Source organism: Vibrio sp. 1151_11 (genome assembly GCF_029478525.1).
GTDB lineage: Bacteria > Pseudomonadota > Gammaproteobacteria > Enterobacterales > Vibrionaceae > Vibrio > Vibrio anguillarum.
Genome location: NZ_SHMN01000013.1, coordinates 57,672 through 113,285, shown reverse-complemented (window position 1 = coordinate 113,285; position 55,614 = coordinate 57,672). Strand labels below are relative to the sequence as shown.

Here is a 55,614-nt window from a genome sequence, read left to right as displayed (position 1 = left end):
TCATTAATTATGTTTAGAGCTTGAGAAACATCCATAAAAAAATCCAAGTGCATTAAATACACTTGGATTTTGACAGCTCTGAAGGATCGTTCAACCGATCACTTTGGCCTTAACTGATCGGCATTAGGCCTAGAGGATAGCTTTTTAATTGATGAAAAATGGGAATGGGTTGTTGTCTTGGCTTTCGCTGTTTTCACCTTTTAAGTGGTGCTATTGTTGGTTTTTATTGTTCAATGCGTTGATAAGAAATGGAACTTTCACTGGAAGTATTAGGCCTGTTGTTTTTGGTTGCAGGGATTGCAGGGTTCATTGATGCGATGGCTGGCGGTGGCGGTTTGCTTACTTTGCCGGCTTTGCTGGCAGTAGGCGTGCCACCGACTCAAGCGCTGGCTACCAATAAGCTGCAAAGCTCATTTGGCAGTTTCTCCGCCACTTGGTATTTTGTACGCAATGGCATTGTGAACCTAAAAGAGATGAAGTTGGCGATAGCTTGTACTTTTATCGGCGCTGCGTGTGGGGCTGAACTTGTGCAGCATATGGATGCCAGTTTGTTGACCAGCTTAATCCCGCTGTTGCTGATCGGTATTTCGCTCTATTTTCTACTTGCACCCGCGACGAAAACCCACAATGGGCCTGCTCCATTGTCTGAAACGGCTTTTGCTTTTACGGTCGGTTTTGGTATCGGTTTTTATGATGGTTTTTTCGGTCCGGGCACCGGGTCTATTTTTACGGTCTGTTTTGTCGTGTTAGGTCATTTTTCGTTGATTGAAGGGACTGCAAGAACCAAGGTTCTCAACTTCACTTCAAACATTGCTGCGCTGCTTTTTTTTGTTATTGCTGGCTTGCCGATTTGGAAGATAGGGCTGGTGATGGCCGTCGGTGGTTTTTTAGGGGCGAGAATGGGCGCAAAGATAGTGGTGACTAAAGGGCAGAAATGGATCCGCCCATTAGTTATTGTGATGTCGATGTTAATGGCAATAAAACTTCTTTGGCAACAGCATCAGCAATGGTTGTTATCAATCTTTTGACCCTTGGCGAGCGATAACTATTGCTGCGCAGACAGAGATGAACAGGCCGAACCAAAGGTTGCAGTTCATCAAAATCAAAGTAATAGCGAGGTTCAATGTTCAACGCTTTAATCACTGAAAGTGGTACTAAAGCAGGCGTCATGCCTCCTAATGCCAATTGTGCTGCGGCCGTATACGAGTCCATTTCCATCTGTGGCGTGATGGCGAGTTTCGCCAATATATCGACTTGATAGGCGTTCGCTGGGTTGGACAAATCATTGGTAACGAGCTGTTTAGGTAACGAAGATAAGGGTGTTTGGCTGACAATGTAAAAGGGTTCATCTACCAGATGAAACGTCATTAGCCCATGATTAGCGGGTAAGTAGCCTGCGCAAAATCCTAATGTCGCTTTGCCTGATTGAACGTGCTGAACAATCCTCGGCGTATGGTTCGTGGTGATGGTGATGAACTTATCGTGCTTGAGGTACTGCCCCATGGTGGTATTAATATAGCCAGCGACTAACGTTTCTGAGCAGTCTATCCTGATCAGTGTGGCATCCGTAAAAGATTGCTGATCGAAAATTAAACCGCATAACTCACTAAAGCTTGGGCCAATAGTTTCAACCAAGGCCTGTGCATCTGTGGTTAATTTAATCTGTCGGCCATCAGGCTCAATCAGCTTTTTACCGACTCTTTTTTCTAAATTAGCAATCCGCTTACTAACGGCGGACTGGCTAATGTAGAGTAGGCTGCCCGTACGCCCCATGGTTTTTTCTTTGCTCAGTACCAGCAAAGTTTCGATACCTTCTAGCAACATAATTAATGACGATGAGGAATAGATTGGCTCATCTTATCGCAAAGTGACCATAACCCATAGCGTCTGTACATGTTACTGTTTGTGGTTTTGATGAGATCGGCTTTATTTATTCAGTGCAAAAGTGGGCAGTGATAAGTGCCAGCGGATCGCGCCAAGTCGAATGATTAAGGTTGAGGCGACTCCGGCCAGAAAGGCGCTTGAGCTATCGTAGCCCATCGCTAGTGCTGTGGTATGAAACAGACCGCCGATGATACAAGCTGTAGCATAGACTTCGCTGCGTAGCACCATTGGAATCTCACGGGCCAGTACATCACGAATAATACCGCCGCCACAGCCCGTGATAACGCCCATGATTACCGCAACCATGGCCGAGTCTTGATAGTTCATCGCCTTTTCAACACCAATGCCAACAAACACCGCTAAACCGATTGCATCACAAACGGGTAATATCCACCAAGCAACGCGTTTAGGCCTGCGAACCAGCAGCATGGTGAGTAAACAAGTGATGAAAATGACCCAAAGATAAGTGGTGTCTTTTATCCAGAAAACTGGCGTCGCACCCAATGCCATATCACGAATTGTTCCACCGCCAATTGCAGTAACGCTCGCAAGCACGACCACGCCAAACGGGTCCATTTTTAATCGACCAGCTAATAATACGCCAGAAATGGCAAAGATAGCCGTACCAAATAAGTCAATAAGATAGAGCAGCATGGAGTCCATGTTACTGGGTTCTCTTTAGTCGTTAATGGAACAAAATTCGGGCAGGAATTGTACGAGATTTTATTACGCAAGCGTTAGCGTTTTTGGCGAACGACGGAAAAGTACTCACACACTTCTTCTATCGCTTGCAGTGTTCTGGGCGTTGGTCGATTTAACCAATCTGAGGTCAGTGCCCACACAAACCCGTTTTGTACAGCGGGTAGTTGCTGTTGCCACTTTTGCCACATCGTGCCATTTTTTATCGCATGTTCAGAGGTGAAAATTACATCAGGTTTAGCCAGCAGCACTTGCTCAATCCCAACTTGAGGGTAGGGGGATGCGCTGTTGGCAAAAATATTTTCGCCGCCACAAAATTCAAAGACTTCACTGGGCCAACTGCCTTTGGCCAGTGTGATGATCGGTTTTTCACTGAGTTGATAGAAATAACGAACTTTACTTTGGCTGCCATAACTCTGTTTCAGAGTGATGAGTGATTGACGAAAATCACGCGCCGCTTGCTGGCCGATACTCGGATCATCGGCAAATTGGCTAAGTGCTTCAATATTATTGGCAATGTCATCGAGTTTTTGAGTTTTTGTCGTATAAATCCTCAGCCCTAACTGCTCTAATTTATCGAGCTCCTTCGCCGGATTGCCCGCAGGCCAAGCAATCACTAAATCCGGTTTTAGGGTAAGAATGCGCTCTATATTCAACCCTTGGTAATTGGCCACTTTTTCGAGTTTGAGTGCTTGTGCTGGGTAGTCACTGTACTCGCTGACGGCCACCAATTTATCACCAAGGCCAGCCGAAAAGGCCAATTCCGTGGCATGAGGGGCTAAGCTAATGATGCGTTTAACTTGCGCTTGAACTGGAAAAGCCACGCACAGCGTGACGACAACATTGAGAAACAGTAAACGCATCTAAAATCCTTGATGGACGAGCAGCAGTATCACGCTCTCTAATGCTATCCACGCGAAAATACGCCAAGCTAACAGTTTTTGGATTTGCGCAAGGTGGAAGGCTGATGGGGCGATACGTCCGCCTATTTTTACGCGCAGGGCTTTTTTATCACCGTAGATAGCTGGGCCACCTAAGGCCAGTGATAGTTTATTACCGACGGCGGTTAACAGCCATGCAGGCCCCGGGAGTGGCCATAAGCGGCTTTGTTGTAACATGGCTGAGAAGGTGTTTGATGCGTTGCGACCAATGATAATCAATAGGCTAAATAGGCGCAGTGGCACAAAGTCAAGCACAGCCAGCAAGCGTACCGATGGAATACCAAAAGGATGAAACGCCGCTCGCGAAGGCGCCCAAGCTCTGGCGAGTTCCGCGATGAGACGGTACATCAACGCGCCAATACCTCCAAGACAGGCGTACCAAAATAGCACTGCAATCACGTTGCGCCCATAGCCAACAATGACGGTTTCAGCCCCCGCCTTACCTAACCCCAGCGCTGACAAGCTATCGGTTTCACGATTCACAAAAGGGGCAAGCACGCTGCGAGCGTATTTTTTGTCTTCTTTGCTGAGTGCGCCGATAAGCTGATTGGCTAATAATTCTTGGCTACGCCAATCAAATGCGAGTAATAGTAGCGCTAAATCAAATAGTTGAGGTTGCCATACCAAAGGTTTTAACGCGACTAAGGTGACCCATGCGGGTAGGCACATCAATAGCCAAGCCAGTGTGCCGGAAAGTAGGCTTTGTGAATAACTGCTACTGGTATTGACTTTATCCGCTAATATTTCCGCAAATTTTCGCCACAAAGTGACGGGATGAGCGTTACGCGGGATGGGTAAAATAAGATGAAAGGCAACCGCTCCCCACATAACGAGGAGCGTACCGTTGGCATACAAGTAGGTGATTAACTCGTCCATGTTGAGTCTGTCACTGCTTACTTAAGCAGTTCGACCATCTTAATCACCATTTCTGATGAGCTTTGTGCGGCAAGCGGTAAAAATTCATCAAAGGACATCGGCGACGCTTTATCGGCTACATCTGAAATGGCGCGAACGACCACAAAAGGCACTTTGAATTGGTGGCAAGTTTGTGCAATTGCTGAAGCTTCCATCTCAACGGCAATCACGGTTGGGAAGTGTTGGCGAATAAAGCTTTGACGCTCAGCGGTACAAACGAAAGCATCCCCGGTACAAATCAGGCCGCGTACCGCGTGCTTATCTTTGATGTGTGTTAGTGCTTGTTCTGCAACGCGGATCAAAGCATCATCCGCTTTGAAAGCGGCTGGTTGACCTGCCATTTGCCCCATTTCATAGCCAAATGCTGTTACATCGGCATCATGGTGACGAACTTCGCTTGAAATGACTACATCACCCATGGTTAAGCTTGAATCAAAACCACCTGCAGAACCGGTGTTAATCACTACATCTGGTTGGTATTCATTAAGTAAAAGAGTGGTGCCAATGGCTGCGGCGACTTTACCAATGCCAGATTGTAGCACCACCACATCCACCCCATGGATTTGACCTGAAAAATAGGTGCAGCCCGCTTTGCTGACTTCTTGAACATTGTCGATTGCGTCTTTTAATATCGCGACTTCTTGCTCCATCGCGCCAATAATGCCGATTTTCATGAGGTTTCTCTTATTCGGTTAGTAGTAAATATTCGGTTAGTAGTAAATATTCGGTTAATAGTAAATATCTGGTGAATATCCCCTTCCTACTTGAAGCCGCAGTGGTGTTGGCTACGTTCGTTCACCCCAATCACATAGTTTGCCTATGCTCATGGGGACTCACTCACTTGCCGCCTACCTGCAACTCCAAGTTGTTTGGGTATAGCAAAATTGGCCGAAGTTTAGCACGAAACTTTCCGCCAGTGCGATATTGAGCAACTATTCAATCAAGCCTGCTTTGGTGAGGTTTTCTCGCAGTGTTTCTGCTCGCTTACGATTGACGCCCATATCTGAATAACCAATGCGCGATTCAGATCGTACGATTAAACGTCCGTTCTCTATCTTAAGTTCAAGATCATCCACAAATCGCCAAATACGACTGGTGCATTCAATGCGGAGATAATTGTCCTCTTTCACCGCCGTTTTAGAGCGAGGAATAGAAAGCGCTACCGCTTCGATTTTATCTAAAGAGACGCCTGTTTTGAGGATAAAGGGAGAGAGCGAGAACGCGTTACGCTCATCTTGAGTCGAAACGCAATTCGGTTTATTTCCGCAAGGGGTCGCAGTGCGATCGGTCATAGTTGTCACTCCTTGGCTGCAAGCGGTTAGTGTGGCAAACATCAGTAAACTTAGTACTACGCGCATGATAGTCCTTATCAAATGAATCCTCATTACCAATCGCCAAAATACAAGCAAGCTGCAGTGTCGATGGTTGAAGGAAAATGGCCTAAGAAAAAAGGATTCACGTTACCATGAATCCTTCAAGGATATTAAGCAGTTAAGGCTTAAAGGCCTAAGTAGTCAAGTATTCCTTCTGCGGCTTTGCGCCCTTCGTCAATGGCCGTGACGACCAGATCGGAGCCGCGCACGGCATCCCCACCAGCAAAAATTTTTTCATTACTGGTTTGGTACTGGAACGATTGCTGCGACGCGGCCTTAATGCGTCCCCATTGATCAAGTTCAACGCCGAATGGCTCAAGCCATGGCATGGCATGTGGCTGAAAACCAAACGCCATAATGACGGCGTCGGCTGCCAACACATGTTCGCTACCCGCAACGGGCTCGGGCTTGCGACGCCCAGCAGTGTCAGGCTCCCCTAAAGCGGTTTGCACCACTTTAACGCCACTCACTTGGCCTTGTTCATTGACCTCAATGGCGAGCGGTTGCAGGTTGAACATAAATTCTACGCCTTCTTCTTTGGCATTTTTCACTTCTCGGCGTGAACCCGGCATGTTCTCTTCATCGCGTCGGTAGGCACAAATCACTTTGGCGGCATGTTGGCGAATGGAAGTACGCACGCAATCCATCGCAGTGTCTCCGCCTCCAAGTACCACGACTTTTTTGCCCGCCATATCAATAAATGGTTGGGGCGATTCCAAACCCATCACTTTATAAGTATTTGATACTAAGAAGGGTAGAGCATCGTAAACACCGTTTGCCTCTTCATTTTCTAGCCCTGCGCGCATGTTTTGGTAAGTCCCTACACCGAGAAAAACCGCATCATATTCATTAAGCAGCGTTTGCAGTGTGATGTCTTTACCTACTTCGATGTTGAGCTGAAATTCGACGCCCATCTCACTGAAAATGCGGCGGCGGTTTTCCATTACGCCTTTTTCAAGTTTGAAAGAGGGAATACCAAAGGTTAGCAAACCACCAATTTCAGGATAGCGATCAAACACCACAGGCTTCACCCCGTTGCGCACTAAAATATCGGCTGCGGCTAGGCCTGCTGGGCCTGCACCAATGATCGCTACTTTCTTATCCGTCCACTCCACGTGTGACATGTCTGGTTTCCAGCCCATCTCAAACGCTTTGTCGTTAATGTATTTTTCGATGTTACCTATGGTGACCGCACCAAAGTCATTGTTTAGGGTACAAGAACCTTCACAGAGGCGATCTTGTGGGCAGACTCGCCCACAGACTTCGGGCAAGCTGTTGGTTTGGTGCGATAGTTCAGCGGCTTCAATAATGCGCCCTTCGTTGGCCAGTTTTAGCCATTGCGGAATGTAGTTGTGTACTGGGCATTTCCATTCGCAGTAAGGGTTGCCGCAATCTAAGCAGCGATCCGCTTGAGCGGTCGCTTGCTGTTTAGTAAAGGGTTCGTAAATTTCGACGAACTCGATTTTGCGAATAGTGAGCGGCTTTTTTGCCGGATCAACTCGATTCACATCAATAAATTGGTATACGTTCTGGCTCATTAATCTGGCTCCTTCCAATTATTGCGCTTGAACGCGAAGTTCGGCGGCACTGCGGCTTTGATGGCCGAGTAGGGTTTGCAGATCCGCCGCTTGGGGTTTGATGAGATAGAACTTTGGAATCCATTCATCAAAGTTCGCTAAGATCTGTTCAGCATGCACCGACCCCGTCTCTTCCAAATGCTCGGCAATTAAACCACGTAAATGTTCTTGGTGAATGTAGAGATCTTGCAATGAAATAGCCTCTACTGATTCACTGTTGACTCGACCTTGGAAATCACCGTTTTCATCCATCACGTAAGCAAAGCCGCCCGTCATACCCGCGCCAAAGTTAACGCCTGTTGCACCCAAAATGGCGACGATTCCGCCGGTCATGTATTCGCAAGCGTTATCACCAGCGCCTTCGATAACTGTGATAGTGCCAGAGTTACGCACACCAAAACGCTCTCCCGCTTTGCCAGCCGCAAACAGCTTGCCGCCCGTTGCGCCATATAAACAGGTGTTGCCGATGATCGTAGCGTCGTTGCAGTTAAAAGCGGTACCAAGGTGGGGTTTGATGACCAGCTTTCCGCCTGCCATCCCTTTACCAACATAGTCATTGGCATCACCAGTAAGGTAAAGCTCAACACCACCCGCGTTCCATACACCAAATGACTGACCTGCTGTGCCATCGAGATAAATTTTAATCGGCGAGGCGGCTACGCCTTGGTTACCATAACGTTTGGCGATTTCACCAGATAGGCGAGCACCGAGCGAGCGGTCAGTATTCTGTACGTTATAATACAAGCTGATCGATTGTTGTGCTTCAACTGCCGCTAAAGCGTCATCGACAAATTGTTGGTTAAGTTGTCCTTTATCAAACGGTGTATTGGGTTGAGTCCAGTAAAGCGGATGACCCTGAGCGGATACTGGCGCTTCCAATAAACCGGATAAGTCCAATTTGCTTTGCTTAGCGGTCATCCCTTCAAGTACTTCTAGTAAATCGGTGCGGCCAATCAGATCGGTGAGCTTTTCAACGCCCAACTGCGCCAAGTAACCACGGACTTCGTCGGCAAGACCGATGAAATAGTTCATCACCATCTCAGGTAAGCCTTTGAAATACTCTTTACGCAGCGTTTCATCTTGCGTTGCTACGCCTGTCGCACAGTTATTAAGGTGGCAAATCCGTAAGAATTTACAGCCCATCGCGACCATAGGAGCTGTGCCAAAACCGAAGCTTTCGGCACCTAAAATCGCGCCTTTAATCACGTCCAGTCCTGTTTTTAGACCACCGTCAACTTGAAGTCGAATTTTGTGGCGCAGGCCGTTTGCGACTAACGCTTGTTGGGTTTCAGCAAGGCCGAGTTCCCAAGGGCTACCAGCGTATTTTACCGAGGTGAGTGGGCTAGCCGCTGTACCGCCGTCATAACCGGAAATAGTGATAAGGTCGGCGTAGGCTTTGGCAACGCCAGTGGCAATGGTACCAACGCCCGGCTCTGAAACCAATTTGACCGAAACCAAAGCTTTTGGGTTAACTTGTTTGAGATCGAAAATCAGCTGGGCTAAATCTTCAATCGAATAAATATCATGGTGTGGCGGTGGCGAAATTAAGGTCACGCCTTGCACTGAATAGCGCAACTTGGCAATTTCTGCGGTCACTTTATGGCCGGGAAGTTGGCCACCTTCACCCGGCTTCGCTCCTTGCGCCACTTTAATTTGCAGTACGTCAGCATTGGTGAGGTAATGCGGAGTCACGCCAAAACGCCCTGATGCGACCTGCTTAATACGGGAGTTACGTTCAGTGCCAAAACGGCGTGGATCTTCTCCACCTTCACCAGAGTTGGAGTAGCCGCCTAAGCGGTTCATTGCGGTCGCTAACGCTTCATGAGCTTCTGGGCTTAAGGCGCCAATCGACATCGCCGCAGAATCAAAACGTTTAAATAGCTCCGTACTGGGTTCGATTTTTTCCAGTGCTAGCGGTGTCGCTGATTTTTTTAAGCGCAGTAAATCGCGTAGCATCGCGACGGGGCGTGCGTTGACCTGCTGGGCAAAGCTTTGGTAATCGGCGCTTTCACCTGATTTAACTGCGGCTTGTAAGGTACCAACCACATCTGGGTTATAGGCATGGTATTCACCACCATGCACGTATTTTAATAAGCCACCTTGTTCGAGCGTTTTACGTTTGGTCCACGCTTTGCGCGCTAAATTAAATAGATCTTGTTGGAAGTCTTCGAAGTTAGCACCTTGAATGCGCGTGGTGACGCCTTTAAAACACAACTGAACTACGTCGCTATGTAGGCCAACCGCTTCAAACAGCTGCGAGCAGCGATAAGAGGCAACGGTTGAAATGCCCATTTTCGACATGATTTTCAATAAACCTTTGTCGATACCGTACCGGTAATTTTGCATCACCTCGCGATAGCTTTTTTCCAACGTGCCATCATCAATCATTTTGCCGAGCGTTTCGTAGGCCAAGTAAGGGTAGACGGCGGTTGCGCCAAAGCCGATTAAGACCGCAAATTGATGAGGGTCACGTGCGGTGGCGGTTTCGATAATGATGTTTGCATCGCAGCGTAAGTTGGCTTCGACTAAGCGAGTGTGTACTGCGCCCACGGCCATTGCCGCTGGGATCGGCAGTTTATCCTTATGCAAAGCGCGGTCAGACAATACGATCAATACCGATCCTTGGCGTACAGCCTCCTCTGCTTGTTGGCAAAGTTCGAGCAAAGCTTGCTTGAGATCCTTATGCTGTGGATCGTAATTGATGTCTAAAATGGTATTGCGATAGTGTTTGTCGCTGAGCTCCAATAGCTGTTGCATGTCGGAATAGAGCAAGATAGGTGAATCAAAGGTAACACGATAAGCGTGACCATCGGTTTCACAGAACACGTTCATCTCTTGGCCGATGCTGGTGGCCAGTGACATCACGTGCTTTTCACGTAGTGGATCGATAGGCGGGTTCGTAACTTGGGCAAATTTTTGGCGGAAATAATCGGTAACCAAGCGCTCTTTCGAAGAGAGCACCGCCATCGGCGTATCATCACCCATTGATCCCACCGCTTCTTGGCCTACATCTCCCAGTACGCGCAGTACTTGATCAATCTCTTCGTTGCTCATTGCAAACTGTTTTTGATAGGTTTTTAGCTCGTCATTGTCAAAGCTGCGCTCGCCCACCAAGTCGTCACTGAGTTCAGAAAATGGCGTTAATCGGTGGACGTTATTTTTCATCCACTCGCCATAAGGGTGGCGGCTTTTGAGATCGTTATCAATTTCACTAGATTGCCACAATTTCCCATGGCGGGTGTCGATCACCAGCAGTTCACCGGGCCCAACGCGGCCTTTTTCAGCCACTTCATCGGGCGCGTAATCCCAAATTCCGACTTCAGAGGCGAGGGTGATGAGTTTATCTTTGGTGATCACATAACGCGCAGGGCGAAGGCCATTGCGATCAAGGTTACAAGCAGCATAACGGCCATCCGATAACACAATGCCTGCTGGGCCATCCCATGGCTCCATGTGTTTTGAGTTAAAGTCGTAAAAGGCACGAAGGTCTGGGTCCATATCAGGGTGATTTTGCCACGCCGGCGGCACTAACATACGCATGGCACGGAAAATATCCATTCCCCCCGCTAAAAACAGATCGAGCATGTTGTCTAAGCTTGATGAATCGGAACCAGTTTCATTGACAAATGGCGCGGCGGTTTGCAGATCCGGTAGTAGGGGAGAGGCAAATTTGTAAGCCCGTGCTCGCGCCCATTGACGGTTCCCTTCGATAGTATTGATTTCACCATTGTGCGCTAAGTAGCGGAACGGCTGTGCCAGTGGCCAACGTGGCTGAGTATTGGTTGAAAAGCGCTGGTGGAACAAGCAAATGGCTGATTCCATCCGTAGATCAGCTAGGTCAAGATAAAAGCGCGGTAAGTCAGCAGGCATGCACAAGCCTTTGTAAACAATGACTTGAGTCGATAGTGAGCAAATATAGAAATCACGATCTTCGGTGATCTGTTTTTCAATGCGACGGCGAGCAATGTAAAGGCGTCGTTCAATGTCTCGTTCACGCCAACCCGCTGGAGCACTAATAAAGACTTGTTGAATATCAGGCACGGATTCGGCAGCAATAGGGCCAAGTACAGCTTGGTTCGTTGGTACGGTTCGCCAACCTGTCACTGTGAGTGTTTCTTGCGCCAGTTCTTTGTTGATAATATCGCGCGCTGATTGCGCTTTGACCGGATCTTGGCTGAAGAAAATCATACCAATCGCATACTGTTTGGCGAGCTTCCAACCTTTTTCTTCAGCGATGAGTCGTAGGTAACTATCTGGTTTTTGTAGTAATAGACCACAGCCATCACCGGTTTTACCATCGGCTGCGATGCCGCCACGGTGGGTCATGCGATCTAATGCTGAAATCGCGGTTCTGACTAATTTATGGCTGGTTTGGCCTTCCATGTGGGCGATCAAACCAAATCCACAGTTGTCTTTCTCTAAACTTGGATCATATAGAGCCATTGCAATTCTCCCTTTGCTTCTCTGTCATCCAGACAGTAAATGACTAACTATTCTGTTTTTGTTGTTTTAAGTGGGTAATTATGCGTTCATTCTCAATTTAAATTTTAACAAAAATGATTATTTTAATTTTCACTGACTTCACAACCTATAGCTTATGGTGCAAAAGGTCAAGTTGTTGGTGAAAAATCATGTTGCAATGGGATTTACCACCTAATCATCTAGATTAATATAATATATTCAATGAGATAGAATTTTTGTTGTTACAGTTTGTTAACGTGGGTAATCTCATGGAATAAGAATTAGCCATAAAAAAGGCCAGCATTAAATGCTGGCCAAAAAGTAGAACGTTGGAAGGAATCATCGCTGCTTAGCGCTCTGGATCACCTTGAACCAGCGAAAAGAGCGCGAGGCACTAGGCTGAAAGCATCAATGAGTCGGCTTTCGCTTCTAAGTTGGTGTTGCCCATCAAGTAAGCGTCGATCTCGCGTGCGCACTCGCGCCCTTCATTGATACAACGTACGACTAACGATTGTCCTGTGCGCATATCACCGGCAGCGAAAACACCTTTTTGGTTGGTCGCAAAACCTTGTGTTGCCACATTACCACGCTCATCTAACTTGATATCAAGCTGAGCAAGTACACCATGTGGTTCTGGATGTAAAAAGCCCATAGCAAGGAAAGCCATATCACACGCAATAATACGTTCACTGCCCGCGACTTCATCAAAGTTCGGGCGCTCACCCGGTTTTGCATCTTGCCAAACGATATCAGCAACACGTAGCCCCGTGACTTGACCTTGCTCGTTGCCGAGGAACTCTTTGGTTAGAATATTCCAATGACGTTCGCAGCCCTCTTCGTGGGAGGTTGAGGTGCGCAAAATCATTGGATATTGCGGCCAAGGCATGTTGGCTGGGCGTTTATTGGCCGGGATCGGCATGATTTCAACTTGCGTTATGCTTGCGGCGCCGTGTCGGTTTGAGGTTCCAACACAGTCAGAACCAGTATCACCACCACCAATTACTACCACATGTTTGCCCTTAGCGTGGATCTCATCAGTTTTAAGATCCATGTTATTCGCGCGGCGGTTATTTTGTGCCAGAAACTCCATCGCAAAATGAACCCCTTTTAACTCGCGCCCCGGAATCGGCAGGTTACGAGGCACGGTAGAGCCACCAGTAAGCAAGATGACATCAAACTCTTGGCGCAGTTGCTGTGCGTTAATATCAACACCGATATGTGCGTTTACTTCAAACTTGACGCCCGCTTCTGCCATCAAATTGATTTTGCGATCAATAACGTCCATACCCAGTTTGAAATCCGGAATGCCAAAACGCAGCAGGCCGCCGACTTTTTCATCACGTTCAAACACAGTAACTGAGTGACCCGCGCTGTTCAGCTGCTCAGCTGCGGCCAAGCCTGCTGGGCCAGAGCCAATGATGGCGATGGTTTTTCCAGTACGAGAACGCGGCTTTTTCGCTTTGGCATAGCCTTCGCGATAAGCCGTTTCCACGATGGTTTTTTCGATATTACAGATGGTGATGGGATCTTGGTTGATCCCGAGTACGCACGAACTTTCACAAGGAGCAGGGCACACGCGACCAGTAAACTCGGGGAAGTTATTGGTTGAGCTTAAGATCTTCCAAGCTTCTTCCCAACTATCACGATAAACGGCATCGTTAAATTCAGGAATAATGTTACCGATAGGGCAACCGTTATGGCAAAACGGTACTCCGCAGTCCATGCAACGAGAAGCTTGAGTATTAATTTTGCTACCAAACTCTTCGTTGAGGACAAACTCTTGGTTGTTTTGAATGCGAACCGTTGGATCGAGCTTTTTTGGCAGCTCGCGGCCATGTTCTAAAAATCCAGTAGGTTTACCCATTTATACGGCCTCCACTTCTTCCGTTTGTACTTGCGCAGCTGCAGCCTTGCGTTTTTGAAGAACCGCTTTGTAGTCACGCGGCATCACTTTCACCATTTGGGTGAGGTTTGCTTCAAAATTATCAAGGAATAACTGAGCCACTTCACTTCCTGTGAACTGAACATGCTTGTTGAGCATCTCACGTAGCAGATCGGTATCTTCTTGTTGCAGTGGGTCGAGATCAACCAATTCAGCGTTAAGCTTAGTTTCGAAGTCTCCATGTCGATTCCACACGTAGGCTACACCGCCGCTCATACCAGCCGCAAAGTTACGTCCTGTCGAACCGAGGATCACTGCGACGCCACCTGTCATGTATTCACAGCCGTGATCGCCGATACCTTCTACGACCACTTTAGCTCCTGAGTTACGCACGCAGAAACGTTCTCCAGCAAGGCCGCGAATATAGGATTCACCAGAAGTTGCGCCATAGAAACAGACGTTACCCACCACGATGTTATCTTGCGCAATGATGGTTGAGCGCGTGTCAGGGTAGAGCACTAAGGTACCGCCAGATAAACCTTTGCCCCAATAATCGTTGGCATCACCTTCTACTTCAAACGTTACACCTTTAGCAAGGAATGCACCGAATGATTGTCCTGCGGAGCCGTTGAATTTAACTTTCATTGGCTGAGGTAGACCTTGGTCTTTGTATACCTTCGATATTTCGTTCGACAGCATAGTACCCGTGCTACGGTCAGTGTTGACTATAGGGAAGACTGCGTTAACCGCTTCGCCTTTCTCAAGCGCGGGGTTGGCTACTTGAATTAGCTGACGATCTAGCACGTTTTCTAGATGATGATTTTGTTTGGTTTGGCAATAAACACCATCTTCTGCACGAGGCTCTTGAATGTACAACACTGGTGACAAATCGAGGTTTTTGTATTTCCAGTGGTTGATGTTGTCACGCACTTTCAGTTTATGCGATTGGCCAACCATTTCATCGATAGTACGGAAACCCAGTTCAGCCATGATTTCACGTAAGCCTTGCGCCATGTATTGGAAGAAGGTGACGACATCGTCTACGCGGCCATCAAAGCGCTCACGCAAGGTTTTGTTTTGTGTCGCAATCCCTACTGGGCAGGTGTTTTTATGACACTTACGCATCATGATACACCCTTCAACCACTAGCGCAGCGGTGGCAATTCCCCACTCTTCCGCGCCTAACAATGTCGCCATTGCAAGGTCACGTGGTGTTTTCATCTGACCGTCACTTTGCACGACAATGCGATTACGCAGGCCATTTTTAAGCAAGGTTTGGTGCGTTTCAGCAAGGCCGAGCTCCCAAGGTAAGCCTGTGTGACGAATCGAAGACATCGGTGATGCACCCGTGCCGCCATCATAGCCAGCAATTAACACCACATCCGCTTTGGCTTTAGCCACACCGGAGGCGATAGTACCAACCCCGGCTTCGGAAACTAATTTCACGTTGACGCGGCCGGTACGGTTCGCGTTTTTCAAATCAAAGATCAGCTGCGCCAAATCTTCGATCGAATAGATATCGTGATGTGGTGGTGGTGAAATAAGACCGACTCCCGGAGTCGAGTGGCGTGTCGCGCCGATCCAATCATCGACTTTATCACCCGGCAGTTGCCCACCTTCACCTGGTTTCGCGCCTTGAGCCATTTTGATCTGTAGTTCATCGGCATTGGTGAGGTAGTAGGAGGTCACGCCAAAACGACCAGAAGCGACCTGTTTAATTGCAGAGCGTTCCCAATCGCCATTTTCTTTGCGTTCAAAGCGTGCTGGATCTTCACCGCCTTCACCCGAGTTGGATTTCGCGCCAATACGGTTCATCGCCACGGCTAACGTTGAGTGCGCTTCGTAGGAGATTGAACCAAACGACATGGCACCGGTTGCGAAGCGTTTTAAAATACGTTCAATCGGTTCCACTGCCTCAATGGGAATCGAACCGGCTGGATTTTTAACAAAATCAAGCTGGCTACGCAGCGTGGCAGCGTTGTCGCCTTGGTCATCTACCGCTTTCGCGTATTGCTTGAACTGCACATAATCTTTGTTGCGTGTTGATTGTTGCAGCAACGAAATCGTCTCTGGGTTAAACAGGTGTTTTTCGCCACGCTGTTTCCACTGATAAACGCCGCCCACATCCAACACTTGCACTGGAACTTCGCGAGTCGGGTAGCCCACGCGATGGCGAACTAACACCTCTTTTGCGATGTCATCAATGGTCAAACCTTGGATGCGCGATACAGTGCCAGTAAAGTACTTATCTACCACTGATTTGCTGATGCCCAACGCTTCAAAAATTTGCGCACCGTGGTAAGACTGCAGTGTGGAAATGCCCATTTTGGAGAAGATCTTCAGCAGCCCGCCGTTGATGCCTTTGCGGTAATTGTCAAACAGATCTTTTGCTGCAATGGTCGGGTCGAGTTTTTTGACTCGTTGTAAATCGATAATGGTTTCAATGACTAAATACGGGTTAACCGCATTTGCGCCATAGCCAATCAATGTCGCAAAGTGGTGTGTTTCACGCGCGTCGCCGGTTTCTACCACTATGTCACATTTAGCTCGTAAGCCTTTACGGATCAGGTGGTGATGAACCGCACCGACAGCGAGCATTGCAGGGATCGCCGCATGGTTTGAGTTTACCGCGCGGTCAGTCAATAAAATAATCGAGTAACCATCGATAACCGCATCTTCTGCATATTGGCAAATGCGTTTCAGCGCGCGTTCCAATTTGCCTTGATCTTCACTGGCTTGAAATACGATATCTAAGGTTTTCGCTTGCAGATGTTCGTTATCAATAGCGCGCAGTTTCTCAAGCTCAGAGTTGGAAAGAACAGGAGATTCCAATTCGACTTTTAAGCAGTGCAGGGGCGTCTCTGTCAGTAAGTTCTGATCTTTACCGAGGTAAGTGTTGAGCGACATCACCATTCTTTCACGGATCGGGTCGATCGGTGGGTTGGTGACTTGAGCAAACAGTTGCTTAAAGTAGTTGGAGAGATGCTGTGATTGATGCGAAAGCACTGCCAGAGGCCAGTCTGCACCCATGGCCGAAAGCGGTTCATAACCGGTTTTTGCCAAAGGAAGAATGATTTCATTCACCTCTTCTGAGCTGACGCCAAACGACTGTTGGCGGGACATTAGACGCTCAGGAGCAGGTTGGCTGTACTGGTTGCTCGCTTCAGGCAGTTTTTTCAAGCTGAGGAGGTTCTCTTCAACCCATTTGGCGTAGGGCTGTGCATTGGCAATGCTGTCTTTCACTTCCTCATCAGAAATGATGCGTCCTTGCTCTAAATCCGCGACAAAGATACGTCCGGGCTGTAAACGGCCACGGTATTCCACGTTCTCTGGTGCAATTTCAACCACGCCAGATTCTGAAGCCATGATCAGAAAATCATCTTTAGTCACGGTATAACGTGATGGGCGCAGGCCGTTACGGTCCAGTGTTGCGCCAACTTGTACACCATCAGTAAAACATACTGATGCTGGGCCATCCCACGGTTCCATGACGTTAGCATGGTATTGGTAAAATGCGCGGCGGGTTGGGTCCATATTTTTATTTTCTTGCCACGCTTCAGGGATCATCATCATCAGGGCGTGTGGCAGGCTGCGGCCAGACAGAACCAATAACTCTAATGCCATATCGAAGTTGGCGGAATCTGAACTGCCTTCTTGGCAAATTGGCAGCAGCATGTCGATTTCAGCTTGTGTAAACAAATCTGATTCGAGGATCGCTTCGCGCGCTTTCATCCAGTTTAAATTGCCGCGAACTGTGTTGATTTCGCCGTTGTGCGCAATGTAACGGAAAGGCTGAGCTAAGCGCCATTTAGGGAATGTATTGGTCGAAAAACGAGAATGCACCAGCGCCAGCGCGGTCACCATGGTCGGATTTTGTAGATCAAGGAAGTACTGTGGTACTTGCTCTGTGGTGAGCTGACCTTTATACACCAAGGTTTTGTAAGACATGGAGTTGATGTAAAAATCATCACCAATGTTGGACACACTTTCTAAGCAGACTCGAACGGTGTAATTACGCAGAACGTACAATTTACGCTCTAATTCTGCGGGGGTGGTACTTGGGCCACCGGAGATGAAAACGTGCTCAAATTGAGGCTCAGTGCTAAGTGGGTCTGCGCCAATCATGGAGTTATCGGTTGGCAAAACGCGATAACCCAGTACTTCTAAATCGAGTCTCTTGGCGTTGCGTTCTAAAATATCACGACACTGGGCGCGTTTGTGCTCATCTCTTGGAAACAGCACCACGCCGACGCCGTACTTTTCAAACGAAGGCAGTTTTAAGCCAAGTTTAACGGTCTCTTCAAGTAAAAACTCATGGGGTTTTTGTAATAAGATACCTGCGCCATCACCAGAACATGGGTCACAGCCTTGGCCACCACGGTGTTCCATACGAGCAAGCATGTCTAAAGCTTGAGTCACAACTTGGTGAGACTTACGGTTTTTCAGGTGGGCAACAAAACCGATACCACAAGCGTCATGCTCCAATTCAGGAGTATATAGACCTCGTGAATCCTGCTCTCTATCTACCATAGATACATCCTTCCAGTTCAATTTAGACGCACGTGTGCTAAGGCATACTTAGCGATGCGACTTGTCCTTTAATTGTTATCAATCTAAACCTGCCTGTGTTGGCGGGTTCGAATCCTTTCCGTCTCTCGCCGGAAAAATATGGCGAGAAAAACATTCCTTAGTGATATTCAATTTATTTATGCCACTTGCTAGTGGTTTGTATAGGAGGGGTGCGAATATCACCGATTTTTCCACAACTATTTATGTAAGGAATATCACAAAAAATAGGGCGGATGTGTAAGTATCCTACAATTTTGTTTATAGGAATTCCAACGAAAACTCATTTTAGTCGCCCATTTTTTTCGTTAAAAATGCATGCACTGTTTAACATTGGTGCAACATTAAGCAAATAACGCTGTTTTTATGAATGTTTATTGATTTTTGTTAGGTTGGAGAGTGTTTGATACGGCTACTCTTTGTGAATTTATTTTGCAGGGATGTAATTTAGTTACATAAATCTAACTGAGATTCATTACTATCTATAAGCGGTATTTCTTCAATGCAATTACATCAACTGGTTAACACGATCGGCCAAGATCTGCAGCGCCGTTATGGCGAAAAAGTTCACAAGCTGACCCTGCATGGTGGTTTTAGCTGTCCGAATCGAGATGGCACGATTGGGCGAGGTGGTTGCACCTTCTGTAATGTCGCCTCTTTTGCTGATGAAGAAACACAAGCCCAAAGTATTGAGCAGCAATTGACAGAACGCGCTGGTGAAATCAAACGTGCCAAAAAATATCTCGCGTATTTTCAAGCTTATACCAGTACCTATGCGGAAGTGCAGGTGTTGAAAAATATGTATCAGCAAGCGCTTCAATCGGCTGACATTGTTGGGTTATGCGTCGGTACTCGGCCTGATTGTGTACCCGATGCTGTGCTCGATTTATTGGCCGATTATGTACGACAAGGTTTTGAAATTTGGCTCGAACTGGGTTTGCAAACCGCCAATAATCAAACACTCAAACGGATCAACCGTGGTCATGATTTTGAATGTTATGCGTTGATCACTGAGCGCGCTCGAGCCTTGGGGATCAAAGTATGCACGCATCTCATTGTGGGGCTACCTAAAGAAACGCGTACCGATAATCTTCAAACCTTAAAGCAAGTCTTAGCGGTAGGCACTGATGGCATCAAGTTACATGGGTTGCATATTGTTGAAGGCAGTACGATGGCCAAAGCGTGGCGAGCAGGAAAATTACAAGCGCCAACGTTAGAAGAGTATGTTGCTATTGCGAGTGAATTGATTCAAATGACACCGCCTGAGATCATTTATCACCGAGTCTCGTCAGCCGCCCGGCGGCCGACACTGCTTGCGCCACTGTGGTGTGAAAATCGTTGGCTTGCGATGACCGAAATAGGCCGAGCACTTAATCAAGGTGGCGCGCAAGGCTCACGCTTAAGTCGACCGTTTGTCTATACGCTTCCAAACAGCTAAAGATTCAAGCAATTTCGCAAATCCTTGTGATTAACTTGGCTGACGAATCGACGTTAAACGCGTTAGACTAGTGGCACTTTTATTACATGGAAGTGTTTAATGAAACCCATGAAAAACCTTGCCCAGTACTATGTCGACCTATTGGTCAAACTGGGCATTCTCCGTTTCTCCATTCTTCTTGCGCTCGCTTTAGTGGCCTTGGCAGTGGTGGTGCAAGTTGGTATCACGCTGGTGCTCAATGGTTATGTTGATGATATCGACATCGTTCGTTCCGTCTTTTTTGGTTTATTGATCACGCCTTGGGCAGTTTATTTCCTTTCAGTGGTGGTCGATCAGTTAGAAGAGTCACGTCAACGTCTCTCGAAGTTGGTTTCTAAGCTCAAAGACATGCGCTCACGCGATCAAGAGCTCAATTATAAGCTTCAGCAAAATATCGAAAAACTCAACCAAGAAATTGAAGAGCGAATTAAGGCAGAGGAAGCGCGTGAAGAGGCGATGGCCGATTTAGAAAACGAGGTCTATCAACGCGAAAAAACGCAGCTTGAATTGGCAGAAAGAACCGCCTTATTGCGCTCTTTTATCGATGCCTCTCCTGATCTGATTTACTACCGTAATGCGAACGGCGTTTTTTCTGGCTGCAACCGAGCGATGGAAGAGCTAACGGGCAAGCGTGAGCATCAGTTGGTTGGGTTAACTCCATGGGATGTCTATAGCAAAGAAGTGGCGCAACAGATCGTTGAAACTGACGAAAAAGTGTTTGCTGACAATCAAGCCATCACTTATGAGCAGTGGCTTGAATACCCTGATGGCCGCAAAAACTATTTTGAACTGCGTAAAGTCCCTTTTTATAGCAAAGATGGCCGCCACTTAGGGTTGGTGGGCTTTGGGCGAGACATTACCGAACGTAAACGCAATCAAGAGTCTTTGGAAAAAGCGAGCCGGGATAAAACTACCTTTATTTCGACCATCAGCCACGAATTGCGCACACCACTCAACGGTATCGTTGGTTTGAGCCGCATGTTGCTCGATAGTCCCATGACCCCAGAACAGCGTAAGTACATGCAGACCATTAATGTCAGTGCCATTACGTTAGGTAATATCTTCAACGATATCATTGATATGGATAAGTTTGACCGCCGGAAACTAGAACTACTGCCAGCGCCGTTGAATTTTGAAGAATTTGTTGCTGAAATTGAAAGCATCTCGGCGTTGATGGCAGAGCAAAAAGGGCTTAGGTTTGATCTCGAACGGCTCAGTGATTTACCTGTTGCGATTGAAGTGGATGCGACGCGCCTGCGTCAGGTATTGTGGAACCTGATAAGCAATGCGATGAAATTTACCAAAGAAGGTGGCGTCGTCATGACGGTCTGCGCTGACATTGAGGATAAGTTTGCGCGCATTACCATGGAAGTTGAAGACACAGGCATTGGTATACCAGAGGCTGAACTCGATAAAATTTTCGCCATGTATTACCAAGTTAAATCGGGTAAGGACAATTTGCACGCTGTTGGCACGGGGATTGGCTTAGCGGTATCTCGCCAGTTAATCAACTTAATGGATGGTGATATTTCTGTGAGCAGTGAAGAAGGCTTTGGTAGCACCTTCACCGTTTCAATTCGTGTGCCTTTGGCACAAGATGACCAATTCAAACCAACGTTACCCGTTCCTCAAAAAAGTTTAGCCATTTTTATGGTTGAAGATATTGAGCTCAATATTACAGTTGCTCGTTCTTTGCTAGAAAGTTTAGGACACACGGTTACCGTCGCTATGACAGGTGAAGAAGCCAAACAAAAATTTGTGCCGCAAGAGTACGATCTGGTTTTCCTCGACATTCAACTGCCAGACATGACCGGGTTTGATGTCGCTGCGTTTTACCGAGAAACTTATGATAACCTTCCGCCATTAGTCGCATTGACCGCCAACGTATTGAAAAATAAAGCTGAATATCTAGAGAAAGGGATGGATGACGCGATCAGTAAACCATTGTCAGTACTGGCGATTCAAGAGGTGATTGCAAAATTCACCCATAGTGAGGCGATTCAACTTGCCGACGCTAAGTTTAAGGCTGCTTCAAAAGAACACAGTGAGTTGAACACGCATTTGCTCGATCTTGAAATGCTTGAGTCTTATATCGATATTGTTGGCCCGAAACCTGTGCTGGAAAGTATCCAAATGTTCGAGCAGATGATGCCCAGTTACGTTGAAGTGCTAGATTCCAATATGGTAGCAAAAGATCAAGCAGGCATTGTTTCAGAAGCACACAAAATCAAGGGTGCTGCGGGTTCAATTGGTTTGAAACACATCCAAAACGTTGCACAAAAGGCACAGTCGCCAGAGCTACCTGCTTGGTGGGAAAATATTGGTGACTGGATAGATGAAATTAAAAATGGGTATCAACACGATATTCAAGTCTTGAAACAATGGTTAACTCAAAGGTAATGGTATGAAAAAAATCGGGTTGGCTTCATTAGTCATGGCGCTACTATCTGGCTGTAGTTCACCGCAAGTGAATTGGCTGCAGGACAGCAGTGCCGTGATATCAAATATCACCATTGGGTTGAAAAGTAACCTTTGGATCAATCAAATGCCTACAGCTAATGAGAGCGAAATACCTCTTGTGCATGGGACATTAAGATTGGATTCGTCGGCAATATTACCTGCCAATTTAACGATCGATGCGTTGATGGTCCAGCAAAGGGATAAAAATTGGCTGGTGGGCAGTGAATCGTTAGATTTACGGACTCAAAGTGAAGATCAATGGGAAGTTGTGTTTGAATGGCCGATGCAGCTTAATGTGGATAAGCCCGTTAATGTAGCTTTGCAATTGAGCGATGGTACAACAGCGCAGTGGCTTATCGAAAAGAGCGTCTTCATCGACAAAGTCTATTAGATTTATAGAACGGCTCCACGCGCAGTAGTCAGCCATGAAAAAAGCCCTTTAACCTGAGGTTAAAGGGCTTCTAACTATCTGGGGGTAGACGCTTAGTCTTCTAGATCACCACAGAAGCGGTAGCCTTCGCCATGAATTGTGGCGATGATCTCTGGCGTACCTGATACTGATTCAAAGTGTTTACGGATACGACGAATCGTCACATCTACTGTTCTGTCGTGTGGTTTCAATTCACGGCCAGTCATCTTTTTAAGCAAATCTGCGCGAGTTTGGATTTTTCCTGGGTTCTCACAGAAGTGCAGTAAAGCGCGGAATTCTGAGCGAGGAAGCTTGTAGCCTTCACCATCCGGATTCACTAAAGAGCGGCTATTGATATCCAATACCCAACCGTTGAACTCATATTTTTCCACACTGCGTTTCTCTTCTTGAGTCGTATTGGTATTCATTGAACGACCTAGAAGATTACGAGCACGAATCGTCAGTTCACGTGGGTTAAATGGTTTGGTGATGTAGTCATCAGCCCCGATCTCTAAACCGAGGATTTTATCAACTTCATTATCACGACCAGTCAAAAACATCAGTGCAACATTAGCCTGTTCACGAAGCTCACGAGCTAACAGAAGGCCGTTTTTACCTGGTAAATTGATGTCCATAATGACCAAGTTAATGGGGTTATCAGACAGCACATGGTGCATCTCTTCACCGTTACTGGCCTCAAAAACAGCGTATCCCTCTGCTTCAAAAATACTCTTAAGAGTGTTACGAGTTACTTGCTCATCTTCAACGATAAGAATCTGCGGGGTTTGCATTGGCGGTACCTAAACTTGTGAAAAAATTGTGCTAATAGAATTAATTGTAGGCAAAAAATTGCAACATACAGGTAATCTGCTGCCGATAATAAACTAAAGTTTTGAAAAAAACACTTACTTCAGTTGCCCGCCGTCCTTAGGCATATCTTGCATTGAGGTCTCCATACCCTCGGTGTTCTACTAGTCTTTAAGGCGGATTCTATAATGTTAACAGCATGCTAACAACGGCAGAATGTTAATTCCAATCACTTTGTTGATTTACATCAAGAGTTCTAATGTAACAAATATTAATCGTCTTAAGCAGTTGTAAATTTACACCACATTACCCATGCAAATAGCATGCTTTTTGGGGATTTTCGCTGGGGATGGTAGCATTAGGCGTAATGGGCTTTACCTCACATAGAAATTTACCAGCAAAGAACTTGTTAACTCGATACTTGTCAAAAAATGGGAATTGCGTAAAAAATCAACGTTTACAGCGGGGGATATCGCACTATTATGGATGTCACCAATATGAATATTCAGTCTTTTAAATGCAGTTGGCCGCCAAGTTATGCTCATTCTCAGCGGGTTTTTCTTTGCATCGTTTGTATGGATAGGTGAGTAAAGTATCTGGCATTATGGTTCATTGAGCTGTGATTTTACAGCGCGTCTAATGTGTCAGATGAAAATAATAAACAATAATCAAGGAAGAAGGATGATAGATATCACACCAGATATTTGCGATAAATTTGAATCGCAAATCAATATATTGGATTTGCCTTTGCAAACTTTTGGTTTAAGGAGTGCTTTTTGGGGGCAAATTGTCACCGTGCGTTGCTATCACGATAACTCTAAAGTTCGTGACGTATTAAGCCAAAATGGTAAAGGTAAAGTTTTAGTCGTCGATGGTAACGGTTCGTGTCAAAGAGCGTTATTGGGTGACCAACTGGCGATCATGGCGATTGAAAACGGTTGGGAAGGGGTCATCATTTATGGAGCGATACGCGATGTTGCTGCGTTATCGCAAATGGATTTAGGCGTGAAAGCGTTAGCGAGTTGTCCACTTAAGACCGATAAGAGAGGTGCAGGCGAAATTAATGTGACGCTGACTATCCTCAACCAGATGATTCAGCCGGGTGACTATGTTTATGCCGATTGGAATGGTGTTTTAACGTCAACTCAAGCGCTAGACTGGCACTAGAATCTGAAACCCACCCCAAATTGAACGCCTTGCTGCCACTCTTGATAATCAAGGGTGGCATGTAAATCAACGTTTTCTGACAGTTGAAGTCGGCTAGATAGCTCCGCCGCCATAGCATCGGCACTGCTCGTATCATTCGGATTACTGGCGGCTGACCGTAAGGTGCTTTTTAGTGATAATTTTGGGGTTAGCTGGTAGCTAAGGCCACTTAAAAAACCACTTTCGGATCCGTAGTCGGAATTGTTTATCCTCGCTCCAATGTACAGATCTAAATTGTCAAAAAGGTTATAAGAATAACCGCCATCAATAGTCCAACTATCAAATTGTTGACCATCACTTTCGCTTGAAAGAAATAAGCGATGTGGAGATTGGCTCTGTGAAGAAGGAAGTGCAGGTAAGGTATTGGCCATGCTAGATAAAGAGACAAGCAGAAATAAACATAGTGCAACTTTTAGTTTCATCTGCCTCTCCTTATTCTTGTTTTGAGTTACTGCGTCCACTGCGGTAACAACAATTAAAGCACAAATTTCACACGATGACAGCGTTATGTATATAGCATTTTGTTATTTGCTTATGTGTAAAATGGTTGTGCTTAACGTGCAATAAGTATCTTATTTGTGTGGTGGTTTTAAATTTGATTAATTCGGAATGACTATAAAAAATAGCAGATTTTCGTTGACTAATGATGACGAAGTAAGGTAAACGTAAAGGCAATTAAACACACGAGTATTTAAATTTTTCTATGTTACAGCGCAGCCTAGTAGTAATGACAACCACCATTATTATTACCGACATGACACATGTTGGGGCGGGCCGCTGAGCGAAAAGTTTTTACAAAAAAGGCCTGTATCCCACCAGATACAGGCCTTTTTTTATACCAATTTGAACTGTTTTGGAGGAAGGGATGCGAGTATTAAAGTTTGGAGGTTCATCGTTAGCCGATGCTGATCGTTTTTTAAGGGCGGCAGATATCATCGTTAACAATGTACAGCAAGAAGAAGTCGCCGTTGTGCTCTCTGCACCGGGAAAAACCACCAATAAATTAGTGGCCGTTATTGAGAGTGCTTTGCGTAATGGCGAAGCAGAACGCCAAATAGCGGAGCTTGAATTCTCATTTTTCGATCTACTCGCTGGCATCAAAGCACAATTACCTAATGTGGATTCGGCCGCTTTTGACAATCAAGTAAAAACGTCACTGTCTCAGCTGCGTCAATTTGTACACGGCATTAATTTACTCGGTATGTGCCCAGACAACGTCAATGCGCGCATTATTAGTAAAGGTGAGCGAGTCTCTATCCAACTGATGAAAGCGGTACTTGAAGCAAAAGGACAAGCGGCTGCATTGATTGACCCAGTACAATATCTTTTTGCTAAAGGTGAGTATCTTGAGGCAATGGTCGATGTTGAGATCTCCACGCAAAATTTCAAGCAAAATCCACTTCCGCAAGCACATGTTAACATTATGCCGGGTTTCACGGCTGGTAATGAAAAGGGTGAATTGGTCTGTCTAGGCCGTAATGGCTCGGATTATTCTGCGGCTGTGCTTGCGGCATGTTTACGTGCAGATTGTTGTGAGATTTGGACCGATGTCGATGGCGTTTATAACTGTGACCCACGTTTGGTTGCGGATGCTCGTTTATTAAAATCACTCAGCTACCAAGAAGCGATGGAGCTTTCGTATTTTGGCGCGTCAGTGTTACATCCCAAAACTATTGCACCGATTGCACAATTTCATATTCCGTGTCTTATCAAAAACAGTTTTAACCCTCAAGGCGCAGGCACGCTGATTGGTCAAGATACTGGTGAAGATAAGCTGGCTATTAAAGGTATTACTACACTCAATAATTTGACTATGGTCAACGTCTCCGGCCCTGGCATGAAAGGCATGGTCGGAATGGCTAGCCGTGTGTTTGGCGCGATGTCTGCCGCAGGCGTTTCTATTGTGCTGATTACACAATCCTCTTCAGAATACAGCATCAGTTTCTGTATTGAGGCGCAAGATAAAGCCCTTGCCAAAAGCGCATTATCGGAAGCGTTTGAACTGGAATTAAAAGATGGCCTACTTGAGCCTGTCGAGTTTATGGATGACGTTGCGATTGTCACTCTGGTTGGTGATGGCATGCGCACTTCGCGCGGAGTGGCTTCTCAATTTTTCTCATCGCTGGCTGAAGTTCACGTCAATATTGTTGCCATTGCACAAGGCTCTTCCGAGCGAGCTATTTCGGCGGTGATTCCAGAAGATAAAATTTCAGAAGCGATCAAGGCTTGTCATGAAAATCTTTTCAATTCTAAGCATTTCTTGGATGTGTTTGTGGTCGGTGTTGGCGGTGTCGGAGGCGAATTAGTTGACCAAATTCATCGTCAGCAAGCCAAACTAGCCGATAAAGGAATTGTGATTCGAGTGTGTGGCCTTGCGAATAGTAAGGCGCTATTGCTCGATAGCGAAGGCTTGCCGCTGGAGCATTGGCGTGATCGAATGCATAGCGCGAGTGAAGAATTTAGCCTCGCAAGGCTTATCTCTCTAGTGCAACGTAACCATATTATTAACCCTGTCTTAGTTGATTGTACTTCCAGTGAAGTGATCGCCAACCAGTACGCCGAATTTTTGGCTGCGGGTTTTCATGTTGTGACGCCTAATAAAAAAGCCAATACCGCAAGCATGGCCTACTATCACCAGCTGCGTGAAGTGGCGCGCAACTCGCGCCGTAAACTGATGTACGAAACGACGGTTGGTGCTGGTTTACCTGTGATTGAAAACTTGCAAAATCTCATTGCTGCTGGTGATGAGTTGGAAAAATTCAGCGGTATTTTATCTGGCTCTCTTTCGTTTATTTTCGGCAAACTGGATGAAGGTATGACTCTTAGTCAAGCTACGCAGCTAGCTAAAGACAAAGGTTTTACTGAGCCTGATCCTCGTGATGATCTGTCGGGAATGGATGTGGCTCGTAAGCTGTTAATTTTAGCTCGTGAGGCGGGAATGCCTTTAGAACTGGATGACGTAAAAGTCGATCTTGCTTTGCCAGCGGGTTTTGATATTTCGGGTACAGTTGAAGAGTTTATGGCGCGCTTGCCGCAGGCTGATGCTTATTTCCAAGAGTTATCCACTAAGGCAGCAGCCGAAGGTAAGGTATTACGTTATGTTGGTGAAATATCAGAAGGCCAATGCAAGGTGAAAATTGCAGTGGTCGATGAAAATGACCCAATGTTTAAAGTCAAAGATGGTGAGAATGCACTGGCGTTTTATAGCCGTTATTACCAACCGATTCCATTGGTGTTGCGTGGTTATGGGGCGGGTACAGAAGTAACAGCAGCAGGGGTGTTCTCTGATGTGATGCGCACCTTAGGTTGGAAGTTAGGGGTTTAATTGATGAGTTCAAGTGACATGAGTGTGGTGGTGTATGCCCCAGCTTCAATTGGTAATGTGAGCGTTGGGTTTGATGTTTTAGGGGCGGCTGTGTCGCCAATTGATGGCAGTTTATTGGGGGATCGTGTTGAAGTTAAAGCGGGCAGCGAACCTTTTGTACTCGAAACAGCAGGTCGCTTTGTCGACAAGCTGCCAGAAGATCCAAAGCAGAATATTGTTTACGATTGCTGGCTTGTTTTTGCCAGAGAGCTTGAAAAAAAGAGCATTGCAGTAAAGCCGTTGCAAATGACGTTAGAAAAAAATATGCCGATTGGTTCAGGCTTAGGTTCCAGTGCTTGTTCAATTGTTGCAGCTTTAGATGCGTTGAACCAGTTTCACGGTAACCCACTTAATCAGACTGAGCTTTTAGCGCTGATGGGCGAAATGGAAGGTAAAATTTCAGGCGGTATACATTATGATAACGTTGCCCCCTGCTACTTAGGCGGCGTGCAATTGATGCTTGAAGAGCTAGGTATCATCAGCCAAGAAGTGCCTTGTTTTGACGATTGGTATTGGGTGATGGCGTATCCTGGGATTAAAGTTTCCACAGCCGAAGCGCGAGCGATCTTACCTTCACAATATCGTCGACAGGACATCATTGCGCATGGACGTCATCTTGCAGGTTTCATTCATGCTTGTCACTCAGGTCAGCCTGAGCTAGCGGCTAAACTGATCAAAGACGTGATTGCTGAACCGTATCGTGAGAAACTTCTGCCCGGCTTTTCGGATGCGCGTAAATACGCTGCATCAGCCGGAGCGCTTACCACTGGCATTTCCGGCAGTGGCCCAACACTGTTCAGTATTTGCAAAGAAAAAGAGGTTGCCGAGCGAGTTGCTCGTTGGCTTGAACAACATTATGTACAAAATGAAGAAGGATTCGTCCATATTTGTCGCTTAGACAAAAATGGCTCGACCGTTACAGGAAGTGCTCTATGAAGCTTTACAACATAAAAGAAAATGATGAACAAGTCTCTTTTGGCCAAGCCGTACGCCAAGGATTAGGACGCAATCAAGGGCTATTTTTCCCAGCAGAGTTGCCTCAGTTTGAAGATATTGACGCGTTACTAGCCGAAGATTTTATCTCTCGTAGTACAAAAATTCTCAGCGCCTTGATTGGTGATGAATTACCAGCAGAGCAAGTGAATGCGATGGTTGATGCGGCTTTTCAGTTTCCAGCACCGATTAAGCAAGTGAAAGACGGCATTTATGCTCTAGAGCTTTTCCACGGTCCAACGCTGGCATTTAAAGATTTTGGTGGTCGCTTTATGGCGCAGTCACTGGCCGCCGTTTCAAATGGTGGACAGATCACCATTTTAACCGCGACTTCTGGTGATACTGGCGCTGCGGTGGCTCATGCCTTTTATGGAATGCCCGACATCAAGGTCGTGATACTTTACCCTAAAGGTAAGATCAGCCCGTTACAGGAAAAACTCTTCTGCACTCTGGGCAACAATATTCACACTGTCGCGATAAATGGTGACTTTGATGCTTGCCAAGCGTTAGTTAAGCAGGCTTTTGATGACGCTAAGCTTCGCCAAGAGATCGGTTTAAACTCTGCAAATTCAATCAATATCAGCCGATTAATGGCACAAATTTGCTACTACTTTGAGGCCGCATCACAATTAAGCAAAGCGCAGCGTGAAAACTTAGTCATCTCCGTACCGAGTGGCAACTTTGGCAACCTAACCGCTGGTCTGTTGGCAAAAGCATTGGGCTTACCAATCAAGCGTTTTATCGCGGCAACCAATGCCAATGATACCGTTCCTCGTTACTTAGAAACGGGTCAATGGGATCCAAAACCCACTGTCGCGACCACATCGAATGCGATGGATGTGAGTCAGCCGAACAACTGGCCGCGCATCGAAGAGCTTTGTCGCTTAAAGGGCTGGGGGCTAGATACCTTAGGTAAAGGTGCGGTATCTGATGCACAAAGTGCGGATTCAGTTCGTGAACTTTACGCGCAAGGTTATTTGTGTGAACCGCATGGTGCCATTGCGTATCGAGTTTTGGATGAGCAGTTACAAGCGGGAGAAACGGGGCTATTTTTGTGTACTGCGCACCCAGCCAAATTTAAAGAAGTCGTTGACGATGTGCTAGGCACTGACATTGAATTACCTGCTCCTCTTGCAAAACATGCAGTGATGACGTTGCTTTCTGAAGAGTTAGACAATGATTTTGACGCTCTAAAAACGGTGTTAAGACGCGTTCAGTCTTAAAGAGATCCTGATTTCATCTTATTGAAGTCAGGATGATATTCCTCTAACGATAAAAATGGCGCTCATTGAGCGCCATTTTTGGATATGAATATTCTCATCAACGCTATGATTATAGCGTCTCAGTGAAGGTACGTGCGATAACGTCACGTTGCTGTTCTTGAGTCAATGAGTTGAAACGAACAGCGTAACCAGAAACACGAATCGTCAGTTGCGGATACTTCTCAGGGTGTGCAACGGCATCTTCAAGAGTTTCACGCTTAAGAACGTTCACATTTAGGTGCTGACCGCCTTCGATGCGAGGTGCTGTTTCAATCGCAACTTCACGGCTTTCATACTCACCAAGGTCGCTGACCGCGATAACTTGATCTGCTTGGTAGCCTGCGTTAGCGGCAACGCAACGTGCTTCATTCTTTTCGTTATCGAGTAACCAGATAGAATTTAGTAGGTTGTCGTTTGCTGCTTTTGTAATTTGAATGCCTTGAATCATCACTATCTCCTAGTCCACTTAAGTGGCGTTATTGGTGTTTATTTTCTAACTTTGTTGAGTTGGTTATTATATAGCTAATATCCTTAAAATTAATATTGATTTAGGTCAAAAAACAACGATAAACATTGATAATATGGGGGTTGCTTTATTGATTTAAATCAATAAATCATTTAAAAACAATGAGTTCTACTTTTTTTTAATACATAAAATATTTTTTATTTATTGTTTTGTTGTAATTTTACTACATTTTTAGCGCGTGTTTGACCTAAGTAACAGAAAATCAGACAATTGAAGTCCAATGTTGAAAGTACAAAGTGATTTAATGACAAATAGAATTCAGGGCCGTGGAATGAAATTTATTGGTGCTCATGTATCGGCCTCTGGCGGCGTTGACCAAGCCCCATTGAGAGCGAGAGAAATTGGAGCAAATGCATTTGCTTTATTCACTAAAAACCAGCGCCAGTGGGTTGCTAAACCGCTCGAAGAGGCAACCATTCGCGCTTTTAAGGCTAACTGCCACATGCTTGGTTTTAAAAGTGAACACATTTTGCCGCATGATTCATACCTTATTAATCTGGGCGCGCCAGAAGCCGATAAGCTTGCTAAGTCACGCGAAGCTTTTATTGATGAAATGCAACGTTGCCAGCAACTGGGGCTGACGCTTCTGAATTTTCATCCGGGTAGTCACCTTAAACAAGTCTCAGAAAGTGAATGTCTTGCGACGATTGCAGAATCGATAAACCTTGCACATCAAGCCGTGCCTGAGGTCGTTGCTGTGATTGAAAACACCGCAGGGCAGGGGACGAATCTAGGCTGGCGTTTCGAACATTTAGCCGAAATTATCCAGCAAGTTGAGGATAAATCGCGAGTAGGTGTGTGCCTTGACACGTGTCATACTTTTACTGCAGGTTATGATTTGCGCACAGTTGAGGCGTGCGAGGCAACCTTTTCAGAGTTTGATAGCGTGGTTGGAATGCACTACTTACGTGCAATGCACATCAACGACTCAAAGGCAAAGTTTGCCAGCCGTGTTGACCGCCATCATTCTCTAGGGGAAGGCGAAATTGGTTGGCCATGCTTTGAATTTATTGCCAAAGATTCAAGGTTTGATGGTATCCCATTGATTTTAGAAACAATCGATCCAGACATTTGGGCCCAAGAAATTCAAACATTAAGAGATCTACACGCACAATCGGTGGATTCAGTAGCATCTTAAATAAGTTGGCATCTTTCTTTCATAAAGACAAAGGCATAGCCGCGTCAAAATGAAGGAGGATGTCACTATGTTTCATATGATCTCACGTTCACCATCAATAGCTCGACCACCAGTCCGATTGCCTATACCTAACCGACATGTGAACGGTCAAGGGCATACACGAACGCCACAAAAATCACATTAACTGGCAAAAGCTCTGTGACATTGACTCATGCAGTGGTGGCTTTTTATGGTTACAATGCTGTAATTAGTTAATTTGCAGAGCGTTGTTATGACTCAATCATTGACTTGGCACGATGTTATCGGCCATGAAAAACAGCAGGAGTATTTTCAACAGACGATAGCGTTTGTTGAAAAGGAAAGGCTGGCGGGGAAAGTGATTTATCCACCTGCTGCTGACGTGTTTAATGCGTTTCGTTTTACCGAATTTGGCGATGTTAAGGTTGTGATTTTAGGGCAAGATCCTTATCACGGGCCAAATCAGGCTCATGGGTTATGTTTTTCGGTGTTACCCGGCGTTAAAACCCCACCTTCACTGGTGAATATCTACAAAGAGCTGGTGCAAGATATCCCCGGTTTTGTTACTCCTCAGCACGGTTACCTAAAAAGTTGGGCCGAGCAAGGGGTGCTATTGCTCAATACCGTATTGACTGTTGAACAAGGTATGGCGCATTCGCACGCTAATACTGGTTGGGAAACCTTTACCGACCGGGTGATTGAGGCGGTAAATCAGCAGCGTGAAGGTGTTGTTTTCCTGTTGTGGGGTTCACACGCGCAGAAGAAAGGCAGCATGATTGATCGCAGTAAACATCATGTATTAGTAGCACCGCATCCTTCTCCTCTTTCTGCGCATCGAGGCTTTTTGGGCTGTAAACATTTTTCAAAGACTAATCAATTACTTATTGAACAGGGGAAAGCGCCTGTGAATTGGCAACCCGTATTGGATAAGTGATTAATTGATGTTTTTTCGAGCAGGGTCAAAACAAGCACGCTGAAGCTTTTATACACTTATCTAAAATAAGTGTAATGGAGAAGCACAATGATGATTGAAAGGATCCGTAGAGAACACGGGTATATGGCGCGTTTGCTTGCCATTTTGCGAGATAAACAACGGCAATTGAGTAATGAACAAAGTATCAACTACTCTTTAGTGAGAGAGATTATTGACTACTTGGCGACACATTCAGAGTCAGTACACCACCCCAAAGAAGATATTCTCTATCACTATTATATTGATCATTATGGTCAACATAATGATATTCAAAATTTAGCGAGAGAACATGTAGAACTTTCTGAGAAAACGCATGCTTTTCTAGAGATAGTCGATATGATTTTGCAAGATGCAGTTGTACCACAGCACGTGTTCATCGAGCAGCTTGATGCATTTATTTCTTCCCAGAAGCGTCATCTGGAGTTAGAAGAACAATCGGTTTTACCCTTGATCAGCCGCACCTTTAATGTGACTGATTGGCAAGCGGTGGAGGCGAGCTGGCAACAATCCGAAGATGATCCAGTATTTGGTGAGACAATTGCGGAGCAGTACCAACAATTAGCTCACCGAGTTCGACAAACCGCACAAGAGTGCCAGTAATCTCTGCTGATTCAGTTAAACAAAAAGGCACTGTTGAAGTGCCTTTTTACTCAGAGTTTTATTTGATCAGCCTCGAAGCAGACATCCATCTCCATCAATTCTCTTTGTAACCGTTTTTGATCCTGAATCGCTTCAATTTCTCGCCACATTCTTTTTACTGGTTTAGTGCGACTAGAGCGGAGTTTTGTGATTTCCATTTCCAACATTTCGTCAAATTGCAAGCTTTCCATAAGCAACCTCTTGTTGTTGTTATTACGCCATGTCGTGCTCTCTAGATAGCACAGTTTTCGCTAGCCTAGCTATGATTTGTTTCTCATTTGTTTCCTTTTGATGAACCTTTTATTGGATTTTGACCAGAATTTCACAGTTTCAGTGGGATTCTTTAGTACAAAAAGGGAGCGGTTAAGCGACGCAAACGATTTTATTTGCATTTTGAAATGTTAAATAAATGTTGTTTTGGAAATTTACAATTGCCTAGTTGGTTGTTTTATGAACATTCAATAAAAAATTATCATAAATTTATGCAAGATTTAGTGGTGAAACTGATTAGCCCTTTATTCTCAAGGGGTGAGATTAAGTGAGTGCAACTGGGTTTTTATGGTTGTTTTTTATCTTTCAATGCTTCCAGTTTGGGTCGTTTTGGTTGCCAATCTGTTGCTGTATTGGTTTGTTAAATGTTAATTAAAGGTGATTTTATAGTGAAAAATAACATTTTAACTAAACTTGTTGCATATTGATTTTTGTTCTTTCAGGTTGCATTATCCGCCCGTCAAAAATACGTTGCCCCTTCAAAAGTTGAGACTCCTCACTTTTTGGACGAATAAAATGCATTGCATAATATCGATAAAAACATGCTGGTTAGAACGTTGACTCGCAGCATGTGCATTTTTTCGTGAAGCTTTTCGCTTAGGTCAGCGCTATCACTCTATGAGAGGTTCTTGTGACAGACTTAATCAATTTAATGAATGATTTACTTTGGGGATCCATCCTTGTTTATCTTTTAGTCGGTGTTGGTGTGTACTTCACCGTTCGCCTAGGATTCATTCAATTTCGCCATTTCGGCCACATGTTTAGTGTGTTGAAAAACAGCCGCAAAGCAGATAAAGCCGGTATTTCTTCTTTCCAAGCACTTTGTACTAGCCTTGCTGCGCGTGTTGGTACGGGAAACATGGCCGGTGTAGCTGTTGCTTTAACGGCGGGTGGTCCAGGCGCGATTTTCTGGATGTGGTTGATTGCTATGCTTGGTATGGCGACTTCATTTGCTGAAAGCACGTTGGCTCAGCTATACAAAACCCGTGACAAAGATGGTAACTACCGCGGTGGCCCTGCGTACTATATGGAAAAAGGCCTTGGTATGCGTTGGATGGGTGTCCTGTTTTCCATCTTCCTGATTATTGCTTTTGGCCTAGTATTCAATGCCGTTCAAGCTAATTCAATTGCAGGAGCTATGAAAAATGCTTTTGGATTTGATCCGCTGTATGTCGGTATCTTCATCGTTGCAATTTCGGCTTTCGTCATTTTTGGTGGTATCCGTAAAATTGCGCGTACCGCTGAGTTGATTGTACCTTTCATGGCGTTAGCTTACTTAGCGATTGCGATGTTTGTCATGGTCACTAATATAGAAAAGCTACCAGCCGTATTAAGCCTTATTTTCAAAAGTGCATTTGGCCTTCAAGAAGCGGCCGCAGGCGGTTTAGGTTACGCGATTGCTCAAGCCATGATTAACGGCATCAAACGCGGTCTGTTTTCCAATGAAGCGGGTATGGGTTCAGCACCTAATGCAGCGGCTTCTGCAACGCCTTATCCGCCGCATCCTGCTTCTCAAGGTTACGTGCAAATGTTGGGTGTTTTTATTGATACGATTGTGATCTGTTCAGCAACCGTCGCCATTATTTTGATGTCGGGTGAATATGTACCGCACGGTGAAATTACCGGTATCGAGCTGACTCAGCGCGCATTAAGCTCACAAGTGGGCAGTTGGGGTGGGATTTTTGTTGCTTTTGCGATTTTCTTCTTCGCCTTTACTTCAATTATTGCCAACTACTCTTATGCCGAAACGAACCTGATTTTCTTAGAGCACAACAATAAGAAAGGGTTAACGTTGTTCCGTATTGTTTTCCTTGCCATGGTGATGTTTGGCTCATTGGCGACCTTGCCTACCGTATGGGCAATGGCTGATGTCTCGATGGGGTTAATGGCGATTGTTAACTTGGTGGCGATCATTCTGCTCTCTGGCATTGTGATTAAGCTCGCGAAAGATTATAACCGTCAGCTAGCCGCAGGTAAGGTTCCCACCTTCGATGCTAATGATTACCCTGAGTTAAAATCTCAGTTGGAAGATGGCATTTGGTACAACAACAAATAGCCGGTTATCGTTACTGACGATTAAATAGATTGAAAAAGCCATGCAGACACCGCATGGCTTTTTTTGTACTCTGTGAGCCATAAAATAAGAATAGAAAGGAAGGAAAATTATGCTCATTGTTGTTTCCCCAGCCAAGACGTTAGATTACGAATCCCCGTTGGTGACAAGCAAATATACTCAGCCGGAGCTTATTGACCATTCAGCTCAGTTGATCGATGTTTGCCGTCAATTGACTCCTGCCGACATCTCAGCGTTGATGAAAGTGAGCGATAAAATCGCTGGGCTCAACGTGGCTCGCTTTGCGCAGTGGAGCCCAACCTTCACGTTGGATAATGCACGTCCCGCCATTTTGGCGTTTAAAGGGGATGTTTATACAGGATTTGAAGCAGAAACATTATCGGATGCCGGATTTGAACATGCACAACAGCATTTAAGAATGCTCTCTGGCTTGTATGGTGTATTAAAACCACTGGATCTGATGCAACCGTACCGTTTAGAGATGGGCACGAGATTGGGTAACCCGAGGGGGACTAACCTGTACCAGTTTTGGGGGGATATCATTACCGATAAACTCAATCAAGCTCTGAAAGAGCAAGGCGATGATGTGTTGATTAATCTCGCTTCCAACGAGTATTTTAAAGCGGTTAATCCGAAAAAACTTAAGGGGAGCATCATTACTCCGGTATTTAAGGATTGTAAGAAAGGGCAATACAAAGTCATTAGCTTCTATGCTAAGAAGGCTCGTGGCATGATGGCGCGCTACATTATCGATAAACAAATCTCTTCTGTAGAGCAATTGGCTCAGTTTGACAGTGCTGGCTACTATTTTGTAGAACAGGAGTCATCAGCAACTGAGTTGGTCTTTAAACGCGAAGAGCAGTGATGTAAGAGAGGCGGTTATGTGGCAGTGGTTGAAAAAGCAGGTTGCGCGTTATGATCGCTGGTGTGAGAACATGGGTTTAACACCAGATAAAAAACGTAGCTGTGTTCCTTATCGTCAAGATCCTGTTCAGAGTAAAGAACGTGAACGAGAATAAGAAGCTGCGTTTATTTGATACGCATTGCCATCTCGATTTTTCTATCTTTGAGCGTGAGTTTGAACACCATTTACATTTAGCTCGCCAGCAGGGGGTTGAGAAAATAGTGATTCCCGCCGTTGGTCCAAGTAACTGGCAACGAGTGGCCGAGCTTGCTAACGGTTATCCTGAACTCTATTTTGCTCTCGGGTTCCATCCCTGTTTTTTATCAACCTCTTCCCCTGCGGATATCGACGAGCTTGAGCAAAAGCTACTTCAAAAACCAGCTCAATGCGTGGCTCTGGGGGAGTGTGGCTTAGATTTTGCGACTGATATTGCTCCCGCTTTGCAAGAAACAATGTTTGAAATGCAACTAGAGCTTGCGAAACGAGCCAGACTTCCATTGATATTACACAGCCGCAAAGCGCACAACCGCCTTATACAACTGTTAAAAAAACATCAATTTAGCCAAGGTGGAGTGCTGCATGCTTTTTCTGGCAGCGTTCAACAGGCAAACCAGTTTATTGAACTGGGTTTTAAGATTGGCGTGGGTGGTGTTATTACCTATCCAAGAGCCAACAAAACCCGTCTTACTATTGCGGCACTCCCCATCGAAAGTTTAGTGCTAGAAACAGATGCTCCTGATATGCCACTCAATGGTTTTCAAGGGCAAGCGAATCACCCACAAAAACTGCCGATTATCCTGCAAACGCTTGCGTTGCTGAAGAACCAATCAGAGCAAACGGTTGCTGATGTTTTGTGGAAAAACAGCCATTCTCTGTTCTTTCCGGTGTGAATAAATTCGAAATGAAATGTAGGTTTAATGATTCTAGTGTCAGTAAACATTGAACGTGCTCACATAAATGAGTGAATGGGCAGTGAATCTTATAAGAAAGTGTGAGGCTGGCATTACTTTATCTTAGTGGTGATGAGTATAATCACCCCGCTTCATGAGCTCCATTTTATAACACGCCAACAATAACCTAATAAGGAAATCATAAACTATGAGCCTGTTTATGAGCCTAGTCGGTATGGCAGTTCTGCTAGGACTTGCAGTTCTACTGTCTGATAACCGCAAAGCTATCAATCTAAGAACAGTGGGTGGCGCTTTTGCTATCCAATTTATTATCGGTGGTTTCGTTCTTTACGTACCATGGGGTCGTGATCTCCTTGCAGGTTTCTCTGCGGGTGTTCAAAACGTCATCGACTTCGGTAAAGACGGTACTGGTTTTCTATTCGGCAGCCTAGTTAACTTTTCAGTTGACGGTATTGGCTTCATCTTTGCTTTCCAAGTTCTACCTACTCTAATCTTCTTCTCGGCACTTATCTCTGTGCTTTACTACATTGGCGTTATGCAATGGGTAATTAAGATTCTAGGTGGTGGTTTACAAAAAGCACTCGGTACCTCTCGTGCGGAATCGATGTCTGCTGCAGCCAACATTTTCGTAGGTCAAACAGAAGCGCCACTCGTGGTTCGTCCGTTTGTACCTAAAATGACTCAATCTGAGCTGTTTGCAGTAATGTGTGGTGGTTTGGCTTCAGTTGCGGGTGGTGTACTTGCTGGTTACGCATCGATGGGTGTGCCGCTAGAGTACCTTGTTGCGGCCTCTTTCATGGCAGCACCGGGTGGTCTACTGTTTGCAAAAATCATCAAACCAGAAACCGATACTCCAGACGAAGAACTGGGTAGCGATATGGATGGCAATGATAAACCTGCCAACGTAATCGATGCTGCTGCAGGTGGTGCTTCTGTTGGTCTGCAACTTGCGCTGAACGTAGGTGCAATGCTACTTGCCTTCGTTGGTCTAATCGCCTTAGTTAACGGTATGCTTGGTGGTGTGGGTGGTTGGTTCGGTATGCCTGAACTGACTCTAGAACTACTGCTTGGTTGGCTTTTCTCTCCATTAGCATTCCTGATTGGTGTGCCATGGGAAGAAGCAACGCTAGCGGGCTCTTTCATCGGTCAAAAACTGGTTGTAAACGAATTTGTTGCTTATCTAAACTTCGTACCTTACGTGGGTGATAACGCACAGATCGTTGCTGCTACTGGTGCAGTGATGTCTGAGAAAACTCAAGCTATCATCTCATTTGCACTGTGTGGCTTTGCCAACCTTTCTTCTGTTGCGATTCTACTCGGTGGTTTAGGTGGTCTTGCTCCTAACCGTCGTCACGATATCGCGAAGATGGGTGTAAAAGCCGTTTGTGCTGGTACACTGTCTAACTTAATGGCAGCAACCATTGCTGGCTTCTTCCTTTCTTTCTAATTAAACAAGAGAAAGAGATATAGACGCCGTTTAACATCGCCCCGTAGCAAGAGATTGCTGCGGGGCTTTTTTGTTTTGGCGAAAGGAATACTTTGATTCACTCTTTAGTCGGGTGGTCAGTGTTTATCACCTCAAGCTCTCTTTTATAAGTTAGCTTTTAATGGATAGATCAGAGTTTATCGGTAAACGAGATTATCGTTGACGCTGATCTTTTTTGAGATACAAACCGTTTGCTCTATGAATGACGCTACAGTTTTGTAGTGAAAATCTATACTGTATCAGTGAGATTCATTTTCAATAGAAGAGTGAAGATATCAGCTAGCGCCAATCAATACATGGAGTATGATTTGACGCAAAGGCAGCCCGTTTTATCATGTCGTGTTGCTTTGATATAAATTAGATACGGGTATAAGTTACACACGGATATACGTTAGACACGGCGATGAGTGCAAATAAGTGGCATATCATGGTTGTGCCATAGGCCAAATTGGTACTGTGCGGTGACAGGGATAGCAATTGAAATGCAAGTGCATTTCGAGTCTTCAAGGAACCAAGTCCGTTCATTTGTGGCTAGCAAGCCATCTCGCTCTTAACACTGAGCGTGGTTTACTAGTGAACTATTTGAATATATTGATCGGAGATAGAAATGAGCGATTTAAAAGCAGCCGCACTACGTGCACTGAAATTGATGGATTTGACTACGCTAAACGATGATGACACGGATGCGAAAGTGATTGCCCTTTGTCATGATGCCAAAACGGCTGTAGGTAATACCGCTGCAATTTGTATTTACCCTCGCTTTATTCCTATTGCGAAGAAGACACTTCGTGAGCAAGGCACGCCAGAGATTCGTATCGCAACCGTTACCAACTTCCCACACGGTAATGATGATATTGAGATTGCCGTTGCGGAAACTAAAGCCGCTGTTGCGTACGGTGCTGATGAAGTCGACGTTGTGTTCCCTTACCGCGCATTAATCGCCGGTAATGAGCAAGTCGGTTTTGATCTTGTTAAGCAATGTAAAGCCGCGTGTGGTGACATTCTGCTTAAAGTGATCATCGAAACTGGTGAGCTAAAAGAAGAAGCATTAATCAAAAAAGCGTCTCAAATCTGTATTGAAGCGGGCGCTGATTTCATCAAAACCTCAACGGGCAAAGTCCCTGTGAATGCAACACCAGAATACGCACGCATGATGCTAGAAGTGATTCGCGATATGGGCGTTGCCAAAACTGTAGGTTTTAAACCTGCGGGCGGTGTACGCACAGCGCAAGATGCTGCATTGTATCTCGCGATGGCTGATGAGCTACTTGGCGCAGATTGGGCCGACAGCATGCACTACCGTTTTGGGGCCTCAAGCCTGCTAACCAATCTTTTGAATACATTAGAAGTAACAGACCAAAAAGCCGATCCAGCTGCGTATTAATTATGCGCTGAAGTAGGACTGATAATAATAAGTCTGACTCGCGGAGCTGAGCCATCAGCTCCGCATTACCTCTTTACCTTACTGACCAAAGCATTATGCTTGGGAGGCAACTAATGTATTCAACTCAAACTTTTTTACCTCAAGAAATCATTCGCAAAAAGCGTGACGGCGAGATCCTCACCACCGAAGAAATTAACTTTTTTATTCAAGGTGTGGCGAATAATACCGTCTCTGAAGGCCAAATTGCGGCCTTTGCTATGACAATTTTCTTCAATGAAATGACTATGCCAGAGCGCATTGCACTGACGTGCGCCATGCGTGATTCTGGGATGGTGATCAACTGGGATGCGATGAACTTCGGTGGTCCTATCGTTGATAAACACTCAACTGGCGGCGTGGGCGATGTTACTTCGCTGATGCTTGGCCCCATGGTTGCAGCCTGCGGTGGTTTTGTTCCTATGATTTCAGGGCGCGGCCTTGGTCATACGGGCGGCACGCTGGATAAATTGGAGTCGATTCCCGGTTATAACATCACGCCAAGTAATGACGTATTTGGTCAAGTAACCAAAGAAGCGGGCGTTGCTATCATCGGCCAAACGGGTGATCTCGCGCCAGCGGATAAACGCGTATACGCCACACGTGACATTACCGCAACGGTCGACAATATTTCACTCATCACCGCCTCGATTCTTTCTAAAAAATTAGCCGCTGGGTTAGATTCCTTGGTGATGGATGTCAAAGTCGGTTCTGGCGCATTTATGCCGACTTACGAAGCTTCTGAAGAGTTGGCTAAATCTATCGTCGCAGTGGCTAACGGCGCCGGTACGAAAACCACGGCTATTTTGACGGATATGAACCAAGTGCTGGCCTCTTCGGCAGGTAATGCCCTTGAAGTGCGTGAAGCGGTACGCTTTTTAACTGGTGAATATCGCAACCCTCGCTTACTGGAAATTACCTTGGCCTCTTGCGTTGAGATGTTGTTGTTAGGCAATTTAGCAAAAGACAGCAATGATGCTCGTGCGAAACTGATGTCCGTTCTTAATAACGGAAAAGCGGCTGAATGCTTTGGCAAAATGGTCAAAGGCTTAGGCGGCCCCGCTGATTTTGTTGAAAATTACGATCACTATCTTGAAAAAACCGAGCTGGTTAAGCCCGTTTACGCTCTAGAAAGTGGCGTCGTATCGGCAATGGATACTCGCGCGATTGGCATGGCCGTGGTGGAGATGGGCGGTGGACGCCGCGTCGCAACTGACACCATTGATTACGCGGTTGGGTTTGACCAATTTATTCGCCTAGGTGACGTTGCCGATAGCAGCAAGCCGTTGGCGGTGATCCATGCGCGTAATGAAGCGCAATGGCAACAAGCGGCCAAAGCATTACAAAGCGCCATTCAAATTGGCGGAGAATACACACCAACACCCGATGTCTACGGCCAAATTCGCGCAGAAGACGTATAAAAATATCGGTTGGAGAGAGCAATGAAAAGAGCATTTATTTTAGTATTAGATTCATTTGGTATCGGCGAAACCGCTGATGCACCACAATTTGGTGATGTTGGCGCTGACACTTTGGGCCACATCGCAGACCAATGTGCTAAAGGCGAAGCGAATAATGCGGATCGCCAGGGACCATTGACGCTGCCAAACTTATCGAAACTGGGGCTTGCCATGGCGCATAAAGAGTCAACGGGGCGTTTTGCTCCGGGGCTTGATGCCAACGCTGATATTATCGGTGCGTACGGCCACGCAGCTGAGCTTTCATCAGGTAAAGATACTCCTTCGGGTCACTGGGAAATTGCTGGTGTTCCTGTACTGTTTGAATGGGGTTATTTCAGCGATAAGCAAAATAGTTTCCCGAAAGAGCTGACAGATCGCATTATTGAACGCGCAGGTTTGGATGGTTTTCTTGGTAACTGCCATGCATCAGGCACTCAGGTTTTAGATGATTTGGGTGAAGAGCACATGAAAACGGGTAAACCGATTTTCTATACCTCAGCTGACTCAGTGTTCCAAATAGCTTGTCACGAAGAGACGTTTGGTCTTGATCGTTTGTTAGAACTTTGCCAGATCGCACGTGAAGAATTGGCGGATTACAACATTGGCCGCGTGATTGCGCGCCCGTTCATTGGCCCGAAAGCGGGAGAATTTGCTCGTACTGGCAACCGTCGCGATTTATCCGTTGAGCCGCCAGCGGCGACCGTGCTGCAAAAATTGGTTGATGAGAAGCAAGGTAACGTGGTTTCTATTGGTAAAATTGCCGATATTTACGCCTACTGCGGCATCACTCATAAAGTTAAAGCGACAGGCATCCCAGCTTTATTTGATGCAACACTAGAACAAATCAAACAAGCGAAAGATAACACCATCGTCTTCACTAACTTCGTTGATTTTGATTCCGCTTATGGTCATCGCCGTGATGTAGCGGGCTACGCTGCGGCACTGGAGTACTTTGACAAGCGTCTGCCACAAGTGCTTGAGTTAATGGAAGAGGACGATGTACTTATTCTTACAGCGGACCATGGTTGCGATCCAACTTGGCCGGGTACGGATCATACGCGCGAGCATATTCCAGTCTTGATTTATGGGCATAAAGTGGCCCCCGGTTCATTGGGCCGCCGTGAGACGTTTGCTGATATTGGTCAGTCACTGGCGCACTATTTCGGTACGTCTGCGATGGATTACGGCACCAATTTCTTACAGTAAGCGTAGCGATTCATTTTTTGAGGATGAATAGAGAGATCACTCTCTATTCTTTGGTCAATTTAGATAAAGGATACTTTTAATGGCAACTCCACATATTAATGCTGAAATGGGTGCATTTGCAGACGTCGTTTTAATGCCGGGTGACCCACTTCGCGCAAAATACATCGCAGAAACTTTCCTTGATGATGTGGTTCAAGTGTGTGATGTCCGTAACATGTTTGGTTATACAGGTACATACAAAGGTCGTAAAATTTCGGTAATGGGCCATGGCATGGGGATCCCTTCATGCTCAATTTACGTGACGGAACTTATCAAAGATTTTGGCGTGAAAAAAGTGATCCGTGTCGGAAGCTGTGGTGCGGTCAGCGACGATATTAAAGTGCGTGATGTTGTGATTGGTATGGGTGCTTGTACCGATTCCAAAGTTAACCGCATCCGTTTTAAAGACCACGACTTTGCTGCGATTGCCGATTACAAAATGGTTAAAGCCGCAGAAGAAGCGGCTACGGCGCGTGGTATTAACGTGAAAGTGGGTAACTTGTTCTCCGCAGAGCTTTTCTACACGCCAGATCCAGAGATGTTCGATGTTATGGATAAATACGGCATTGTTGGTGTAGAAATGGAAGCGGCAGGAATCTACGGCGTAGCGGCGGAATATGGCGCAAAAGCACTGACGATTTGCACTGTCTCTGATCACATCAAAACTGGCGAGCAAACGACTTCAGAAGAGCGTCAAAACACTTTCAATGAAATGATTGAAATTGCGTTAGATTCAGTATTGATTGGCGACGCTCAATAATATGCTTTTATAAAAAAACCTCAGTGTCGCAACTGAGGTTTTTTTATTTACAAAGCCTGCTAAGTCATATCATCCACATTCTGTAGCAGCAGGTTCTCACCACCACTTTTCGGTTTTCGACGCAGTAGTAGCAGCGTGAGCAATACACCGCTGACAAAGCTGGTTAGCAGCATGAGATACATGTAGCGATCACTTTTACGATAGTGGTGATCTGAAATCGCCGTGACGCGGCCAGTTTCAAAAGTAATGCGGATAAAACCAATGATACTGCTTTCATGATAGACAGGCTCAACCAGTTGCTGACGGCCAATGCTGGCCGTGCGCAGTGGTGTATCCAATCCTAATACTTCGCGTACGCTTAACGCGTTATCGCTGGCGGCTAATTTGACCCCTTCGGAATCATAAATGGTGGCATCAAACACCAGTTTGTCTTGAGCTAACTGGTTGGTAAGGGCTAGCAGGCGCTCTTGATCTTGCTCTGATATCATGCTGCCCGCAGATAATGATGCCTGTGAAATCAAAATCTTAGTTAATGTTTCTAGTTGGTTGGCCTGAATTCGTTCGTTACCTTTACTGATCACAACGCTGTTTTTTACGGTAAAGAAGAACATGCCTGCTAATAAAATGACGGTAAGCACACGAATTGCGACGCGAAATGAAAATAAAGAGCCGTCCATAACCCACCTGATTGGATAAATAAAAACTTTACTCATATTGAGACTTGCGTTTTTAAATTGCAATAGGGTAACGTCAGGGGCATACACCCATTTATTGATACTCGAGCATTGAATCGAGTTGATCCCATTTTGCTTGTGGTGCGTTTAAGCAGGCTGAAGGAAAAGGATTGATTAAGGAATGATAAACATGGATGCCCTCAAAACATTGCCGATCAAAAGGCACACAACGCTGCTCAACCGCTTGCCTGAAACTCGTTTCTCTTCACAATTTGACAAAGCAAAAGCAAGTTGGATTGTTTTTGCACCTTATCTCTCCACTCAACATTTTGATGATATTGACTTTTTTACCGGTTACTACAACGCTGTCCTCGATATATGGAAAGTGGGGCATTATGAAGTGGCGCTGATGTCAGGTGAGCTGACGACAGAGCACGAGAAAATTTTACAAGGGCTCGAAATTGATTATGCCCGTTTGTGTGAAGTACCAGACCTTTCTAAACCGGGTTTGATTGTGATGGATATGGACTCCACGGCGATTCAAATTGAATGCATTGATGAGATAGCTAAGTTAGCGGGTGTCGGAGAGGAGGTAGCCGAAGTCACTGAGCGAGCGATGCAAGGTGAATTGGATTTTGAGCAAAGCTTGCGTCAGCGGGTTGGCAAACTTGCTGGTGCCGATGAGTCGATTCTTGAAGCGGTTCGCTCTACATTACCCATGATGCCCGATTTACGTGAACTGGTAGCAACACTGCATGCATTGGGGTGGAAAACGGCGATTGCATCCGGTGGCTTTACCTATTTTTCAGATTATTTAAAAAGCGAACTGCAACTTGATCATGCGCAATCCAATACGTTGGAAATTGTTGATGGCAAGCTTACTGGTCAAGTGCTAGGTGATGTTGTTTCGGCACAAACCAAAGCCGATATTTTGGTTGAGTTAGCACAACGTTATGAGATTGAATTACACAATACTGTCGCGGTTGGCGATGGGGCGAATGATTTAGTTATGATGGCTGCAGCGGGGCTAGGAGTTGCTTATCATGCTAAACCTAAAGTTGAAGAAAAAGCACAAGCGGCGGTCCGTTTTGCAGGCCTTGGTGGCGTGCTCTGTATTCTCTCTGCCTCATTGGTGAAGCAGCAAAAACTCAGTTGGAAAGTGAAGCCTTAAGTAAAGCTAAAAAGCAAGAGATAAGAGAGTGAGCGATGCCCACTCTCTCTTTTACCCACACTCTCTTTTACAAAAGTCAGTCGCTTTTACAAGGTCAGCTCTAAGCGGATCAATACTTCTTCTGTAATATCGATCACCTCTCCATAACCAATGATTGAGGTGATCTCTTTTTCTAGCGTACGAGCGTGATGAAGACTAATTTGTGCCAACTCATTGAGATCACTGCGCAGCAGCGTAGTGATTGGGTCAAAGACGGGTGCACTGCAAATCCTCAAGATGTAAATTTCACCCATGTGCTGCGCTTTTTGAATGAAATCAATACGCTCTTTAGTGTTTTCAAAATCACTTAATAATTTCGATTGGATTGATTGAATACGCGTGCCAAATTTGATTGCCGCAATATAAACGTCGTGATATTGCGGTATCGCTCCTTCAATGCGCCGCATCGGTTTAGCCAGTAGCGTATTGGTGTGACCTTTGAATATTGGCTCTAACGTGATGCGATTTTCTTGGCCTAATTTAGCCAGTAACACCAGATGAGGCGGCAAGGGATAATTCACGCCAATCACTTTAGGGCGTAAATTTGCACCGTGTTTATCAACGAAAATCGGCGAACTTATCATCTTATCAAGCAAAATGTTGTGCAACCCTTCCAGCAAGTTATGACTTGGTAGCACTTCTTCTTTCTGTAACAACTTATCTTGATTGTTTTCAATAATGCTATTGAAAAAAGCGATTGTTTTGATGGTATGTATATTTTCTTCTATCACCAATTGTAGACGCCGACCTTCGGGCCCAATACGAATGACATTATAGGGAAGGCTATGCAGTGGCAGCTTTTTGTCGTAAAGCTGTAATTCGTGGTAATTGATGGTGACGTTATCGCCTGCTTTCACGGGCAGTGGTGTATCCACAATAATACTTAAACCACGTTTGGATAAATCAATCGTGTGGCCAGTTGCATTTACCCCAGATCCTGAAGTGATAGTCAGCGGTGTCTTGAATTGGTAACGAGGCTCTTTTCTACGCGAGCGAGCATCAAAATAAATGCCTGTAGGTTGACCAATGATCTGCCTTGGATGACGAAATTTATTGAGTTCGCTATTGGGTAAATTGGGTTTGTCAGTCAATAGGTAATCTTTTGCCGAATCCTCATCGCCAATTTCTTGTAAAACGCCACAGTGCGTTAAGTGGCTTGAGCGATCTGACAATTCATGGGCATGAACCGCAAGTTCTTGACGCTCTTCATCCGAGAGTTCAAAGACAAATAAGCGAAACGCTTTCCAACTTTGTCGACGAGCGCCAACATGCCAAAACATTTTTCTTTGTTCACGGTTAGCCTCTGGCATCATCATTGAAAAAAAGAGCGTTTTTTCCTGATGTTCATGCTTGAAAGCATAAAGCACATTATTGCTACCCCGCATCCCCGGCTTGGTTAACTGTTCCATCCGCTCTTTATTGAATAACGAACCGAGTGCTTGTTGATTACGCTCGTCGTGCCAGTATTGCCAGATCGGTTGGTTATTTTCAGTCAGCAGTACTAACTTCAACTCACTGCCACTAAAAAACACTGGTAAGTTACAGGTGTGTTTTAAATAGGTGTGCTCGTAACCACGGGTTCGAGCTCGGATGAGTTTATCTTGGTTATCGTGGCGTGCTTTTTGAGTGTTATTTTGCAGCGATTCAGTAATCACTTTTTCGATGATGTTAGTGTCGGAAAGTTTTAGTGTACGCAGAAATTTCACGGCATCGTTATCGTAAGACTCATCAATACCTAAAATACGATATTCAATGGCGTGGTGCAGTCCAACCACTTCTGACGTTTTGTTGAGTTCGGAAAAATAGACTTTGATCACCTCACCGAGCTTGTAGTTAAAAGCGGCGGGAACTTTAAATTTTGCACCCGAAACGGATAGATCAACACTGAGGCCATTGACCAGCTGTTTACTAGGTAGGTGAATTTCAACTTGTGAGGTGACTTTTAAGCGATTTTCTTGACGCTTGAGATCATAACCAAGCTTAATTGGCTCAGCCTCAAAAAACGTACTGCCACCACCGTCTTTTTGTGGGTTTTGGGCACCACGTTGTTGCATCACACGGAAGTTGTTTGGCGTATTGTTTAATGCTTCCCATACACCTTCCGTGTACGCACCAAATTTTTTGACCCCTTTGTGATACGCGTTAAAGGCCACATCGTCGAACCAATGTTTGCGGCCATCTAATTCATATTCTCGGCATTCCCCTTGTACCCGACCTCGTAAGTCAATACTTTTAACACAAGGAGCCATGATGCGATTGAGCTCCATTTTGACCAGTAATTTTGCCGACGGTGATTCATCTTCTGTCATTTGTGAAAGAAGGTATTCAAAATCAGGTAAACGGTAAGCTGGGATCAAACGCTCTGCGATTGATAGAATTTCAGATTGCTGCATACTTTTCTGTTAGAGTGTCCGTCTCAAAGATTAATCGGCATCGTTATCATAATCTTTAGTTATCTGTTGCGAAGGTTCAACCTTTATTTAAACGTAAATCAACCTATATCACTTCATGATTACTTAACAGTTTAATCTTTAAGCTTGAAAAGTATAGGTTACCAACAAGAAACAGGAATTGTTGAGGAAGCATGGCAAAAGCAAAACGCGCCTATGTATGTAATGATTGCGGCGCAGATTTTCCGCGTTGGCAAGGTCAATGTAGTGCTTGTGGTGCATGGAATACTATCACCGAAGTACGCTTGGCAGCATCGCCGCAGGTTGCACGTAATGAGCGACTAGGTGGTTACGCTGGGGCGGTAACGGAATCACAAGTCCAAGTGCTGTCGGATATTAATCTGCAGGAAGTCCCACGGTTTTCTAGCGGCTTTAAAGAGTTGGACCGTGTATTGGGTGGTGGTGTCGTACCCGGCGCGGCGATTTTAATCGGTGGTAACCCTGGCGCTGGGAAATCGACTTTATTGCTGCAAACCATGTGTCAGCTCGCGGCGTCAATGCCTGCTTTGTATGTCACGGGTGAAGAATCACTTCAGCAAGTCGCGATGCGAGCCTCTCGTCTTGGCTTACCTAAAGATAAGCTTAAAATGCTGTCGGAAACCAATGTAGATCGCATTTGCCAAATCGCTGAAAAAGAGCAGCCCCGCATCATGGTCATAGACTCAATTCAAGTGATGCATGTGGCCGACGTCCAATCCTCTCCCGGTACGGTGGCACAAGTGCGCGAGTCTGCGACAACGCTCACACGCTACGCTAAGCAAAATAACGTTGCCGTATTTTTAGTCGGACACGTTACTAAAGACGGTTCTTTGGCTGGTCCAAAAGTGCTAGAGCATATTATTGACTGCTCGGTATTGCTCGACGGAGGGACTGATAGTCGTTTTCGTACATTGCGCAGTCACAAGAACCGATTTGGTGCGGTCAATGAACTCGGCGTTTTTGCCATGACGGGACAGGGCTTGCGTGAAGTGAGTAATCCTTCTGCCATTTTCCTTTCGCGAGGCGAAGAAGATACTTCGGGCAGTTCGGTGATGGTTGTATGGGAAGGAACGCGTCCACTGCTAGTGGAGATCCAAGCACTGGTTGACTATTCACAATTAGCAAACCCAAGGCGAGTCGCCGTTGGGCTTGAGCAAAATCGCTTATCTTTATTATTGGCTGTGCTTCACAAGCACGGTGGCTTACAAATGTCCGATCAAGATGTGTTTGTTAATGTGGTTGGTGGCGTTAAAGTGACGGAAACAAGCGCCGACTTAGCACTTCTCATGGCACTGCTTTCAAGCTTCAGAGATAAACCACTTGCTAAAGATGTTGTCGTGTTTGGCGAAGTCGGTTTGGCCGGAGAAATTCGCCCAGTACCTAGTGGTCAAGAGCGATTAAATGAAGCATTTAAACATGGTTTTAAGAAAGCAATTATTCCGATGGCGAATATGCCTAAAGGTGGAATACCTGGCATGCAATTGCACGGTGTGAAGAAATTATCTGAAGCAATTGAAGCATTTGATGAGTTATAAATCTTAATTAAACTCGCCTCTTTTACGGTTATGACCTATATTTCACCGACAGTTCGTAACCGTACTATATTTTTTTTCAAGCAAGCGTATGCAAGGGTATCAGTCTTGACAGATTGTGATATACTCTGCGCGCACTTTATACCTTATTAACAGAGTAAGACAATGGCAGATTTATCAAAATACAGAAACATTGGTATTTTCGCGCACGTTGATGCCGGTAAAACCACTACCACTGAGCGTATTCTTAAGCTTACTGGTAAAATCCACCGTACAGGTGAAGTACACGATGGCGCTTCTACCATGGATTTCATGGATCAAGAAGCTGAACGCGGTATCACAATTCAATCAGCAGCGACGACTTGTTTCTGGAAAGATCACCGTTTTAACGTTATCGATACTCCTGGGCACGTTGACTTCACAGTTGAAGTTTATCGTTCTCTGAAAGTTCTTGATGGCGGTGTTGGTGTATTCTGTGGTTCTGGCGGTGTTGAACCTCAGTCAGAAACTAACTGGCGTTACGCGAACGATTCAGAAGTAGCTCGTCTGATCTTCGTAAACAAACTAGACCGTATGGGTGCAGACTTCTTCCGCGTTGTAGGACAAGTGAAGAAAGTTCTTGGCGCAAACCCACTTGTTATGACTCTTCCAATTGGTCGTGAAGACGAATTCGTTGGCGTTGTTGACGTATTAAATCGTCAAGCTTACGTTTGGGATGATTCAGGTCAGCCAGAAAACTACGAAATCAAAGAAATTCCAGCAGACATGGTAGAGCAAGTTGAAGAATACCGTGAAATGCTAATCGAAACTGCAGTAGAGCAAGACGACGAGCTAATGATGGCTTATATGGAAGGCGAAGAGCCAACTATTGAGCAACTAAAAGCTTGTATCCGTAAGGGTACTCGTGAATTAGCGTTCTTCCCTACATTCTGTGGTTCAGCATTCAAAAACAAAGGCATGCAACTTCTACTAGATGCCGTTGTTGATTATCTTCCAGCTCCAGCTGAAGTTGTACCTCAAGATCTGACTGATCCTGAAACAGGTGAGCCTACTGGTAAAGTTGCAACAGTTTCTGTTGATGAACCATTCCGCGCACTTGCGTTCAAGATCATGGACGACCGTTTTGGTGCCCTAACGTTTATCCGTATTTATTCTGGTAAACTGAAGAAAGGTGACACCATTCTTAACAGTGCTACTGGTAAGACTGAGCGTATTGGCCGTATGGTTGAGATGCACGCGAACGATCGTAACGAACTTGATTCCGCTCAAGCGGGTGATATCATCGCTATCGTTGGTATGAAAAACGTGAAAACTGGTCACACTCTATGTGATCCTAAACACGAATGTACTCTTGAGCCAATGATTTTCCCAACGCCTGTAATCTCTATCGCTGTTGCTCCTAAAGACAAAGGCGGTTCTGAGAAGCTAGGTATTGCGCTAGGTAAAATGGTTTCAGAAGATCCATCATTCCAAGTTGAGTCTGATGAAGAAACTGGCGAAACCATCCTAAAAGGTATGGGTGAACTTCACCTAGATATCAAAGTTGATATCCTTAAGCGTACACACGGCATTGATCTTATCGTTGGTGCTCCTCAAGTTGCTTACCGTGAAACTATCACTAAAGCAATTGAAGACAGCTATACGCATAAGAAACAGTCTGGTGGTTCTGGTCAGTTCGGTAAGATCGACTACCGTATCAAACCAGGTGAGCCAAATTCAGGTTTCACGTTCAAATCAGTAGTTGTTGGTGGTAACGTACCTAAAGAATTCTGGCCTGCTGTAGAGAAAGGCTTTAAGTCTATGATGGACCAAGGTGTTCTTGCTGGGTTCCCTGTACTAGACGTTGAAGTTGAACTGTTCGACGGTGGCTTCCACGCAGTTGACTCATCTGCAATCGCATTTGAAATCGCAGCGAAAGGTGCATTCCGTCAATCTATGCCTAAAGCTGGCGCTCAACTTCTAGAGCCAATTATGCACGTTGACGTGTTTACTCCAGAAGATCACGTTGGTGATGTTATCGGCGACCTTAACCGTCGTCGTGGCATGATTAAAGATCAAGAAGCTGGCGTAACAGGTGTACGTATTAAAGCGAACGTTCCTCTATCTGAAATGTTTGGTTATATCGGTCACCTACGTACAATGACATCTGGTCGTGGTCAGTTCTCTATGGAGTTCTCACACTACGCTGCATGTCCTGCAAACGTTGCAGAGCAAGTTATTGCTGACGTTAAAGCACGTAAAGAAGCAGATAAGAAGTAATTCTTAAAAGCTAAGCTGAACGTAAAAAGCCCCACCAGTGAAAGCTGGTGGGGCTTTTTTATGTAACAACGAAATAGAAAAGGGCATAAAAACCGATAAAAGCAGAACCGATAAAAGTGGAAACTGCCGGGCGAAGGTAGTTTATGCTACTCAATTCATATCGTTTAGTTAGCCCTTAAGGTTGATATAGATTTCTTCAACTTTAATACGTGCCCATTCAGTTTTACGTAAAAACTTCAAGCTTGATTTAATACTCGGATCCTTTTTAAAGCAGTTAATATTGACCATGTAGCTGAGCTCTTCCCAGCCATAGTATTCAACGAGATCCGTGAGTAGTTTTTCTAAAGTGACCCCATGCAGCGGGTTATTATCTTGTGTCATGATTCAATTATTCAATAGCGTTATTTAAGCTAAGTATAGCAGGCACAGGAGTTAAATTAGGACAAAATATTAGGCAATATAGGAGGTTGTTAGTGTGAAAACTTGGTGTATTGGCAGGTTAGAGGCTAAGTCCAACCTGCTCAATTAGAATGGATTACTCTTCCCAAACAACCAGTTGTCCTTTTGGCCAATTGTGCCCCATTTCATGATATTTCTGTTCTAATACATGCCGCTTGATTTTTAAGGTAGGAGTGAGGACACCATTTTCGATTGACCATGGCTCCTTTATCATTAGCACGCCTTTGATTTGCTCATGCGATTCCAATTCCTCATTCATCCGCTTAATGACTTTTTGAGTAGTACGCTCATAACGAACGCGATCAAAATGAGGGAAATTATGTGGAACAACCAGCAAAATAGGGGCGGGAAGCCCTAAGCCAATCAGACACATCATCTCGACTCGAGTGTATTCGAACAGTTTATTTTCGATAGGTACGGGAGCCACAAACTTGCCTTTGGCTGTTTTAAAGGTATCCTTTTTGCGCCCTTGAATGGTGAGATAACCTTCAGCATCAATAAAACCGATATCGCCAGTATGTAGCCATCCTTCTCTGTCGAAAGACTCTTGCGTTGCGATATCATTTTTATAGTAGCCTGAAAATAGCCCTTTGCTGCGGACCATAATTTCGCCATCGTTAGCGATTTTTAGCTCAATTCCCGGCCCCGTTTGTCCAACAGAACCTATTTTATCTGATCTAAATGGGTAGTTGAGAGTGCTATAAGCAAAAGATTCTGTCATGCCCCAAGCTTCGGTAATGTTCAGCCCAATTTGGTGATACCACTCTAATAACGCCGGTGATACGGGAGCCGAGCCACAACCAAGCACACGTGCTTGATCAAGCCCTAAGCCGTCAGCAAGTTTCTTCTTAATCAGCGTGCTTACAAAAGGGATCTTTAGCAGAAAATTGAGCTTTTTCTGCGGTAATTTGTCTTGAATGCGTTGCTGAAATAGAGTCCATAACCTTGGTACTGAGATAAAGAGCGTCGGGCGCTGCATTTTGACATCGTCAATAAAGGTGTCTAATGATTCAGGGAAAGCCGTTTGTACCCCACCCATGATGGAAGAGCCAAAAATATAAACACGTTCAGTAATATGAGCTAAAGGGAGGTAGGAAAATAAACGGTCGTTTTCTTGAATGCCAATGTGGTTTATAAGCTGTTGAGCTGACCAGCTAAATGCACCGTAGGTCAGCATAGCCCCTTTCGGCAAGCCCGACGTGCCCGATGTATAGACTAAAGACATCAACTTGTTGTCATAATGTACAGGGCGTTCTGTGCTTGGCGGATAGTGCTCAATCAATTTTGTAAACAGGTGATCGCAAGTGGGAGCTGAATCATAGGGTAGTGCAATACTGATGATATCTGGCAAATGGTTCAATACTTGTTGGGTGGCTTGGCCGTTATCGAGTTTACCTACAATCACTATTTTTGTTTCGCTATGGGTGAGACAGTATTCGATGGTGTCGGCGCCAGCCGTTGGAAAAATGGGAACACTGACAAAGTCGCCGAGCATCATTGCGAGATCACACACAAACCATTCAGCGCAGTTTTTGGAAATGAGTGCAATTTTATCTTGGGGTTTTGCCCCTAGCGCTTGTAGCGCCGAGGCGAGCCTGAGTGCTTTGTCGGCCACTTCAGCATAGGTGTATTCAACAAATTTTCGGTTAATAATTTGTCTTAAATAAACTTGGTTGGGGCGTTCCGCTGCCCATTTCAAGATCATTTCATTCGGTGGTGGGAGAGCACAAGTTGCTTTGCTTAACTCGTTAGGCTGGATCATTCTCTAACTCCATGTTATTGGCAAAAATATTATTATTTTTATGTTAATGTTTTGTTAACTCTAGCATGGTGGAATGGTTAGGTAAAAGAAGATTGTAGTTACTAAACGTTAAAGTTGCGCGCTGGATTCACTTTCTTATTTTGACACTATTAACTCAGAGTGACGTTTATTTCTGTTCAGTTGAATCTATCCTTCGGGTCAATTTCTGGGTGGGTATCAATCACTTGTTTTAAGTACTCTTGATGATAGCGAAGGGCATTGACACAGTGTTTATCAAGCTTGCCGCTCACGACCATTTTTTCCAGTTCGAGAAGGGCAAAAGGAACAGACCAAGCTTGTTTGTATGGACGATGGCTTGTTAAGGCATCAAAGACGTTGGCAACAGCAATAATGCGTGCCGATATCGGGATATTGTCTTGCATTAGGCCGTAAGGGTAGCCACTGCCATCCAAAAACTCATGATGATAAGCGACGATCTCTTTTAATATGGATATGCAAGGGTGATCAGGTGTACCTATGTCATCAATAATTTGATTAATGATTTCAATACCTTTTTCTATGTGGCTATACAGTTGAGCACGCTCTGGTTTATCTAATGTATTCGGGTTAAGTAATAAGCTTGTCGGTAGGGCAAGTTTGCCTATGTCGTGATAGCGCGAAAACTGGATAATGTTATCAATGGTTTCATCATCCAGTTGATAAATGTCAGCAACCTCAGTAGCGATGACTTTGGCATAACAGCTAATACGTTCTTTATGCTCTTTCGATTCCAGTTGATGCTCTGGGGAGCGCGCTTGAGTCAAATTTACAGTCTCTAAAATAGTGTGGACTAAATCGTATTCAGAGCAAACTGCAAAGCGAATCATCTCAATAAAAGGTTCTACATTCTGCTTTACCTGTTCTGTAAACAAATGGCTTTGACACGAGTTGAGGAAAATAAAGCCAATAAATGCTTGCTGGTGGTAAGTCGGAATCGCCAGTGATGAACAATAACCTTGCTCAATTAGCCAGCGAGTATGAGGATAGTCTGGCTTCAATTGGATTGGGATATTTTCAACGCTACGACTCTGGCCGTTTTGTGCGCATTGCTTAAGGACTGGAAGCTCAGCAAGTGGAAACTCGTAATGTATAAGCTCGCCCCCGTGAAAGGTGCTGTCGGCGTAGGTTTTCAAATTATCATGATGATGGT

At 45.3% G+C, this 55,614-nt stretch carries 43 protein-coding genes and 1 other annotated feature (1 of these 44 cut by a window edge); of the genes, 24 read left to right on the top strand and 19 right to left on the bottom strand.

The annotated features are described in order from the left end of the window. The first annotated feature begins 248 nt into the window (after positions 1 to 248). Positions 249 to 1,028, top strand: a complete 780-nt coding sequence (locus tag EXZ60_RS11325; RefSeq protein WP_277435723.1) for a TSUP family transporter — start codon at positions 249 to 251, stop codon at positions 1,026 to 1,028. Here EXZ60_RS11325 and EXZ60_RS11320 read toward each other — a convergent pair. From EXZ60_RS11320 to gltB (EXZ60_RS11275), 10 genes are all read right to left on the bottom strand, one after another. Further along, on the bottom strand, positions 952 to 1,824 hold the full coding sequence (locus tag EXZ60_RS11320) for a LysR family transcriptional regulator (protein ID WP_277435722.1): 873 nt from the start codon (positions 1,822 to 1,824) through the stop codon (positions 952 to 954). The genes EXZ60_RS11325 and EXZ60_RS11320 overlap by 77 nt on opposite strands. Before the next feature lie 102 nt (positions 1,825 to 1,926). Further along, positions 1,927 to 2,547: a TRIC cation channel family protein gene (locus EXZ60_RS11315; protein ID WP_013856095.1), complete on the bottom strand. Its 621-nt coding sequence runs from the start codon at positions 2,545 to 2,547 to the stop codon at positions 1,927 to 1,929. 74 nt (positions 2,548 to 2,621) lie between these two features. Then, positions 2,622 to 3,446 (bottom strand): vitamin B12 ABC transporter substrate-binding protein BtuF, encoded by an 825-nt coding sequence (gene btuF / locus EXZ60_RS11310; RefSeq protein ID WP_088729140.1) that lies wholly within the window; start codon positions 3,444 to 3,446, stop codon positions 2,622 to 2,624. Then, entirely contained in the window at positions 3,447 to 4,400 is a 954-nt protein-coding gene (locus EXZ60_RS11305; protein WP_017050448.1) for a cobalamin biosynthesis family protein, read from the bottom strand. A 17-nt stretch (positions 4,401 to 4,417) separates the two neighbouring features. Continuing rightward, positions 4,418 to 5,113: a 5'-methylthioadenosine/S-adenosylhomocysteine nucleosidase gene (gene mtnN / locus EXZ60_RS11300; RefSeq protein WP_277435721.1), complete on the bottom strand. Its 696-nt coding sequence runs from the start codon at positions 5,111 to 5,113 to the stop codon at positions 4,418 to 4,420. Between the two features lie 258 nt (positions 5,114 to 5,371). Next, a complete protein-coding gene (locus EXZ60_RS11295) occupies positions 5,372 to 5,797 on the bottom strand; it encodes a DUF1499 domain-containing protein (protein ID WP_081244961.1) in 426 nt (141 codons plus the stop codon). Positions 5,798 to 5,937: 140 nt separating this feature from the next. Further along, positions 5,938 to 7,350, bottom strand: coding sequence for an FAD-dependent oxidoreductase (locus EXZ60_RS11290; RefSeq protein ID WP_026029144.1), 1,413 nt, complete (start codon positions 7,348 to 7,350; stop codon positions 5,938 to 5,940). 18 nt (positions 7,351 to 7,368) lie between these two features. Continuing rightward, positions 7,369 to 11,832 carry a glutamate synthase large subunit gene (gene gltB, locus EXZ60_RS11285; protein ID WP_094148031.1) on the bottom strand — a complete coding sequence of 1,488 codons (4,464 nt, stop codon included), beginning with the start codon at positions 11,830 to 11,832 and terminating at the stop codon, positions 7,369 to 7,371. A gap of 412 nt (positions 11,833 to 12,244) precedes the next feature. After that, complete coding sequence (locus EXZ60_RS11280) at positions 12,245 to 13,714, bottom strand: glutamate synthase subunit beta (protein WP_013856103.1); 1,470 nt, start codon at positions 13,712 to 13,714, stop codon at positions 12,245 to 12,247. Then, on the bottom strand, positions 13,715 to 18,262 hold the full coding sequence (gltB, locus tag EXZ60_RS11275) for a glutamate synthase large subunit (RefSeq protein ID WP_115339269.1): 4,548 nt from the start codon (positions 18,260 to 18,262) through the stop codon (positions 13,715 to 13,717). A 538-nt stretch (positions 18,263 to 18,800) separates the two neighbouring features. Here gltB (EXZ60_RS11275) and EXZ60_RS11270 point away from each other — a divergent pair. The 3 genes from EXZ60_RS11270 to EXZ60_RS11260 all read left to right on the top strand — a co-directional run bounded on the left by EXZ60_RS11270 (position 18,801) and on the right by EXZ60_RS11260 (position 22,626). Continuing rightward, a complete protein-coding gene (locus EXZ60_RS11270; protein WP_094129850.1) occupies positions 18,801 to 19,736 on the top strand; it encodes a TIGR01212 family radical SAM protein in 936 nt (311 codons plus the stop codon). 99 nt (positions 19,737 to 19,835) lie between these two features. Beyond that, entirely contained in the window at positions 19,836 to 22,175 is a 2,340-nt protein-coding gene (gene arcB / locus EXZ60_RS11265) for an aerobic respiration two-component sensor histidine kinase ArcB (RefSeq protein WP_115339267.1), read from the top strand. Between the two features lie 4 nt (positions 22,176 to 22,179). After that, positions 22,180 to 22,626, top strand: a complete 447-nt coding sequence (locus EXZ60_RS11260; RefSeq protein WP_013856107.1) for a hypothetical protein — start codon at positions 22,180 to 22,182, stop codon at positions 22,624 to 22,626. 92 nt (positions 22,627 to 22,718) lie between these two features. On the opposite strand, the gene arcA is transcribed toward EXZ60_RS11260, so the two are convergent. Continuing rightward, positions 22,719 to 23,435, bottom strand: coding sequence for a two-component system response regulator ArcA (arcA, locus tag EXZ60_RS11255; protein ID WP_013856108.1), 717 nt, complete (start codon positions 23,433 to 23,435; stop codon positions 22,719 to 22,721). 697 nt (positions 23,436 to 24,132) lie between these two features. Between arcA and EXZ60_RS11250 the strand changes: the two genes are divergently transcribed. Next, the gene (locus tag EXZ60_RS11250; protein ID WP_010318275.1) at positions 24,133 to 24,618 is read left to right on the top strand and encodes a putative 4-hydroxy-4-methyl-2-oxoglutarate aldolase; all 486 of its coding nucleotides are present in this window, start codon (positions 24,133 to 24,135) and stop codon (positions 24,616 to 24,618) included. On the opposite strand, the gene EXZ60_RS11245 is transcribed toward EXZ60_RS11250, so the two are convergent. Further along, positions 24,615 to 25,118 (bottom strand): hypothetical protein, encoded by a 504-nt coding sequence (locus tag EXZ60_RS11245; protein ID WP_017043071.1) that lies wholly within the window; start codon positions 25,116 to 25,118, stop codon positions 24,615 to 24,617. The two genes, EXZ60_RS11250 and EXZ60_RS11245, sit on opposite strands and share 4 nt — an antisense overlap. Positions 25,119 to 25,360: 242 nt before the next feature. Here EXZ60_RS11245 and thrL point away from each other — a divergent pair, with 242 nt between their 5' ends. The 4 genes from thrL (at position 25,361) to thrC (ending at position 30,237) form a co-directional block, all read left to right on the top strand. Then, positions 25,361 to 25,438: a thr operon leader peptide gene (gene thrL, locus EXZ60_RS11240; protein WP_100208354.1), complete on the top strand. Its 78-nt coding sequence runs from the start codon at positions 25,361 to 25,363 to the stop codon at positions 25,436 to 25,438. Next, positions 25,376 to 25,493 (top strand) — a sequence feature (Thr leader region). Its footprint overlaps the gene before it by 63 nt. A 29-nt stretch (positions 25,494 to 25,522) precedes the next feature. Beyond that, entirely contained in the window at positions 25,523 to 27,982 is a 2,460-nt protein-coding gene (thrA, locus tag EXZ60_RS11235) for a bifunctional aspartate kinase/homoserine dehydrogenase I (RefSeq protein ID WP_277435720.1), read from the top strand. Positions 27,983 to 28,000: 18 nt separating this feature from the next. After that, the gene (thrB, locus tag EXZ60_RS11230) at positions 28,001 to 28,957 is read left to right on the top strand and encodes a homoserine kinase (protein WP_026027386.1); all 957 of its coding nucleotides are present in this window, start codon (positions 28,001 to 28,003) and stop codon (positions 28,955 to 28,957) included. After that, positions 28,954 to 30,237, top strand: coding sequence for a threonine synthase (thrC, locus tag EXZ60_RS11225; protein WP_277435719.1), 1,284 nt, complete (start codon positions 28,954 to 28,956; stop codon positions 30,235 to 30,237). Before thrB ends, thrC begins: the two co-directional genes overlap by 4 nt. A 109-nt stretch (positions 30,238 to 30,346) precedes the next feature. On the opposite strand, the gene grcA is transcribed toward thrC, so the two are convergent. Continuing rightward, positions 30,347 to 30,724 carry an autonomous glycyl radical cofactor GrcA gene (gene grcA / locus EXZ60_RS11220; RefSeq protein ID WP_026027385.1) on the bottom strand — a complete coding sequence of 126 codons (378 nt, stop codon included), beginning with the start codon at positions 30,722 to 30,724 and terminating at the stop codon, positions 30,347 to 30,349. A gap of 298 nt (positions 30,725 to 31,022) precedes the next feature. Between grcA and nfo the strand changes: the two genes are divergently transcribed. The 3 genes from nfo (at position 31,023) to EXZ60_RS11205 (ending at position 33,531) form a co-directional block, all read left to right on the top strand. Then, entirely contained in the window at positions 31,023 to 31,940 is a 918-nt protein-coding gene (gene nfo, locus EXZ60_RS11215; RefSeq protein ID WP_094124644.1) for a deoxyribonuclease IV, read from the top strand. 271 nt (positions 31,941 to 32,211) lie between these two features. After that, positions 32,212 to 32,892 carry a uracil-DNA glycosylase gene (ung, locus tag EXZ60_RS11210; protein WP_026027958.1) on the top strand — a complete coding sequence of 227 codons (681 nt, stop codon included), beginning with the start codon at positions 32,212 to 32,214 and terminating at the stop codon, positions 32,890 to 32,892. Positions 32,893 to 32,979: 87 nt separating this feature from the next. After that, positions 32,980 to 33,531 carry a hemerythrin domain-containing protein gene (locus tag EXZ60_RS11205; protein WP_017047477.1) on the top strand — a complete coding sequence of 184 codons (552 nt, stop codon included), beginning with the start codon at positions 32,980 to 32,982 and terminating at the stop codon, positions 33,529 to 33,531. Positions 33,532 to 33,581: 50 nt separating this feature from the next. Here EXZ60_RS11205 and EXZ60_RS11200 read toward each other — a convergent pair whose 3' ends face one another. Next, positions 33,582 to 33,761: a DUF3545 family protein gene (locus EXZ60_RS11200; protein ID WP_010318284.1), complete on the bottom strand. Its 180-nt coding sequence runs from the start codon at positions 33,759 to 33,761 to the stop codon at positions 33,582 to 33,584. A 710-nt stretch (positions 33,762 to 34,471) separates the two neighbouring features. Between EXZ60_RS11200 and EXZ60_RS11195 the strand changes: the two genes are divergently transcribed. The 9 genes from EXZ60_RS11195 to deoD all read left to right on the top strand — a co-directional run bounded on the left by EXZ60_RS11195 (position 34,472) and on the right by deoD (position 44,100). Continuing rightward, positions 34,472 to 35,896, top strand: coding sequence for a sodium:alanine symporter family protein (locus EXZ60_RS11195; RefSeq protein ID WP_013856119.1), 1,425 nt, complete (start codon positions 34,472 to 34,474; stop codon positions 35,894 to 35,896). A 109-nt stretch (positions 35,897 to 36,005) separates the two neighbouring features. After that, positions 36,006 to 36,779: a peroxide stress protein YaaA gene (gene yaaA / locus EXZ60_RS11190; protein WP_026027382.1), complete on the top strand. Its 774-nt coding sequence runs from the start codon at positions 36,006 to 36,008 to the stop codon at positions 36,777 to 36,779. A 16-nt stretch (positions 36,780 to 36,795) separates the two neighbouring features. Next, positions 36,796 to 36,933 carry a DUF5363 family protein gene (locus tag EXZ60_RS11185; protein ID WP_013856121.1) on the top strand — a complete coding sequence of 46 codons (138 nt, stop codon included), beginning with the start codon at positions 36,796 to 36,798 and terminating at the stop codon, positions 36,931 to 36,933. Continuing rightward, positions 36,920 to 37,708: a TatD family hydrolase gene (locus EXZ60_RS11180; RefSeq protein ID WP_277435718.1), complete on the top strand. Its 789-nt coding sequence runs from the start codon at positions 36,920 to 36,922 to the stop codon at positions 37,706 to 37,708. Before EXZ60_RS11185 ends, EXZ60_RS11180 begins: the two co-directional genes overlap by 14 nt. 208 nt (positions 37,709 to 37,916) lie before the next feature. Further along, positions 37,917 to 39,176 (top strand): NupC/NupG family nucleoside CNT transporter, encoded by a 1,260-nt coding sequence (locus EXZ60_RS11175; RefSeq protein WP_017043062.1) that lies wholly within the window; start codon positions 37,917 to 37,919, stop codon positions 39,174 to 39,176. A gap of 646 nt (positions 39,177 to 39,822) precedes the next feature. Then, positions 39,823 to 40,599 (top strand): deoxyribose-phosphate aldolase, encoded by a 777-nt coding sequence (gene deoC, locus EXZ60_RS11170; RefSeq protein ID WP_013856124.1) that lies wholly within the window; start codon positions 39,823 to 39,825, stop codon positions 40,597 to 40,599. A gap of 95 nt (positions 40,600 to 40,694) precedes the next feature. Beyond that, the gene (gene deoA, locus EXZ60_RS11165; protein ID WP_017043061.1) at positions 40,695 to 42,056 is read left to right on the top strand and encodes a thymidine phosphorylase; all 1,362 of its coding nucleotides are present in this window, start codon (positions 40,695 to 40,697) and stop codon (positions 42,054 to 42,056) included. A gap of 21 nt (positions 42,057 to 42,077) precedes the next feature. Next, positions 42,078 to 43,301, top strand: a complete 1,224-nt coding sequence (locus EXZ60_RS11160; protein WP_026027379.1) for a phosphopentomutase — start codon at positions 42,078 to 42,080, stop codon at positions 43,299 to 43,301. 79 nt (positions 43,302 to 43,380) lie between these two features. Then, a complete protein-coding gene (gene deoD / locus EXZ60_RS11155) occupies positions 43,381 to 44,100 on the top strand; it encodes a purine-nucleoside phosphorylase (RefSeq protein ID WP_013856127.1) in 720 nt (239 codons plus the stop codon). A 59-nt stretch (positions 44,101 to 44,159) separates the two neighbouring features. Here deoD and EXZ60_RS11150 read toward each other — a convergent pair whose 3' ends face one another. Next, positions 44,160 to 44,777, bottom strand: a complete 618-nt coding sequence (locus EXZ60_RS11150) for a YtjB family periplasmic protein (protein WP_277435717.1) — start codon at positions 44,775 to 44,777, stop codon at positions 44,160 to 44,162. Positions 44,778 to 44,964: 187 nt separating this feature from the next. On the opposite strand from EXZ60_RS11150, the gene serB reads away from it, so the two are divergent. Further along, the gene (gene serB / locus EXZ60_RS11145) at positions 44,965 to 45,945 is read left to right on the top strand and encodes a phosphoserine phosphatase (RefSeq protein ID WP_026027377.1); all 981 of its coding nucleotides are present in this window, start codon (positions 44,965 to 44,967) and stop codon (positions 45,943 to 45,945) included. An 86-nt stretch (positions 45,946 to 46,031) separates the two neighbouring features. Here the strand turns inward: serB and EXZ60_RS11140 are convergent, their stop codons facing one another. After that, positions 46,032 to 48,377: a PilZ domain-containing protein gene (locus EXZ60_RS11140; RefSeq protein ID WP_019282345.1), complete on the bottom strand. Its 2,346-nt coding sequence runs from the start codon at positions 48,375 to 48,377 to the stop codon at positions 46,032 to 46,034. A gap of 191 nt (positions 48,378 to 48,568) precedes the next feature. Between EXZ60_RS11140 and radA the strand changes: the two genes are divergently transcribed. Further along, entirely contained in the window at positions 48,569 to 49,948 is a 1,380-nt protein-coding gene (radA, locus tag EXZ60_RS11135; RefSeq protein WP_013856131.1) for a DNA repair protein RadA, read from the top strand. Positions 49,949 to 50,110: 162 nt separating this feature from the next. Next, positions 50,111 to 52,204, top strand: a complete 2,094-nt coding sequence (gene fusA, locus EXZ60_RS11130; protein WP_017043055.1) for an elongation factor G — start codon at positions 50,111 to 50,113, stop codon at positions 52,202 to 52,204. 168 nt (positions 52,205 to 52,372) lie between these two features. Here fusA and EXZ60_RS11125 read toward each other — a convergent pair whose 3' ends face one another. The 3 genes from EXZ60_RS11125 to EXZ60_RS11115 form a co-directional block, all read right to left on the bottom strand. After that, entirely contained in the window at positions 52,373 to 52,585 is a 213-nt protein-coding gene (locus tag EXZ60_RS11125; protein WP_013856133.1) for a VF530 family protein, read from the bottom strand. Between the two features lie 154 nt (positions 52,586 to 52,739). Then, positions 52,740 to 54,425, bottom strand: coding sequence for an AMP-binding protein (locus EXZ60_RS11120; RefSeq protein WP_277435716.1), 1,686 nt, complete (start codon positions 54,423 to 54,425; stop codon positions 52,740 to 52,742). A 176-nt stretch (positions 54,426 to 54,601) separates the two neighbouring features. After that, a protein-coding gene (locus tag EXZ60_RS11115; RefSeq protein ID WP_277435715.1) for an HD domain-containing phosphohydrolase crosses the window boundary here: on the bottom strand, positions 54,602 to 55,614 show its 3' portion. The gene runs 136 nt beyond the window's last position; the window shows 1,013 of its 1,149 coding nt (coding positions 137-1,149); its start codon lies beyond the right edge, outside the window — the gene reads right to left on this strand; its stop codon occupies positions 54,602 to 54,604.

Excerpts from the sequence above, each read along its gene's own strand:
- EXZ60_RS11205 (WP_017047477.1), top strand. The coding sequence starts at position 32,980 with ATGATGATTGAAAGGATCCGTAGAGAACACGGGTATATGGCGCGTTTG.
- EXZ60_RS11185 (WP_013856121.1), top strand. The coding sequence starts at position 36,796 with ATGTGGCAGTGGTTGAAAAAGCAGGTTGCGCGTTATGATCGCTGGTGT.
- serB (WP_026027377.1), top strand. The coding sequence starts at position 44,965 with ATGGATGCCCTCAAAACATTGCCGATCAAAAGGCACACAACGCTGCTC.
- thrC (WP_277435719.1), top strand. The coding sequence starts at position 28,954 with ATGAAGCTTTACAACATAAAAGAAAATGATGAACAAGTCTCTTTTGGC.
- EXZ60_RS11160 (WP_026027379.1), top strand. The coding sequence starts at position 42,078 with ATGAAAAGAGCATTTATTTTAGTATTAGATTCATTTGGTATCGGCGAA.
- EXZ60_RS11280 (WP_013856103.1), bottom strand. The coding sequence starts at position 13,714 with ATGGGTAAACCTACTGGATTTTTAGAACATGGCCGCGAGCTGCCAAAA.
- EXZ60_RS11200 (WP_010318284.1), bottom strand. The coding sequence starts at position 33,761 with ATGGAAAGCTTGCAATTTGACGAAATGTTGGAAATGGAAATCACAAAA.
- deoC (WP_013856124.1), top strand. The coding sequence starts at position 39,823 with ATGAGCGATTTAAAAGCAGCCGCACTACGTGCACTGAAATTGATGGAT.
- arcA (WP_013856108.1), bottom strand. The coding sequence starts at position 23,435 with ATGCAAACCCCGCAGATTCTTATCGTTGAAGATGAGCAAGTAACTCGT.
- yaaA (WP_026027382.1), top strand. The coding sequence starts at position 36,006 with ATGCTCATTGTTGTTTCCCCAGCCAAGACGTTAGATTACGAATCCCCG.
- mtnN (WP_277435721.1), bottom strand. The coding sequence starts at position 5,113 with ATGAAAATCGGCATTATTGGCGCGATGGAGCAAGAAGTCGCGATATTA.
- EXZ60_RS11150 (WP_277435717.1), bottom strand. The coding sequence starts at position 44,777 with ATGGACGGCTCTTTATTTTCATTTCGCGTCGCAATTCGTGTGCTTACC.
- fusA (WP_017043055.1), top strand. The coding sequence starts at position 50,111 with ATGGCAGATTTATCAAAATACAGAAACATTGGTATTTTCGCGCACGTT.
- arcB (WP_115339267.1), top strand. The coding sequence starts at position 19,836 with ATGAAACCCATGAAAAACCTTGCCCAGTACTATGTCGACCTATTGGTC.
- gltB (WP_115339269.1), bottom strand. The coding sequence starts at position 18,262 with ATGGTAGATAGAGAGCAGGATTCACGAGGTCTATATACTCCTGAATTG.
- btuF (WP_088729140.1), bottom strand. The coding sequence starts at position 3,446 with ATGCGTTTACTGTTTCTCAATGTTGTCGTCACGCTGTGCGTGGCTTTT.
- EXZ60_RS11295 (WP_081244961.1), bottom strand. The coding sequence starts at position 5,797 with ATGCGCGTAGTACTAAGTTTACTGATGTTTGCCACACTAACCGCTTGC.
- EXZ60_RS11290 (WP_026029144.1), bottom strand. The coding sequence starts at position 7,350 with ATGAGCCAGAACGTATACCAATTTATTGATGTGAATCGAGTTGATCCG.
- EXZ60_RS11250 (WP_010318275.1), top strand. The coding sequence starts at position 24,133 with ATGATAGATATCACACCAGATATTTGCGATAAATTTGAATCGCAAATC.
- nfo (WP_094124644.1), top strand. The coding sequence starts at position 31,023 with ATGTTGAAAGTACAAAGTGATTTAATGACAAATAGAATTCAGGGCCGT.
- grcA (WP_026027385.1), bottom strand. The coding sequence starts at position 30,724 with ATGATTCAAGGCATTCAAATTACAAAAGCAGCAAACGACAACCTACTA.
- gltB (WP_094148031.1), bottom strand. The coding sequence starts at position 11,832 with ATGGCTCTATATGATCCAAGTTTAGAGAAAGACAACTGTGGATTTGGT.
- EXZ60_RS11175 (WP_017043062.1), top strand. The coding sequence starts at position 37,917 with ATGAGCCTGTTTATGAGCCTAGTCGGTATGGCAGTTCTGCTAGGACTT.
- deoD (WP_013856127.1), top strand. The coding sequence starts at position 43,381 with ATGGCAACTCCACATATTAATGCTGAAATGGGTGCATTTGCAGACGTC.
- EXZ60_RS11325 (WP_277435723.1), top strand. The coding sequence starts at position 249 with ATGGAACTTTCACTGGAAGTATTAGGCCTGTTGTTTTTGGTTGCAGGG.
- EXZ60_RS11270 (WP_094129850.1), top strand. The coding sequence starts at position 18,801 with ATGCAATTACATCAACTGGTTAACACGATCGGCCAAGATCTGCAGCGC.
- thrL (WP_100208354.1), top strand. The coding sequence starts at position 25,361 with ATGTTACAGCGCAGCCTAGTAGTAATGACAACCACCATTATTATTACC.
- ung (WP_026027958.1), top strand. The coding sequence starts at position 32,212 with ATGACTCAATCATTGACTTGGCACGATGTTATCGGCCATGAAAAACAG.
- EXZ60_RS11120 (WP_277435716.1), bottom strand. The coding sequence starts at position 54,425 with ATGATCCAGCCTAACGAGTTAAGCAAAGCAACTTGTGCTCTCCCACCA.
- EXZ60_RS11125 (WP_013856133.1), bottom strand. The coding sequence starts at position 52,585 with ATGACACAAGATAATAACCCGCTGCATGGGGTCACTTTAGAAAAACTA.
- EXZ60_RS11320 (WP_277435722.1), bottom strand. The coding sequence starts at position 1,824 with ATGTTGCTAGAAGGTATCGAAACTTTGCTGGTACTGAGCAAAGAAAAA.
- radA (WP_013856131.1), top strand. The coding sequence starts at position 48,569 with ATGGCAAAAGCAAAACGCGCCTATGTATGTAATGATTGCGGCGCAGAT.
- EXZ60_RS11315 (WP_013856095.1), bottom strand. The coding sequence starts at position 2,547 with ATGGACTCCATGCTGCTCTATCTTATTGACTTATTTGGTACGGCTATC.
- EXZ60_RS11260 (WP_013856107.1), top strand. The coding sequence starts at position 22,180 with ATGAAAAAAATCGGGTTGGCTTCATTAGTCATGGCGCTACTATCTGGC.
- EXZ60_RS11305 (WP_017050448.1), bottom strand. The coding sequence starts at position 4,400 with ATGGACGAGTTAATCACCTACTTGTATGCCAACGGTACGCTCCTCGTT.
- thrB (WP_026027386.1), top strand. The coding sequence starts at position 28,001 with ATGAGTGTGGTGGTGTATGCCCCAGCTTCAATTGGTAATGTGAGCGTT.
- thrA (WP_277435720.1), top strand. The coding sequence starts at position 25,523 with ATGCGAGTATTAAAGTTTGGAGGTTCATCGTTAGCCGATGCTGATCGT.
- deoA (WP_017043061.1), top strand. The coding sequence starts at position 40,695 with ATGCTTGGGAGGCAACTAATGTATTCAACTCAAACTTTTTTACCTCAA.
- EXZ60_RS11140 (WP_019282345.1), bottom strand. The coding sequence starts at position 48,377 with ATGCAGCAATCTGAAATTCTATCAATCGCAGAGCGTTTGATCCCAGCT.